Annotated in this window: 45 protein-coding genes and 1 pseudogene; 16 read left to right on the forward strand and 30 right to left on the reverse strand. The window is 66.2% G+C overall.

Features of this window, described 5'->3' with window-relative positions:
• The 9 genes from BLIN9172_RS10425 to glyA form a co-directional block, all read right to left on the reverse strand.
• Window positions 1-254: transposase (locus tag BLIN9172_RS10425; protein ID WP_145997952.1), on the reverse strand; the 254-nt coding region annotated here is incomplete at its 3' end.
• Between the two features lie 46 nt (window positions 255-300).
• Entirely contained in the window at window positions 301-981 is a 681-nt protein-coding gene (locus BLIN9172_RS10430; RefSeq protein WP_101555027.1) for a GntR family transcriptional regulator, read from the reverse strand.
• A gap of 158 nt (window positions 982-1,139) precedes the next feature.
• Entirely contained in the window at window positions 1,140-1,994 is an 855-nt protein-coding gene (gene purU / locus BLIN9172_RS10435; protein WP_101555028.1) for a formyltetrahydrofolate deformylase, read from the reverse strand.
• Window positions 1,995-2,076: 82 nt separating this feature from the next.
• Window positions 2,077-3,537: an L-serine ammonia-lyase gene (locus tag BLIN9172_RS10440; RefSeq protein ID WP_101555029.1), complete on the reverse strand. Its 1,461-nt coding sequence runs from the start codon at window positions 3,535-3,537 to the stop codon at window positions 2,077-2,079.
• Complete coding sequence (locus BLIN9172_RS10445) at window positions 3,537-4,235, reverse strand: sarcosine oxidase subunit gamma (protein WP_101555030.1); 699 nt, start codon at window positions 4,233-4,235, stop codon at window positions 3,537-3,539. Before BLIN9172_RS10445 ends, BLIN9172_RS10440 begins: the two co-directional genes overlap by 1 nt.
• Complete coding sequence (locus BLIN9172_RS10450; protein WP_101555031.1) at window positions 4,228-7,152, reverse strand: 2Fe-2S iron-sulfur cluster-binding protein; 2,925 nt, start codon at window positions 7,150-7,152, stop codon at window positions 4,228-4,230. Before BLIN9172_RS10450 ends, BLIN9172_RS10445 begins: the two co-directional genes overlap by 8 nt.
• Window positions 7,149-7,439: a sarcosine oxidase subunit delta gene (locus BLIN9172_RS10455; RefSeq protein WP_101555032.1), complete on the reverse strand. Its 291-nt coding sequence runs from the start codon at window positions 7,437-7,439 to the stop codon at window positions 7,149-7,151. Before BLIN9172_RS10455 ends, BLIN9172_RS10450 begins: the two co-directional genes overlap by 4 nt.
• Window positions 7,440-7,461: 22 nt before the next feature.
• Window positions 7,462-8,679, reverse strand: a complete 1,218-nt coding sequence (locus BLIN9172_RS10460; protein ID WP_101555033.1) for a sarcosine oxidase subunit beta family protein — start codon at window positions 8,677-8,679, stop codon at window positions 7,462-7,464.
• Window positions 8,679-10,073 carry a serine hydroxymethyltransferase gene (gene glyA / locus BLIN9172_RS10465; RefSeq protein WP_101555034.1) on the reverse strand — a complete coding sequence of 465 codons (1,395 nt, stop codon included), beginning with the start codon at window positions 10,071-10,073 and terminating at the stop codon, window positions 8,679-8,681. The genes BLIN9172_RS10460 and glyA overlap by 1 nt, the downstream gene beginning before the upstream one ends.
• A 136-nt stretch (window positions 10,074-10,209) precedes the next feature.
• Here glyA and BLIN9172_RS10470 point away from each other — a divergent pair, with 136 nt between their 5' ends.
• Window positions 10,210-10,872: a GntR family transcriptional regulator gene (locus BLIN9172_RS10470; RefSeq protein ID WP_101555035.1), complete on the forward strand. Its 663-nt coding sequence runs from the start codon at window positions 10,210-10,212 to the stop codon at window positions 10,870-10,872.
• A 17-nt stretch (window positions 10,873-10,889) separates the two neighbouring features.
• Here the strand turns inward: BLIN9172_RS10470 and BLIN9172_RS10475 are convergent, their stop codons facing one another.
• From BLIN9172_RS10475 to BLIN9172_RS10500, 6 genes are all read right to left on the reverse strand, one after another.
• The gene (locus BLIN9172_RS10475; protein WP_025777255.1) at window positions 10,890-11,582 is read right to left on the reverse strand and encodes an IclR family transcriptional regulator; all 693 of its coding nucleotides are present in this window, start codon (window positions 11,580-11,582) and stop codon (window positions 10,890-10,892) included.
• Window positions 11,583-11,690: 108 nt separating this feature from the next.
• Window positions 11,691-12,944 carry an aminopeptidase P family protein gene (locus tag BLIN9172_RS10480; protein WP_101555036.1) on the reverse strand — a complete coding sequence of 418 codons (1,254 nt, stop codon included), beginning with the start codon at window positions 12,942-12,944 and terminating at the stop codon, window positions 11,691-11,693.
• Window positions 12,945-13,044: 100 nt separating this feature from the next.
• Window positions 13,045-14,394, reverse strand: a complete 1,350-nt coding sequence (locus BLIN9172_RS10485) for an MFS transporter (RefSeq protein WP_101555037.1) — start codon at window positions 14,392-14,394, stop codon at window positions 13,045-13,047.
• Window positions 14,395-14,606: 212 nt separating this feature from the next.
• A complete protein-coding gene (locus tag BLIN9172_RS10490) occupies window positions 14,607-17,039 on the reverse strand; it encodes a cytochrome b/b6 domain-containing protein (protein WP_101555038.1) in 2,433 nt (810 codons plus the stop codon).
• 1 nt (window position 17,040) lies between these two features.
• On the reverse strand, window positions 17,041-18,018 hold the full coding sequence (locus tag BLIN9172_RS10495; protein WP_101555039.1) for an electron transfer flavoprotein subunit alpha/FixB family protein: 978 nt from the start codon (window positions 18,016-18,018) through the stop codon (window positions 17,041-17,043).
• 11 nt (window positions 18,019-18,029) lie between these two features.
• The gene (locus tag BLIN9172_RS10500; protein ID WP_025777250.1) at window positions 18,030-18,806 is read right to left on the reverse strand and encodes an electron transfer flavoprotein subunit beta/FixA family protein; all 777 of its coding nucleotides are present in this window, start codon (window positions 18,804-18,806) and stop codon (window positions 18,030-18,032) included.
• Between the two features lie 418 nt (window positions 18,807-19,224).
• Here BLIN9172_RS10500 and BLIN9172_RS10505 point away from each other — a divergent pair, with 418 nt between their 5' ends.
• Complete coding sequence (locus BLIN9172_RS10505; RefSeq protein ID WP_101555040.1) at window positions 19,225-19,680, forward strand: Lrp/AsnC family transcriptional regulator; 456 nt, start codon at window positions 19,225-19,227, stop codon at window positions 19,678-19,680.
• Between the two features lie 292 nt (window positions 19,681-19,972).
• Here BLIN9172_RS10505 and BLIN9172_RS10510 read toward each other — a convergent pair whose 3' ends face one another.
• Window positions 19,973-21,922: a hypothetical protein gene (locus tag BLIN9172_RS10510; RefSeq protein ID WP_101555041.1), complete on the reverse strand. Its 1,950-nt coding sequence runs from the start codon at window positions 21,920-21,922 to the stop codon at window positions 19,973-19,975.
• A gap of 261 nt (window positions 21,923-22,183) precedes the next feature.
• On the opposite strand from BLIN9172_RS10510, the gene pdhA reads away from it, so the two are divergent.
• The 3 genes from pdhA to BLIN9172_RS10525 are packed head-to-tail and all read left to right on the forward strand — an operon-like array spanning window position 22,184 to window position 25,751.
• The gene (gene pdhA / locus BLIN9172_RS10515) at window positions 22,184-23,290 is read left to right on the forward strand and encodes a pyruvate dehydrogenase (acetyl-transferring) E1 component subunit alpha (protein WP_101555042.1); all 1,107 of its coding nucleotides are present in this window, start codon (window positions 22,184-22,186) and stop codon (window positions 23,288-23,290) included.
• Window positions 23,287-24,342 (forward strand): alpha-ketoacid dehydrogenase subunit beta, encoded by a 1,056-nt coding sequence (locus tag BLIN9172_RS10520; RefSeq protein WP_101555043.1) that lies wholly within the window; start codon window positions 23,287-23,289, stop codon window positions 24,340-24,342. The genes pdhA and BLIN9172_RS10520 overlap by 4 nt, the downstream gene beginning before the upstream one ends.
• On the forward strand, window positions 24,342-25,751 hold the full coding sequence (locus tag BLIN9172_RS10525; RefSeq protein WP_101555044.1) for a dihydrolipoamide acetyltransferase family protein: 1,410 nt from the start codon (window positions 24,342-24,344) through the stop codon (window positions 25,749-25,751). The genes BLIN9172_RS10520 and BLIN9172_RS10525 overlap by 1 nt, the downstream gene beginning before the upstream one ends.
• Window positions 25,752-25,861: 110 nt before the next feature.
• Here the strand turns inward: BLIN9172_RS10525 and BLIN9172_RS10530 are convergent, their stop codons facing one another.
• From BLIN9172_RS10530 to BLIN9172_RS10540, 3 genes are read right to left on the reverse strand one after another with little or no spacing between them, the layout of a single operon-like run.
• Window positions 25,862-27,067, reverse strand: a complete 1,206-nt coding sequence (locus BLIN9172_RS10530) for an acyl-CoA dehydrogenase family protein (protein ID WP_101555045.1) — start codon at window positions 27,065-27,067, stop codon at window positions 25,862-25,864.
• 46 nt (window positions 27,068-27,113) lie between these two features.
• Window positions 27,114-28,433, reverse strand: a complete 1,320-nt coding sequence (locus tag BLIN9172_RS10535) for a beta-ketoacyl-[acyl-carrier-protein] synthase family protein (RefSeq protein ID WP_101555046.1) — start codon at window positions 28,431-28,433, stop codon at window positions 27,114-27,116.
• Window positions 28,430-29,971, reverse strand: a complete 1,542-nt coding sequence (locus BLIN9172_RS10540; protein WP_101555047.1) for a class I adenylate-forming enzyme family protein — start codon at window positions 29,969-29,971, stop codon at window positions 28,430-28,432. The genes BLIN9172_RS10535 and BLIN9172_RS10540 overlap by 4 nt, the downstream gene beginning before the upstream one ends.
• Window positions 29,972-30,195: 224 nt before the next feature.
• On the opposite strand from BLIN9172_RS10540, the gene BLIN9172_RS10545 reads away from it, so the two are divergent.
• A complete protein-coding gene (locus BLIN9172_RS10545; RefSeq protein WP_101555048.1) occupies window positions 30,196-31,815 on the forward strand; it encodes an inorganic phosphate transporter in 1,620 nt (539 codons plus the stop codon).
• Window positions 31,816-31,919: 104 nt separating this feature from the next.
• Here BLIN9172_RS10545 and BLIN9172_RS10550 read toward each other — a convergent pair whose 3' ends face one another.
• The 3 genes and pseudogenes from BLIN9172_RS10550 to BLIN9172_RS10560 all read right to left on the reverse strand — a co-directional run bounded on the left by BLIN9172_RS10550 (window position 31,920) and on the right by BLIN9172_RS10560 (window position 37,183).
• Entirely contained in the window at window positions 31,920-33,314 is a 1,395-nt protein-coding gene (locus BLIN9172_RS10550) for an NAD-dependent succinate-semialdehyde dehydrogenase (RefSeq protein WP_101555049.1), read from the reverse strand.
• Between the two features lie 353 nt (window positions 33,315-33,667).
• A pseudogene (locus BLIN9172_RS10555) lies at window positions 33,668-36,111 on the reverse strand (thiamine pyrophosphate-binding protein).
• 55 nt (window positions 36,112-36,166) lie between these two features.
• On the reverse strand, window positions 36,167-37,183 hold the full coding sequence (locus BLIN9172_RS10560; RefSeq protein ID WP_101555106.1) for a 1-aminocyclopropane-1-carboxylate deaminase: 1,017 nt from the start codon (window positions 37,181-37,183) through the stop codon (window positions 36,167-36,169).
• Between the two features lie 328 nt (window positions 37,184-37,511).
• Here BLIN9172_RS10560 and BLIN9172_RS10565 point away from each other — a divergent pair, with 328 nt between their 5' ends.
• The 8 genes from BLIN9172_RS10565 (at window position 37,512) to BLIN9172_RS10600 (ending at window position 44,873) form a co-directional block, all read left to right on the forward strand.
• A complete protein-coding gene (locus BLIN9172_RS10565; RefSeq protein ID WP_101555050.1) occupies window positions 37,512-38,171 on the forward strand; it encodes a GntR family transcriptional regulator in 660 nt (219 codons plus the stop codon).
• Between the two features lie 91 nt (window positions 38,172-38,262).
• On the forward strand, window positions 38,263-39,135 hold the full coding sequence (locus BLIN9172_RS10570) for a CE1 family esterase (RefSeq protein WP_101555051.1): 873 nt from the start codon (window positions 38,263-38,265) through the stop codon (window positions 39,133-39,135).
• 84 nt (window positions 39,136-39,219) lie between these two features.
• On the forward strand, window positions 39,220-39,933 hold the full coding sequence (locus BLIN9172_RS10575; protein ID WP_101555052.1) for a FadR/GntR family transcriptional regulator: 714 nt from the start codon (window positions 39,220-39,222) through the stop codon (window positions 39,931-39,933).
• Complete coding sequence (locus tag BLIN9172_RS10580; protein ID WP_101555053.1) at window positions 39,930-40,751, forward strand: creatininase family protein; 822 nt, start codon at window positions 39,930-39,932, stop codon at window positions 40,749-40,751. The genes BLIN9172_RS10575 and BLIN9172_RS10580 overlap by 4 nt, the downstream gene beginning before the upstream one ends.
• Window positions 40,752-40,878: 127 nt before the next feature.
• Window positions 40,879-42,423 (forward strand): AbgT family transporter, encoded by a 1,545-nt coding sequence (locus tag BLIN9172_RS10585; RefSeq protein WP_101555054.1) that lies wholly within the window; start codon window positions 40,879-40,881, stop codon window positions 42,421-42,423.
• Between the two features lie 363 nt (window positions 42,424-42,786).
• A complete protein-coding gene (locus BLIN9172_RS10590) occupies window positions 42,787-43,401 on the forward strand; it encodes a DUF6230 family protein (protein WP_101555055.1) in 615 nt (204 codons plus the stop codon).
• Entirely contained in the window at window positions 43,401-44,009 is a 609-nt protein-coding gene (locus BLIN9172_RS18125; RefSeq protein ID WP_180956966.1) for a DUF6114 domain-containing protein, read from the forward strand. The genes BLIN9172_RS10590 and BLIN9172_RS18125 overlap by 1 nt, the downstream gene beginning before the upstream one ends.
• 12 nt (window positions 44,010-44,021) lie before the next feature.
• Window positions 44,022-44,873, forward strand: a complete 852-nt coding sequence (locus BLIN9172_RS10600; RefSeq protein ID WP_101555056.1) for a hypothetical protein — start codon at window positions 44,022-44,024, stop codon at window positions 44,871-44,873.
• Between the two features lie 95 nt (window positions 44,874-44,968).
• Here the strand turns inward: BLIN9172_RS10600 and BLIN9172_RS10605 are convergent, their stop codons facing one another.
• The 3 genes from BLIN9172_RS10605 to BLIN9172_RS10615 form a co-directional block, all read right to left on the reverse strand.
• On the reverse strand, window positions 44,969-46,621 hold the full coding sequence (locus BLIN9172_RS10605) for an alanine/glycine:cation symporter family protein (RefSeq protein ID WP_101555057.1): 1,653 nt from the start codon (window positions 46,619-46,621) through the stop codon (window positions 44,969-44,971).
• Window positions 46,622-46,747: 126 nt separating this feature from the next.
• Complete coding sequence (locus BLIN9172_RS10610) at window positions 46,748-47,548, reverse strand: type 1 glutamine amidotransferase (protein ID WP_101555058.1); 801 nt, start codon at window positions 47,546-47,548, stop codon at window positions 46,748-46,750.
• 22 nt (window positions 47,549-47,570) lie between these two features.
• Window positions 47,571-47,981, reverse strand: coding sequence for a DUF2871 domain-containing protein (locus tag BLIN9172_RS10615; protein ID WP_101555059.1), 411 nt, complete (start codon window positions 47,979-47,981; stop codon window positions 47,571-47,573).
• 145 nt (window positions 47,982-48,126) lie between these two features.
• Between BLIN9172_RS10615 and BLIN9172_RS10620 the strand changes: the two genes are divergently transcribed.
• A complete protein-coding gene (locus BLIN9172_RS10620) occupies window positions 48,127-48,612 on the forward strand; it encodes a hypothetical protein (protein WP_101555060.1) in 486 nt (161 codons plus the stop codon).
• Between the two features lie 61 nt (window positions 48,613-48,673).
• Here the strand turns inward: BLIN9172_RS10620 and BLIN9172_RS10625 are convergent, their stop codons facing one another.
• Complete coding sequence (locus tag BLIN9172_RS10625) at window positions 48,674-50,149, reverse strand: 8-oxoguanine deaminase (protein ID WP_101555061.1); 1,476 nt, start codon at window positions 50,147-50,149, stop codon at window positions 48,674-48,676.
• A 451-nt stretch (window positions 50,150-50,600) separates the two neighbouring features.
• Between BLIN9172_RS10625 and BLIN9172_RS10630 the strand changes: the two genes are divergently transcribed.
• Window positions 50,601-52,211 (forward strand): nucleobase:cation symporter-2 family protein, encoded by a 1,611-nt coding sequence (locus BLIN9172_RS10630; RefSeq protein WP_101555062.1) that lies wholly within the window; start codon window positions 50,601-50,603, stop codon window positions 52,209-52,211.
• Window positions 52,212-52,330: 119 nt separating this feature from the next.
• Here BLIN9172_RS10630 and BLIN9172_RS10635 read toward each other — a convergent pair whose 3' ends face one another.
• The 4 genes from BLIN9172_RS10635 to BLIN9172_RS10650 form a co-directional block, all read right to left on the reverse strand.
• Window positions 52,331-54,637 carry an HNH endonuclease signature motif containing protein gene (locus tag BLIN9172_RS10635; protein ID WP_101555063.1) on the reverse strand — a complete coding sequence of 769 codons (2,307 nt, stop codon included), beginning with the start codon at window positions 54,635-54,637 and terminating at the stop codon, window positions 52,331-52,333.
• 207 nt (window positions 54,638-54,844) lie between these two features.
• Complete coding sequence (locus tag BLIN9172_RS10640; RefSeq protein WP_101555064.1) at window positions 54,845-55,522, reverse strand: HAD family hydrolase; 678 nt, start codon at window positions 55,520-55,522, stop codon at window positions 54,845-54,847.
• A gap of 33 nt (window positions 55,523-55,555) precedes the next feature.
• The gene (locus BLIN9172_RS10645; protein WP_101555065.1) at window positions 55,556-56,305 is read right to left on the reverse strand and encodes a M50 family metallopeptidase; all 750 of its coding nucleotides are present in this window, start codon (window positions 56,303-56,305) and stop codon (window positions 55,556-55,558) included.
• Between the two features lie 133 nt (window positions 56,306-56,438).
• Entirely contained in the window at window positions 56,439-57,533 is a 1,095-nt protein-coding gene (locus BLIN9172_RS10650) for a Gfo/Idh/MocA family protein (RefSeq protein ID WP_240812058.1), read from the reverse strand.
• Window positions 57,534-57,671: the final 138 nt, after the last annotated feature.

Consider the following 57,671-nt stretch of genomic DNA (forward strand, 5'->3'; position numbering starts at 1 on the left):
GCTAAGACTCGGTCCCAGGTGCCGTCGGCGGCGTAGCGGCGGTGACGTTTCCATACTGTCTGCCACGGCCCGAAATGCTCGCGCGGCAGGTCACGCCAGGCGATGCCAGCGCGGTAGCGGTAGACGATTCCTTCGACGATTCGCCGGTTGTTCTCAAACGGTCGGGCTCTTTTGCCGACGTTTGAGGGCAGAAGTGGTTCGATCTTCTCCCACTGCTCATCAGTGAAGACTCGGTGTCGTTGCTGTGTAGTCACGTCTCCACCGTGCCAGTCCTGGAATGGTCAATAAAGGAGACACGCCCTAGACGCCAGCCTGCTCTCCGAGCCCGGCACGGATGCGGCGGACGGCGTCGTCGAAGGATTCGTCGGTCACCTCGGCGGCGACTGCGGGGTCTCCGGCATCGACGGCGTCCATGAGTCGGCGCTGGTGCTTGAGCAGCGGCGCCTTGGCATCGGCCGCGATCTCCCGCCTCGCGCCGACGAGTTTGTACGCCCGGCAGCGCAGCCACAGGGTCCGGATCGCCTCGACGAGGACGGGGTTGCCCGAGGCGGAGTAGATCGTCGCGAGCAGCTCCTCGTCGTGGTCGAGGTACTCCGAGGCATCGCCGGAGTCGAGCGCCGACTCCATCGCCGCGAACTCCTCGTCCAGGCGCGCCCGGCCCGCCTCATCGAGCTTCTGCGCGCCCCGGACCGTCGCTTCGACTTCGAGGATGCGGCGCACGGAATAGATCTGAAGCAGCTCCTCGGCGGTGAATTGCTTGACCACAGCCCCACGATGCGGACTGGTCTCGACGAGCCCGACCTCCTCGAGCCTGGCCAGTGACTCCCGTACGGGCATGACGCTCGTTCCGAGCGACGCCGCCAGCTGACGGATCCGCAATCGGTCTCCACTGCGATACTCGCCGGAGAGGATGCTCGCCTGCAGCGCCTCGAACACCCGGTCCCCGATGCGCGGTCCGATCTCGGTCTGGGTCTCGCTCATAGTCGACAGTCTATCCACGCCGAGGCGGCATGCAGTGAGCCTGTGGACTCCGTCCCCCGGCGCGGTGAATATACCCCGACCGCTCAGGTTGCCGTCGACCGCTCACCGCATAACGCGGTACAGCGACGGCAACCTGAGCGGTCGGTGAGGAAGAAGGCTCAGCGCAGGACGATGGTCCTCTTGCCCGAGAGGAACACGCGGCCGTCGCAGTGCCACTTCACGGCGTTGGACAGCGCCTTGCACTCGGCATCGCGGCCGGCCGCGACGAGGTCCTCGGGAGTGAAGGCATGGTCGACCTCGACGAGCTGCTGGGCGATGATCGGACCCTCGTCGAGTTCGGAGTTGACGAAGTGCGCGGTCGCCCCGACGGTCTTGACCCCGCGCTCCCACGCCTGGTGGTAGGGCTTCGCCCCCTTGAACGACGGCAGGAACGAGTGGTGGATGTTGATGGCCCGTCCGGTGAGTTCGCGGGCGAGGTCGTCGGAGAGGATCTGCATATAGCGGGCGAGCACCACGAGGTCGACCTCGAAACGGTCGACGAGTTCGAGCAGCTTCGCTTCGGCCTCGGGCTTCGACTCCTTCGTCACGGGGATCCGGAAGAAGGGGATGTGGTGCCATTCGACGAGCTCCCGATGGTCGGGGTGGTTCGACACGACCGCGGCGATCTCGATCGGCAGCTCGCCGACCCGGGCCCGGAAGAGCAGGTCGTTGAGGCAGTGCTCGAACTTCGAGACCATGATGAACACCCGTCGCTTCTGACCCTGCGGCCACAGCTGCCAGGTCGCACCGAACTCCTCGCCGAGGGCCTCGAAGTCGCTGCGCAGCGCTTCGATCCCGTTGCCGGGCTCGTCGGAGACGCTGAAGTCGATGCGCAGGAACAGCTGCTGGGTCGACTGGTCATCGAACTGTTTGAGTTCCTTGATATCGCCGCCGTGGGTGAGCAGAGCGCCGGTCACCGAGTGGAGGATGCCGGGGCGCTCAGCGCATTCGAGGGTGAAGATGTAGTCCTGCATGTCTGAATCTTCCTGTTCAGTAGTGCCGAGTCCGGGGTGGTGCAATATCTGCAGGCGGCGCGAAAACTGGGAATCGTGCCGATCAGCATTCGATGACATTGACGGCGAGTCCGCCGCGCGATGTCTCCTTGTACTTCGATTTCATATCGGCTCCAGTCTGCCGCATGGTCTCGATCGCCTGGTCGAGACTCACCCGATGGGAGCCGTCACCGTGCATGGCCAGCCGAGCCGCATTGATCGCCTTCACCGAGGCGATGGCGTTGCGTTCGATGCACGGCACCTGCACAAGGCCGCCGACCGGATCGCAGGTCAGCCCGAGGTTGTGCTCGAGTCCGATCTCGGCGGCGTTCTCCACCTGCTCCGGTGTTCCGCCGAGCACGGCGCACAGTCCTGCGGCAGCCATCGCGCAGGCCGATCCGACCTCCCCCTGGCAGCCCACCTCGGCGCCGGAGATCGAAGCATTGCGCTTGAACAGGATTCCGATGGCCCCGGCAGTGAGCAGGAATCGCACGACGGCATCGTCCGACACGCTCGCATCGCCCACGCCGTCGCTCCCGCCGATGACGAACCGGTCCATATAGTGCAGCACCGCGGGAATGATGCCCGCGGCCCCGTTCGTCGGTGCGGTGACGATGCGTCCGCCCGAGGCGTTCTCCTCGTTGACGGCCAGCGCGTAGAGGTTGACCCATTCGAGGGCGTCGAGGGAGCCCGATGCCCGATAGTCCGCGGCTTCGAGCTTTGCCTTCAGTTCCGGGGCGCGGCGGCTCACCTTGAGTCCGCCGGGCAGCGTCGTCTCGGCGCGGGTGCAGCCGTTGTGCACGCATTCGCGCATCACCGCCCAGATCTCGAGCAGTCGGGCCCGCAGGGTCTCATCAGTCTGGCGGGCTCGTTCGTTGACCGCCATGAGATCGGCGATGGACAGTCCGTGCGCCCGGCACTGTGCAAGCAGCTCATCGGCGGTGGAGAATTCGATGACGTCACCGTCCCGCGCTGATCCCCGCGCACTGTCCTCGCCGGATCCGGGACCGCTCGCGGCCGCGTCGATCGCCTCGGCGGCGTCCTTCTCCGCGGCGAGCTCCTCGGCGGTGACGACGAAGCCCCCGCCCACCGAGTAGTACTCGCGCTCGATGAGCTCACCGGCCGCCTCGGCGCTGATGCGCATCCCATTGGGATGGCCGGGCAGGGATTCACGCAGGTGCAGCGTGAGGTCCGATCGAACATCGAAGGGCACATCCCTTCGCCCGCCGAGGTTGAGCGTCCCTTCCTCGCGGACCCTGGCGACCAGCGGGCCCACGGAATCCGGGTCGAGCGTCTCCGGTTCCTTCCCGCTCAGTCCGGCCAGCACGGCGGAGTCCGAGCCGTGCCCGATTCCCGTCGCCCCCAGCGACCCGAAGAGACCGACCCGGATCGCGTCGACGCGATCGAGCAGACCCTCTGCGGCGAGTTCGTCGACGAAGCGCACCGCCGCACGCATCGGTCCCACCGTGTGCGAGGAGGAGGGCCCGATGCCGATCGAGAACAGATCGAGGACCCCGAGTGCCATCAGCCGGCGCCCCCTTCAGAACCCGCCGACGAGCCGTCCGCACCGGCCGCCGCCGCATCCTCATCGAGGAATTCGGCCATTCCGTCGAGCAGCCAGCGGACCGTGAAGTCTGCGAAGCTCGCTCGCGGGTAGACACGGTATTCGAGCACCGAGGAGTGATGGAGGATGACCGGCACCGGGCCGAGCGAGGTCACGATCGCCGTGCCGACGCCGAAGGCCCGCGGGTGGAGGTCGGCGCGGCAGCTCTTCTCGAGCACCTCGCGAGCCTTGGACCCGCTCAGCTGCAGGATGGTGCGGTTGGCCGAGAGGTCGAGGGCCTGCCCGGGCAGTCCTGCGAGTCCCGCCTCGGCGACGAGGGTCTCTCCCGGCTGCTGCTGGCGGGAGACGTCGACGGCGAGGAACTCGTCGGGGCTCAGCCACAGGACGTGCAGACCTGCCTGGTCCCCGGTGACCTCGCCGACGCGGCGCGGCAGGGGCAGACCGAAGGTGTCCTCGAGGGACTTCCACGATGCGGAGTCCGGTTCGGCGCGCAGCCCGAGCTGCACGGAGAACGGCAGTTCGCGCAGGGCCACTGCCTTGCCGCCGGCCTGGCTGGCCGCGGCCATCTCACGGCTGAGGTGGGCGGCCGGGGAGACACGCAGATCGTCGAGGCCCGCGGTCGACTTCGCAGGTGAAGTGGTGTAGGTGGTGTCAGCCATCGCGGCGGTTTCCTTCCGGATCGTAGAAGACGGGCGAGGTGATCTCGACATCGATCAAGGTGTCTCCCAGCGGGGACTGAACGATCTCACCTTCACGGTTGCGGCCGTTCTCGACGAGCGCGAGACCGAACGGACGGTCGAGGCTCGGCGAGATATAGGACGAGGTGACGTGGCCGATCATCGGCACCGGTCCGTTCTCCGGTGTGACGGGAGTGCCCGCAGCGATGAGCTGGGCGCCCTCGGCCAGGCGGGTCGTGCCGTCGACGGGCAGCACTCCGACGAGGTGCTTGCGGTCCTCACGGGCCGTGTCGACCCGGGAGTAGGAGCGTTTGCCGATGAAGTCCTTGACCTTCGACACGATCCACTCCATGCCCGCGTCGGCAGGCGTCACGGTGCCGTCGGTGTCCTGACCGACGATGATGAAGCCCTTCTCGGCACGCAGCACGTGCATGACCTCGGTGCCGTACGGGGTGATGTCGAACTCGGCCCCCGCCTCGGCGACGGCCTCCCAGACGGTCAGCCCGTAGAACGTGTCGACGTTGATCTCGAAGGCGAGCTCACCGGAGAACGAGATCCGGCAGATACGGGCGGGAATGCCGCTCGCCAGCGTCGTCTCACGGAAGCCCATGAACTCGAAGGCGTCGTTGGAGACGTCGAGGTTCGGGGCGACCTTCGCGATGACGTCGCGCGACCGGGGGCCGGCCACGGCGACGGTCGACCACTGTTCGGTCACCGAGGTGAAGACGACGTCGAGGTCCGGCCATTCGGTCTGATGCCATTCCTCGAGCCATTCGAGGACGGTCGCCGCTCCGCCGGTGGTCGTCGTCATGTAGTAGCGGTCCTCGGCCACGCGCAGGGTCACCCCGTCGTCGAAGATCATGCCGTCGGGCTTGCACATCAGCCCGTAGCGACCCTTGCCGACCTTGAGCTTCTTGAAGCCATTCGTGTAGATCTGGCCGAGGAACTCTCCGGCGTCGGCCCCGCGGATCTCGATCTTGCCGAGCGTCGAGGCGTCCTGGAAGCCGACGGATTCGCGCACGGCCTTGCCCTCGCGCAGCACCGCCGCCTCCATGTCCTCACCCGGCTTCGGGTAGTACCAGGGCCGCTTCCACTGACCGACGTCTTCGAACTCGGCGCCGTGGGCGACGTGCCAAGGGTGGATCGAGGTGACGCGGGCGGGATCGAAGAGTTCGCCCTTACGCCGTCCGGCCAGTGCCGCGAAGGGCACCGGGGCGAAGGGGGCGCGGAAGGTCGTGTGCCCGACCTGACCGAGGTCGTCGGCCTCCCCCAGCACCGAGGCGATCGCGCCGATCGCGTTGACCGCGGAGGTCTTGCCCTGATCGTTCGCCGTCGAGATCGAGGTGTAGCGCTTGATGTGTTCGACCGAACGCATGCCTGCGCCCATCGCCCGCTGCACATCGGCGACGGTCTGGTCACGCTGGAAGTCGATGAAATGCGTGGTCAGGTTCGGATCGTCCTGCGCGGAGGTGACCAGCCACAGCGGACGGGCCGGAGCATACGCCGTCGGCGAGGCGGCGGGGACGGCGAGGGCGGCCGGGAAACCGGTGCGGTTCGCCGCCTGGCTGCCTGCCTCGGCGCCCTGCCGCAGAGCCGCCTCGAGGGAATAGTCCCCGGTCACTGCTCCGACCGTGAACTGGTCACGCACGGGCGTCGTCGGCACGAAGGCCGCGATGTCGACATTCCAGTGGATTGCGCCCTTGCGCTGACCGTGCAGGTGGATGACCGGTGAATGCCCGCCGGATACGGCGAGCAGGTCGACGGCGATGCTCTCACCGTTCTCGGCTGCGACGGCGTCGGCGTCGAGCTCGGCGACGGTGAGGGAGCTGATGCGTCCGGAGGGCCCATCACCGGCGGTGCCGGTGACGGCGGAACCGAGGATGAGCCGGGTGCCCGTGGCTGCGGTGACGGATTCTGCGATCGCCGAGGCGGTCGGACGGGAATCGATGACCGCGGGGACGGTGATGCCTGCCGCGTGGAGGTCGGTGACGAGGTCATAGGCGGAGTCGTTCGTCGTCGCCACGGCCACGTTCTGCCCTGCGGCGACCCCGTAGCGGCCAAGGTAGGTGCGCACGGCCGAGGCCAGCATGATGCCGGGGCGGTCGTTGTCGGCGAAGACGATCGGACGGTCGTGAGAGCCGGTGGCGAGCACGACCTGACCGGCGCGAATGTGCCAGACCTTCTGCCGCACTCCGTGGCCGCCGGCGGCGGCAACCGCGTCGGTGCGGTCTTCGAGGGCGACGAAGTAGTTCGAGTCGTAGCTGCCGAAGACCGTGGTGTTCGGGACATAGGTGAGTTCTTCGTGCTCGGCGAATCCGGCGACGGTGGACTCGACCCACTCCAGGGCGTCGACGTCGTCGATGGTCTCGGCCGTGGCCGGTCCCGCCGCCAGCAGCGAGCCGCCGGGCAGCGACTGGTCGTCGAGGAGCAGGGTACGGGCACCGGACTTGCCGGCCTCACGTGCGGCGGCGAGTCCGGCGGGGCCAGCGCCGACGATGAGGACGTCGGTGTGCACATGCTTGTGCTCGTAGGTCAGTTCGTCCTGGCCGGGGTCGAGGATGCCGAGTCCGGCGAGGTAGTCGGCCTCGAGCCCTTCGGCGATGGCGACGCGGGTGGCGGGCAGCATCGACTCGGAGACGTCTCCGGAGAACCGGGAGTGCACGCGCACGAGCGCATTGGACTCCTCGACGCCGGCGCCGAGGATGCCGCGGGCGCGTCCGAGGTAGGTCGAATTGCCGCAGTCGATGCGGCCGGAGGCGATCAGCGCGCTGGCGATCGTGTCACCGGCGAAGCCCGAGTAGGCCTGTCCGTCGACGGTGAAGTCGATCGGGCGGGTGGTGTCGATGCCGGTGGCAGAGGGCAGACGAGACGCGGAGTGCAGACGGGTGGTGTTCGTCATCGAACCTCTCCTTGTGTGTCGGGACGGGGCGAGCCGATCGGGTAGATCGCGGTGAAGTCGTAGGTGGCCGTGTCGCGGACGGCATTGAACCACTTCCGGCAGCCGGCGCTGTGGCTCCACATCTCGGCGAAGGCACCGCGGCTGTTCTCACGGTAGAAGAGGTACTCGGCCCATTCCCTGTCGGTCAGGGCGTACGGGTCGTCGGGGTAGGCAACGTGGGCCTGTCCGCCGTAGTGGAATTCGGTTTCGTCGCGTGGCCCGCAGTTCGGGCAGTGGATGAGCAGCATGTCGGTGTCTCTTTCCTTCCGCTCAGTGGGCCACGGCTGCGGCGCCGTGTTCGTCGATGAGGTGACCGGTTTCGAAGCGGTCGAGGGCGAATGGGGCGTTGAGCGGGTGGGGTTCGTCGTTCGCGATGGTGTGGGCGTAGGTGAAGCCCGCCGCCGGTGTTCCCTTGAAGCCGCCGGTGCCCCAGCCGCAGTTGGCGTAGAGTCCGTCGACCTCGGTCTTCGACACGATCGGTGAGGCGTCGAGGGTGACGTCGACGTTGCCGCCCCAGGTGCGCAGCACATGGGCGCGGGCGAAGATCGGGAAGAGCTCGACCGCGGCGGCCAGCTGTTCCTCGATGACGTGGAAGCCGCCTCGTTGGCCGTATCCGTTGTAGGAGTCGACGCCGGCGCCCATGACGAGTTCGCCCTTGTGCGCCTGGGAGACGTAGACGTGGACGTGGTTGGACATGACCACGGTCGGGTGCACGGGTTCGAAGAGTTCGGAGACCAGCGCCTGCAGCGGGTGGGTCTGGATCGGCAGGCGGATCCCGGCCATGTCGGCGAGCACCGAGGAGTCCCCGGCCACGGCCAACGCGACCTTCTCGGTGGCGATCGGTCCGCGGTTCGTCTGCACGCCGACGACCTGATCGCCGATGCGTTCGATGCCGGTGACTTCGCAGTTCTGGATGATGTCGACACCCATTTCGTCGGCCTTGCGGGCGAAGGCCCAGGCGACGTGATCGTGCTTGGCGATGCCGGCACGCGGCTGATAGGTGCCGCCCATCACGGGGTAGCGGAGGTCGTCGCCGATGTTGATGATCGGGCAGACTTCCTTGACTTGGCTTGCATCGAGCCATTCGGCGTCGACGCCGTTGAGCGTGTTCGCATTCACCCGTCGCTGGGATTCGCGGACATCCTGGAGGGTGTGGGCGAGGTTGAGCACACCGCGCTGGGAGAAGAGGAAGTCGTAGTCGAGCTCTTCGGGCAGCTGCTCCCAGAGCTTGAGGGACTTCTCGTAGATCGCGGCGGATTCGTCCCATAGGTAGTTCGAGCGGATGATCGTCGTGTTGCGGGCCATGTTGCCCCCGGCGAGCCAGCCGCGTTCGAGAATGGCGATGTTCGTCATTCCGTGGTTCTTCGCCAGGTAGTAGGCGGTGGCCAGGCCGTGTCCGCCGCCGCCGACGATGACGGCTTCATAGGACTTCTTCGGCTCCGGGTTGCGCCACAGGAAGTCGGGGTGTTCGGGAAGCTGGTCAGCCATCAGCGTGCTCCGATCTCGGTGAGGGTGGGGTACAGGGGGTGGTCGTTCGCCAGTCGGGTGACGCTTGCGCTCAGTTCGGCGATGATCTCCGGGCTTGCGCCGTTGTCGTCGGTGCCGGCCTTGAGCGCTTGCGCGATGATGTCGGCGACCTCGACGAAGGCTGCGGAACCGAAGCCGCGGCTGGCCAGTGCCGGGGTGCCGATCCGCAGTCCGGAGGTGACCATCGGCGGTCGGGGGTCATCGGGGACGGCGTTGCGGTTGACGGTGATGCCGATCTGGGCGAGCAGATCTTCGGCCTGGGCTCCGTCGAGGGTCGAGTTGCGCAGATCGACGAGGACGAGGTGGACGTCGGTGCCGCCGGTGAGGACGGAGATCCCGCGCTCGGCGACATCGCTTTCGGTCAGGCGGCGGGCGAGTTCAGAAGCCCCGGCCAGGGTCCGCTTCTGCTTGTCGACGAACGTGTCGGTGGCGGCCAGGCCGAAGGCCACGGCCTTGCCGGCGATCACGTGTTCGAGGGGTCCGCCCTGCTGACCGGGGAAGACGGCGGAGTTGATCTTCTTTGCGATGTCCGCGTCATTGGTGAGGATGATGCCGCCTCGGGGGCCGCCGAGGGTCTTGTGCGTCGTCGAGGACACGACGTGGGCGTGCGGGACCGGTGAGGGGTGGAGTCCGGCGGCGACGAGTCCGGCGAAGTGGGCCATGTCGACCATGAGGTAGGCACCGACGGAGTCGGCGATGCGGCGGAACTCGGCGAAGTCGAGCTGCCGGGTGTAGGCCGACCAGCCGGCGACGATGAGCTTCGGCTGGTGTTCCTGAGCGAGGCGTTCGACTTCGGCCATGTCGACGCGTCCGGTGTCGTCGAGACCGTAGGGGACGATCGAGTAGAGGCGGCCGGAGAAGTTGATCTTCATTCCGTGGGTGAGGTGGCCGCCGTGAGCGAGGTTGAGTCCGAGGACGGTGTCGCCGGGACGGATGAGGGCGTGCATGACCGAGGCGTTGGCCTGAGCACCGGAGTGCGGCTGGACGTTGGCGTATGCGGCGCCGAAGAGGGCCTTGACGCGGTCGATGGCGATGCGTTCGATCTCATCGACGTGTTCGCAGCCACCGTAGTAGCGGCGGCCCGGGTAGCCCTCGGCGTACTTGTTCGTGAGCACCGATCCTTGAGCCTCCATGACTGCCGCGGCGGTGTGGTTCTCCGAGGCGATCATCTCCAGGCCCTCGCGCTGCCGGGCCAGTTCGGCGTCGATGAAGCCGGCGATGGAGGGATCGAGTTCGGCGATCGGAGTGCTCAGTTCGACGGGTTCACGGCTGGGGAACGTCTCGGCGGAAGCGCCCGCCGAGGCATCGGGCGTGGCGGTGTCATCGACGGCGGGAGCCGCGAGCTGCTCTGTCATGGATCTCCTTCGATCGGTGCCGATCAGCCGACCTCGTCTGATCAGCAACTAATATATCAGATGCGTTCCTGTAGTGTAGGCAGAGAGATCCAGCCGACGCAATACGTTGTCCGCAAAGAGTTCGAGGAGTCTTCTCATGAGCACATCCGCCGATGCGACGTCACCGACGACGTCCTTGGCGAATCACGCCTATGAGATCCTGCGGCACCGGCTCATCATGCTCGACATCGCTCCCGGCGATCCGATCAACGAGGCGGCCCTGAGCTCCGAGCTCGACGTCGGGCGAACCCCCATCCGAGAGGCCCTCAAACGCCTCGAGCGCGATCACCTCGTCGTGTCGTATCCGCGGCGCGGGACCTTCGCCACGAATGTCGACCTCACCGATCTGTCGACGATCTCGGAGATGCGCGAGGCTCTCGAACCGATCGCCGCCAGGCGCGCGGCGCGCAACCTCACCCCGGAGCGGCGCATGGACTTCACGGCCGCCATCGCCGACCTCAGGGCGCTCGAGGCGACCGACGAGCAGCGCACTCTCATGGAGCGCGACCTCGACGTCCATCGCCTCATCTACAGCTCTGTGGACAACCCGCACCTGTCGGAGACCCTCATCCGCCTCGACGATCTGGCCACCCGCATCTGGTGTCTGGTCATCCCGGGGATCCCGGATCTCGTCACCCACATCCGCGAGCACATCGATCTGCTCGAGGCGATCCTCGACGGCGATGAGGAGGCCGTCGCCGCCCGCGCCGCCGAGCACGTCCGCGAGTTCGACAAGACCGTCCGCTCCACCTTGCGCTGAGCGCCGGCAGTCACATCTCAGTGACCGCCGAGCCGCTGCGACACCCGTTTGGCAGCTTGGACGCAATGTTCGCCGAGTTCGGCGACTCGGTCGGCATCGGTGCGGAATTTCGGTGCGGCGATGAGGATCGCTGCGGTGACCTCTCCGCGATGATCGCGCACCGGCGCGGCGATGCCGACCTCGTGCGGTGAGGTCTCTGCATCGTTGAGGGCATAGGCGAAACCGTCGGCGTGTCCTGTTCCGGCCGCGGCGTTGAGGAACACCTTCACCGAGGCGCTGCCCTCCGTTCGGTACCTCGACCCCAGACTGGAGGTGTGCTTGACCGGCTGGGGACTCGGTATCTGCTCGACCGTGATCGCCTCCGCCCCGTCCCAGACCATCAGCGCACTCGTCTCCGTGGTCGTGCGCGTGAGCGTCTGCAGGATCGGGTAGGCGGCACGTCGGACGTCGAGGTCGGCCAGCAGCGGCCCGGCGATCGCAATGATCCCGAGGCCGAGGCGATACCGTTTGGACGGCACCTGCTCGACGATACCCTCCTGCTCGAGTGAGGCGAGGATGCGTGACACCGAACTCTTGTGCAACCCCACACGCGGTGCGATTTCAGTGACTCCGAGTTCCTGTCGATCGGGTGAGAAGCATCGGAGGATGGCCACGGTGTTCTCGATGACCGAGGCGCCGCGTCGTGACTGGTCGGAAGAGTGTGGGGACATGTGGTGATTATATTCGCAGGCGATCGCGCCGGCCGGTGCTACGAGACGATGTGCGCTCGCAGAACCGGCCGACGCCCAGGTTCTCGGTCGATTCGAACGGACTGCCGATCAGGCCGGAATGATGTTGTGTTCGGGGCCGAAGGGGAACTTCGTGATGTCCTCGGATTCGTCCTCCCCGACGACGACGATGTCGTGTTCGCGGTATCCGCCGGCGCCCGGCTGCCCCTCGGGAATGGTGATCATCGGTTCCATGGAGATGACCATGCCCGGCTCGATGACGGTGTCGATGTCCTCGCGCAGTTCGAGCCCGGCCTCGCGCCCGTAGTAGTGGCTGAGCACGCCGAAGGAATGCCCGTAGCCGAAAGTGCGGTTGGCGAAGAGCCCGTTCTCGAGATAGATCTCGTTGAGCTCGGCCGCGATGTCCTGGCACACGGCGCCCGGCTTGATGAGTTCGATGCCGCGCTTATGCACCTCGACGTTGACATTCCACAGCTCGAGCGAATGCTCATCGGGCTGACCGTAGAAGAGTGTGCGCTCCAGTGCCGTGTAGTAGCCGGTCGGCATCGGGAAGCAGTTGAGGCTGAGGATGTCACCCTTGCGGACCTTGCGCGTGGTCGCCCAGTTGTGGGCGCCGTCGGTGTTGATCCCCGACTGGAACCACACCCACGTGTCTCGAACCTCCTGGTCGGGGAAGGTCTTCGCGATCTCGTGAACCATCGCCTCGGTGCCGATGAGAGCGACCTCGTACTCGCTGATCCCTTCGGTGATCGCCTCTCTGATCGCCTCGCCGCCGAGGTCGCCGATCCTAGCGCTGTGCTTGATCACCTCGATCTCCTCGGCCGACTTGATCATCCGCTGGCGCATGGCCTCGTGGGAGACGTCGACGAGCGTTGCGTCCGGGAATGCACCCTGGATCCGATTGCGGTTCTCCAGCGGCAGATTGTCGTCCTCGACGCCGAGGCGGCGGGGATTGCCGATCCCACGTTGACGCAATCCCTCTTGGATCGCGAAGTAGTAGTTGTCCCGACGCCAATCGGTGTAGACGATGTTTTCGCCGTAGCTGGTCCGCCAGGGCATGCCGGCGTCGATGTTCGCGGTGATGGTGACCGTGTCGTCGGGCGTGACGACCATGGCATAGGACCTGCCGAAGTAGGTGAAGAGGAAGTCAGAGTAGTACTTGATGTTGTGGTACGAGGTGAGGATCACGGCGTCGAGCTCCTTCTCGGCCATGATCGAACGCAGTCCGGTCAGCCTGCGCTCCATCTCCGCGTCGGAGAACGTCAGTGGTGTCTTCGACCCGTTGTGCAGGACCTTGATTCGCTCCAGGTCGGCGACGGATGCGTTGTCGGCGAAGGTGGTCATCGTTTTCTCCTATTCGTTCGGCACGGCTGCGCGTCGGGCACAGCCGCGTGTGATTGACAGCTGCGCGTCCGGCGAGCTGCGAGAGTGGCGGCTGCGCTCGTCAGACTTCGCGCAGGGGTTTGTGGAAGGTCTCCTTGGCGCAGATGACAGCGCCCAAGCAGACGGCCGCGGCGGCCATGAGGTACCAGCCGGGAGCCAGGTTCGAGTTGGTCACCCCGATGAGCAGAGTGGCCATGAACGGCGCCGTACCGCCGAACAGCGCGTTGGAGACGTTGAAGCTCACGGCAAATCCGGTGTAGCGGATCCGGGTCGGGAACATCTCTGCAAGGAAGCTCGGCAGGGTGCCGTCGTTGAGCGTGAGCATGGCCCCGAGGGCGATCTCAATGAGGACGACGACAGCGAAGCTTCCGGTATCGAGGAGCATGAAGGCAGGCACCGTGAGGACGATGAAGCAGATGGAGGCGATGGTGAGCATCCGTTTGCGCCCGAACCGGTCGGAGGCCAGACCGGTGAGCAGGATGAAGCCGATGTAGGTCGCAAGAGCAATGGTCGTGGCGATGAATGATTCCGTCGCCCCGTAGCCGAGTTCCGTGGTGAGATACGTGGGCATGTAGGTGAGGACGACGTAGAAGCCGACAGCATTGAGCAGGACCGCGCACATCGCGATGAGCAGCGGACGCCAGTGATCACGGAACATCGCGAACACCGGGGCCTTGATGACCTCGTCCTGCTGCGCGAGCTCACGGAAGGCCGGGGTGTCCTCGAGCCGGGTGCGGATGTAACGGCCGATGAGTCCCATGGGCGCGGCGAGGAAGAACGGGAGCCTCCAACCCCAGGTCTCCAGCTGAACGTCGGTGAGGGCAGCGGACAGCACTGCGGCCAGCACGGAGCCCAGCAGCAGGCCGGTCGCCGTGCTGGCGGGAACCACTGCCGCGTACAGTCCGCGTCGCCGCGGTGGTGCGTATTCGACGAGGAACGCCGAGGCGCCCGCATATTCGCCTGCCGCGGAGAATCCTTGGACGAGGCGGACGACGAGCAGCAGCACCGGTGCGAGGAAGCCGGCGACGGCGAAGCTCGGCAGCAGACCGATCGCAAAGGTCGAGACCGACATGATGAGGATCGACACGGACAGTGCTGAGCGGCGTCCGATCTTGTCCCCGATATGTCCCCAGATGAAGCCGCCGATGGGACGGACGACGAAGGACACGGCAAAGACCGCGAAGGTCGACAGGAGAGCGAGATTGCCTTCGGACCTGGGAAAGAAGACGAGCGAGATCGTGGTGGCGAAATAGCCGTATACCCCGTAGTCGAACCATTCGACGAAGTTGCCGACGAAGCTGGCCGAGACGACACGTCGCAGCGTCCGCTTATGTTCGAGTGTGGGGTGCTCGGACGATGACGGCCTCGTCTTCGCTGCGTCATTGTCCTCTGGAGCCAGGTCCGACTTCATTGTCTTCTCCGATGTGGTGGGCGGCTGAGATTCCCAAAGTTGCATTTATTGCAACTAGGTTGCATTCAACACTAAGATCATCGCATTCCCCGGTCAAGAGATTTCTGTCGGGAATGCGAAAGGACGGCGATCAGGCCCTGCCGGATTCAATATCCGACAGGGCCTGATCGCCGTCCATCTCGGCCTGACCGGCCGAGTGATGAGTGTCTGTCCTACCTGCTCGAAACGCGTCCGAAGAGATTCGCGATCGGAGCCAGCAGCAACGGCCTGGCCGCGAACCACCCGGCCACGACCACGACCATCGCGACGAGGAACCAGATGAGCCCGGCCCAACCGAGCACATTCGTACCCGCGAACATGTACCCGAGATTCTGCCGCAGTCCGGTCGTGAACACGAGGAACACGTGGACGAGGATGAAGAACACGAAGAACAGCATCGTCGGGAAATGGATCGCACGAGCCAACGGCGCCGGGTAGAACTTGTTCAGCCTCGCAGCATCCTTCGGCCACCACTCGCTCATCCGCACACCCGTGATCGCCGCCAACGGAGCCGCGATGAACACGACGATGAAGTACATCAGCTGCTGGAGAGCGTTGTAGTTGACCCACGCCTCTTCCATCGGCCATTCCATCGTCGCGTACTGCAGCATCGCCGAGACCGCGTTCGGGAACACTTCCCAACTGGTCGGCACGATCCGCGCCCAATGCCCGGACACGAACAGCAGCACGACGAAGACCACACCATTGGCCAGCCACAGCAGATCGAGGCTCGTGTGCAGCCAGAGGTTGATGCTGACCTTCTTCCCACCCTTCTTCGGGGTGTAGAACGCCGGCGGCTTCTGCTGGTGACGCACCTGCAGACCCGACCGGATGATGAGCACCATGAAGAAGAGGTTGAGGAAGTGCGTCCACCGCACCCAGCCCGGGAACCCGGGATCGACGAATTCCGGGATGTGATACTCGCCCGGGTAGCGCTCGAGGAACTCCGGCACACCCGGCAGGGTCGTGACACCGCGGGCGGCGAGGATGAGGATCCCGGCCGCGACGATGAGTCCGCCGAGTCCCAGTCCGACGAGCTTCGACCACTGTCCCAGCGACTTCGAACCGATCATGACCGGTTCCTTCGTCGCTGCAGGCTTCGCCGAGGCAGTACTGCCCGAACCCGACGATGTGGCCTTCGCAGCCGGTGCCGTCTTCGCGGCCGGCTTGTCCGCGGTGCGTGCCGCAGCCTTGTCGTCGGCCTTCGCGGCGGGCTTGGCCATCGGCTTTCGCTGGGCAGGCTTGTCCGTGGTCTTCGCCGCGGGCTTGCCCATCGGCTTGCGCTGAGCGGGCTTCTTCTCGGCTCCGTCGGAGGACTTGTCCGACGCCGAGGCGGCTCCCGCTGCCACAGCACCTGCACCGGCAGCGGCTCCCGCACCTGCGGCTGCCGCACCGGCACCGACACCACCGATTCCGGTGCGTCGACCCTGGGGCTTCTTCTCACCGGATCCGTCGGCTGCCGCCGGCGTCGCATCCTGCTTCGCCTCGGCCGTCGACTGTGCATCATCGGCAGGCTTACCGGCCTCGGCAGATGCGGCATCGGTCGACGTGGTCTCAGCGGCCTTCTCCTCGGTCGGAGCCGAAGCGGCAGCCGAGCCTGCGGCAGGTTTGGCAGCGTGTGCGGGGGCGAACCCTTCCGGTGGCCAGGGGTCTCCCCCGGCGGTGCGGGGAAGTCCACGGCGCAGCGGAACATCGGAGAGTTCGCCGGCACCCGAGCCGCCAGCAGCAGCTGCGGCCACACCGGCACCGGCAGCACCGGCGCCAGCTGCGGCGGCAGCGGGAGCAGCGGACGACGATTCAGACGTGGAATCGACTGACGTATCAGCCAAGGCGGTTTCGGCAGAGTCGGCCTGAGCAGCGGATTCCTGCGCGGTGCTCTCGGCGGGCGCGGATACAGCCGCTGCCGGAGCAGCGTCGGCAGCCGAACCCCCAGCAGCCTTGACTCCGGCGGGCGCGAAGCCTTCCGGCGGCCAGGGGTCTCCGCCGGCGACGCGCGGCAGACCACGGCGCAACGGAACCTCGGCGGCGGGAGCAGATTCAGAGGCGGCAACGGCAGCGCCAGCCGCAGCTCCGGCACCGGCCGTTGCAGCGGCGGCAGCCGGGGCAGCCGACGACTGTTCGTCCGACTCGACGGACGCCGCGTCCTCGGTCGAATCCTCGACAGCGACATCCTCTTCGACTGCAGGCTCCTCGGAAGCAGGCACTTCGGCCGACGCAGCGGGAGCGGCCGAAGCACCGGTGGCCTTCACCCCGGCAGGAGCGAGACCTTCCGGCGGCCACGGCTCTCCACCTTCAACGCGCGGCAGACCGCGGCGCAGCGGAACCTCGGCCGCAGTAACTGCCTCAACGGGCTCCTCGACCAATTCCTCAACGGGCTCTTCGGCTTCGGCGGAAGCCACGGTCCCCGTCGAATCCTCGGTCTCGGTCACATCGGACTCGGCCGCCTCGGCGGGGGAACCTTCATCCAGTTCCTCCGTCTCGGCAGTCTCCGGCAGCCACGACGCGCCCTCTTCCAAGGGTTCGCCGATGGTGCCGTCCGGGGGCCAGGGGTCTCCGCCTTCGACCCGGGGCAGACCCGAGCGCAGCGAACTGGAATAGGTGGCCATATCAGGACTTGTTCTCGCTCAGTGATTCGATGGCCTGGGGAACGACCTTGAACAGGTCGCCGACAACACCGAAATCGGCGATGTCGAAGATCGGAGCTTCGGCGTCCTTGTTGACCGCGACGATGGTCTTCGAGGTCTGCATACCCGCCTTGTGCTGAATCGCACCGGAGATGCCGAGAGCCACATAGAGCTGCGGGGACACCGACACACCGGTCTGGCCGACCTGGTGCGACTGGGCGATGTAACCGGCATCGACGGCCGCACGGGAGGCACCGACGGCAGCACCGAGGGTATCGGCGAACTCGCCGACGAGCTCGAAGGACTCCTCCGAACCGACGCCGCGACCACCCGAGACGACCTTCTGCGCACCGCGCAGCTCGGGACGCGAGGAGGTTTCGACAACAGCTTCGAACGAATCGATCGCAGCCGAGCGCTTACCGGAATCGGCAACCTCGAGGGCCTGCGTGTTCGCGGACTGTGCCTCGGCGCGGGCTTCGATCGAACCCAGACGCACGGTGACGATGGGCGCACCGAAGGTCGGGGCCGAGGAGGCGGTGTAGCCGCCGCCGTACACGGAGTGGTTGGCCACGATGCCCTCGGAGTCGCGTTCGAGTCCGATGGCGTCGACGGACACGGCTGACCCGCTGCGCACGGCGTAGCGACCGGCGATGTCACGACCATCGAGGGTATTGGGCACAAGCACGGCGTCGGGCGCGGTGAGCTCCGCAGCTGCGGCCACGGCGTCGACGGCCGCGGTGCCGAGGTTGCCCTCGGCGGCTGCGGCGGTCAGGGTCGACACGGCACCGAGTTCGGCGGCCTTCTCGGCAGCGGCGTCGGCGCTGCCGGCGGCGAGCACGAGGGCGACGGGCGAGCCGATCTCAGCGGCACCGCCGAGCAGTTCGGCGGCCGGCTTCTCCAGCTGGCCTTCGGCATCGGCGGTGAGGACGACGAGAACGGAATCCTGCGGGAATTCTGACATGACGATTCTCCTTAGGCCAGACGGTTCTTGGTGAGGTATTCGGCGAGTTCGACTCCGCCATTGCCTTCGTCGACGACCTTCTCGCCGGCTTCGCGCGGCGGCTTCTCGGCGACGGTGACCATGATCGAACGCGCGGTCGACTGATCTTCGGCGTCGATGTCGAGATCGGCCAGGCTGATGACCTCGAAGGGCTTCTTCTTCGCTGCCATGATGCCCTTGAAGTTCGGGAATCGGGCCTCGGGAAGCGCCTCGGTGATGGAGATGACGGCGGGCAGTTCGGCCGAGACCTGCTGCTTGCCGCCTTCGATGGCGCGGCTGCCGGAGACCTTGCCGCCTTCCAGTTCGACAGTCGTCAGGCCGGTCACGTGCGGGTAGTCGAGATGCTCGGCGAGCATCGCCGGCATCATGCCGCCGTTGCCGTCGGTGGAGACGTTGCCGGTGACGACGAGGTCGTACTCACCGCGGCGCAGAGCAGCGGCGAGCACCTCGGCGGTCAGCCCGAGATCGGCACCGCCCAGCGACTCGTCGGCCACGTGCACGGCATTGTCGGCGCCCATGGCCAGACCCTTGCGGATCGTGGCGGTCGCGGTATCGGGCGCCATCGAGATGACGGTCACCTCGGTGTCGCCGTCGGAGTCCTTCTGCGTCAGCGCGACCTCGAGGGCACGCTCACCGATCTCGTCGAGGACGGCTTCCGAGGCGCCGCGATCGGCAAGCCCGGTTTCCAAGTTCAACTTGCGGTCGCCGTAGGTATCCGGGACCTCTTTGACCAACACCGCGATCTTCAAGGATGACTCCTTAGGTTCGTGAAGCAGTTCCAGCTGCGTGAGACTTTCGTCTCATAATCTACAGGTGGCTGATTTCCGTCCGTTGACCGGGTCCAGGTAAGAACCGGCCATGTCCATCACCCATGGTACGTGGTAGGCACCACAGATATCTCCGTTACTGTACGAACGATCGACAGAATTTGTCCAGCGCGTCGGACTCCGCAACCATGCGGACTTTCCTCGCCGAGGCGGGGCCCCTGTCGTCGACGACGGGACCTCGACGCAGGGTCATCCCCTCGCCGAGGCGGGGCCCTAGAATGGGAAGGAGACCGACCAGTCCTCCCGGTGCCCACCGCCGCCTCTCCGCGCGAGTGCATCAGGGCAGGTTGAACGCAGAGGTCGCAGGCAAGACGCAGACATCAACGGTGAAGGAGCGCCCGTGGCATTCGACCTCGACGACATCGACCGCAGCATCATCGCCGCCCTCGTCGAGGACTCGCGCCTGAGCGTGCGCCAGCTGGCCGAACGCGTCCACATCTCCCGCTCTGCCGCGCACAAGCGCTTCACCACCCTCATCGAATCGGGGGCGATCAGGAGATTCACCGCCGAGGTGGACCGCGAGGCCCTCGGCATGACAGTCACCGCAGTTGTCGTCGTCAAGATCGGCGACCGCCCCTGGCCGCAGGTCCGCGAGGACTTGGCCGCTCTGCCCTTCGTCGAGAAGGTCCAAGCCGTCAGCGGTGACATCGACGCCCTGGTCACCGTGAACGCCCCGGACAACACGGCCCTGTCACAGGTGATCCTGCGCCGGATCCACGAAGTCCCGGGCGTCGCATCCTCCCGCTCACTCCTCATCCTCGACGAGGCGGAGGGACATCGCCCCGGCGCGGGGTGAGGGCCGCGATTTTCCCGCCCGACAGGGCACCTACTTCTGACAGCGCGAAGCCCCCGGCGCCGGAATTTGCGCCGAGGGCTTGATGACGTGAAACAGAGAGAATCGCGCACGCCGCATCCACCACTTCAAGCCAGCGTGTCAACCGCCTTAGGAAAGACCAGCGTTGCGTAATTCTCATAGGCTAGCCTAACCCGGGGATCGGGTGTGCACAACAGTCTGGTGCCGATTTCTCCGCCGTTGCACGGAATCGGCGCAGGCGCCGTCACAGTGGAATCGGGGCGCCTGCCTCGTTCTAATCCCTCGGCCCCGCGAGCAGCATGAGCGCGGCACTGGCGACGATGCGTCGGTACACCGGCTCCACGGAGATCGCGCCATCGGTCTTCGTGAGGAGCCCGAGTTCGATGAGTTCCTGCAGCTCGTCAGCCAGCAATGCGGAGAGCCGCTCCGCACGCTCCTCGTCGATGTCGAGTTCGGGGCGTTCGGGCGCGGCGTCGGGAGTGATGATCTCGATGAGACGCTGGGCGATCGTGATCGCCGGGGCTGCGAAGTCTTCTCCGGGGACGAGGTTGACCACATCGAGGAGCCGTTCGTAGATGAACGCACCGATGACCGGCAGCGCTGTATCCGCGCTGACCTCGCCTGAGCGCCACTGGTCGGCAGCGCCGGCGGGGCGGACCTTCGTCCCGGTGATTTCGATGATCTCCGCACTCTGCATAACGGCCCACATCGCTTCGAGGACGGGCACCTCATCGGCGCTGCGCGCATAGTTCACGCCGTCTTCGTACCGGGCGTTCGAGGCCACACCGACGGCGTCGATGCCGAACTTTCCGGCCGCCTCGGCGATATCTGCGCGCTTCACCCGCCCTGTTCCGGTCACCTGTCGGAAGTCGCCGATCCATTCGAGCATGCTGGCCACACCTGTGACGAGGTTGTTGTTCGGCAAGGGCTGCGCGAGCTGCTCCTCGTTCAGGGCATTGGCTTCGACGGCGGCCATCAGAGCCGAGGGCAGCGGGTCTGTGCGCATGCTCGCGGCCTCGGCGCGGGCACGGGCGGAGTTCCAGCGTTCGGGGGATTCGTCGGTGTCCATGCGGAAGCGGAGATAGTTGTCGAGAGCTTCGAGGCTGTCGAGGAAGATCACTGTCGAAGGCGATTCGCCATCGGTCTTCTCGGCTTCCTCCTGTCCGTCGACGGCGAAGCTTTCGAGGACGTCGAGGAGGTCGTCGATTCCCTCCGGCTCATCGATATCTGCGCGGGAGGACACGGCGATGCAGAACAGGAGGTGGGCGATGTCGAAGACCTCTGAGTCCTCGTCGACATCATCGTAGGTCTCGGCCAGCCAGTCGCGGAAGCGCTGGTAGAGCGGCATCTCGTAAACGGTCTTCTCGACCTCGTCCATTCGTTCATCGGCGCCCCGCCGGTCACCGTTGGGATTCGCCTGCGCAGTCGCCTCGGCACTCGATCCGCCGAGCCACTCCGGCAGCTCCTGTGCTGCGGCAGGGCCGTCCTGGGCTTCCTGGACATCGTGGTTCACGTGGCCGGTGGAGCCGTAGGTGCCGGCAACCGGTTCCGGATAGCCGTCGAGCGGCATGAGCTCGTCGACGACCTGTTCGGCTGAGACCTTGTCCCGCTTGGTCAGTCGTACGACCGCAGCGGCCACGGCGAGCATGGACCCTTCGAGGACCGGACGTCCGCTGTTGCTGGTGATGAGGCGGTCGAGACTGTCGACGACGCGTCCCTTATGCGCCAGGGCCAGGATGTCGCGGGCTGCGTTTCGGGACTTCTTCACCGGCCACTTCGGCGCCATCACTCCGCCGAGCTTCGGTCCGTGGGCATCATCGGTGAACCATTCGTCGACCAGACCCATCGCCGCCCCGGTCACCTGTGCGACGCTCGGCTTGAAATCCTCGGGGTCGGAGGGCAGGGAGGCCACAACAGCCTCGGCGCGCATGATATCGCCGTCGGCGAAGGCAAGGGAGAAGGACCGCAGCGCCCCCAGAGCCAGTCCGCGGTGAGCACCGACCGGGTTGAACAGACGGCGGTTGTACTCCCCCTGCGCCTTCTCCATAGCTGCGTGGAATTCGGCTTCGGTGAAGTCCGCATTCGGATCGTCGATGTCGACGCCTTCGGCCTTGAGGAACGGCGCCAGTTCCCGCATCATCCGATCGCCCATGCCGGGGTCGTGGCTGATTTTGCCGCCCGCTGCCATACCGTGGAATTCGGGACCGTCGAAGAAAGTAGACACGCATTGCTCCTGCCGAGGATGAACTGAAGCAATAACGGTAACAAGTCAGACCTCGTCCGCCCCAGAACCGACCCGGCATGGCTCCGCGGCTTTATCGAGATCACACTCCGGGCCCAACCGACCCGGGATCCACTCAGCCAAACGTCCACTCGGCCGGCCGGAACCGGCCCCTTCGTCCCGAGTTCGCGACACGTTTGGCCGCCCGTCCTCACCTGCACGTTGGCCATGGAATCGTGACTCGGCTCACGCCACCATGGGGCCATGACCATTGACGTTCCCACCACAGGCCGCTCACTGCCCCAGCTGCAGCCGATCAGCTTCATCGGCGCAGATGGCCGGCTCACCAACACTCCGACCGAAGGGCTGCGGATCCCCAGCGATGCCACCCTCACCGGTCTCTACCGGCAGATGGTCCTCGTCCGCCGGTTCGAAGCACAGGTCACGCACCTGACCCGGCAGGGTCGGCTCGCGACCTATCCCTCCGCGGCAGGTCAGGAAGCCGCCGAGGTGGGGGCCACCACCGCACTGGCGCCGAACGACTGGCTCTTCCCCACCTACCGTGACTCGGCAGCGCTGCTGACCCGCGGGGTGCCCGTCGCCGAGATCCTCGCCGCCTTCCGTGGGGACTGGCACTGCGGTTTCGATCCGCACGAATATCACACCTCACCTGCGGCGACACCGCTGGCGACGCAGACCCTGCATGCCACGGGCTTCGCGATGGCCGCGAAGCTCAAAGGCGAGGATGCCGCGACTCTGACCTTCCTCGGCGATGGCGCCAGTAGCGAAGGCGATACCCACGAGGCGTTCAACTTCGCCTCCGTATGGCAGACCCCGACGGTCTTCGTCCTGCAGAACAACCAGTACGCGATCTCCACTCCCCTGCGGGAGCAGACGAATGCGACGATGCTCGCCGACCGGGCCGCCGGCTACGGAATGCCGGGCCTGCGCGTCGACGGCAATGACGTCGCCGCCGTATTCGCCGCCGTCTCCGCGGCGCTGGCGCGCGGTCGCAACGGAGATGGTCCGACCCTCATCGAGTGCCTCACCTACCGGATGGAGTCGCACACGAACTCCGACGATCCGACGAAGTACCGTGACACCGAGGAGGTCGAGCACTGGAAGCAGTTCGATCCCATCGACCGTCTCGAGAAGTACCTGCGACAGACCGGTGCCCTCGACGATGCCACGATCGAACAGATCGCCGAGGAGGCAGAGACCCTGGCTGCGTCCGTCCGCGATGCCATGAACCAAGAGGCCGAGATCGACCCGCGCGAGCTCTTCGCGCACGTCTACGCGACCCCGCGCACTGCCCTGGCCGAGCAGCAGCAGGTCCTCGAAGCCGAACTCGCAGCGGCGGGTCACGCATGAGCGTCGAAACGGGCACCGATCCGACCGTGGTGAACGGCGAAACGACCACAGCCGCCTCGGCGACAGCACCCACCCCGTCGTCGGTGACGATGACGAAGGCACTCAATCAGGCGCTGCGCGATTCTCTGGCCGACGACGACACAGTGCTCGTCTTCGGCGAGGATGTCGGTCGCCTCGGCGGGGTCTTCCGGGTCACCGAAGGTCTGCGAGCCGAATTCGGGTCGAACCGCGTCTGGGATTCTCCGCTTGCGGAGTCGGGCATCATCGGCACGGCGATCGGCATGGCGATGAACGGCATGCGGCCCGTTGTCGAGATGCAGTTCGACGCCTACGCCTACCCTGCTTTCGAGCAGATCGTCTCGCACGTGGCGAAGATGCGGAACCGGACGAAGGGCCGGGTCAGCCTGCCGATCACGATCCGGATTCCCTATGCCGGCGACATCGGCGGAGTCGAGCATCACTCCGATTCCTCGGAAGTCTATTGGACGTCGACGCCGGGGCTGACCGTCGTCACGCCGTCGAATCCGGCCGATGCGTACTCCCTGCTGCGCGAATCGATCGCCTCCGACGACCCGGTCGTGTTCATGGAGCCGAAGTCGCGGTACTGGATGAAGGAGACGCTGTCCCTGCCCGTGACGACGGCACCGATGAATCGGGCGCAGGTCATCCGCGAGGGCACCGACGCCACCCTACTCGCCTACGGCCCGACCGTGCGCACGGCACTCGATTCTGCCGAGACCGGAGCCGAACACGGATTGTCCATCGAGGTCATCGACCTGCGTACACTCTCGCCGTTCGACGATGAGACTGTGTCCGCATCGGTGCGCAAGACCTCGCGTGCGGCGATCATCCACGAGGCCGCGCAGTTCGGCGGCTACGGCGCCGAGGTGGCCGCTCGCCTCACCGAACGCAACTTCACTCATCTGTCGGCCCCGATCCTGCGGGTCGCCGGGTTCGATGTGCCCTATCCGTCGCCGAAGCTCGAGGAGTTCTACTTGCCGACCGTCGAACGCGTACTCGATGCGCTCGAGTCCTGGGATTGGGAGCTGTGATGAGTGCTGACGTGAATACGGGTACGCGCGAGTTCATCCTTCCCGACCTCGGCGAAGGCCTCACCGAGGCGGAGCTGATCTCGTGGAAGGTCGAGATCGGAGACGAGGTCCACGTCGATCAGATGGTCGTCGAGGTCGAGTCCGCGAAGTCCGTCGTCGAGCTCCCCTGCCCGTACGCCGGGCAGGTCGTCAGCCTTCACGCGAACGCAGGGGACACCGTCAGCGCAGGCCAGGCCCTGCTCACCGTCGCCGAGGCGGGGGTCGAGGCAGGCGCGGGTCCTGGGGCAGGCACGGGTGCTGAGTCGGCGGACAGCGAATCGGGCGGCGCGAACCTCATCGGCTACGGCACTTCGGAACCGAAGACCCGTTCGGCGAAGAAGCGCTCGTTCGGCGGCAAGAACGCGGCGGCGCCCGCTGTTCCGACCGTCATCCCGGATGCCCCGTCGCAGCCCCCGGCCGAAACCCCGGCTTCCCCCAGCAACTCATCGACGACTGCGAACGACCGTGTCTCCCCCGTGTCCTCGCCACTGGTGCGCAAGCTCGCAAAGGATCACGGCATCAGTGCCAAGAGCCTGCCCGGCACGGGCCCCGGCGGGGTCGTGACCAGGGCTGATGTCATGGCCGCGATCGAGTCCGGGGCAGGTGCCGCTGCCCACGTCCCCGCGGGGACGTCACCGGCGAAGGCATCTTCGCCTGCTGCGAGCTCCGACCAGAGCGACCGCGATACCCGCACCCCGATCACGGGACTGCGCAAGGTCGTGTCCGAACGCCTGACGAAGTCGCGGCAGGAGATCCCCGAGGCCACAATCTGGCTCGACGTCGACGCCACCGAGCTGCTGGCGACGAAGAAGGCGCTCGAGGCCCGCACGGGTGAGAAGTATTCGCTGCTCTCGCTCGTCGCCCGCTTCGTCGTGGCCGGTCTGAAGAAGTACCCGATCATCAACTCGTCAATCGATACGGCCGCCGGTGAGATCGTCACCCACGGCGAAATCAACCTCGGCCTGGCCGCGCAGACCCCGCGCGGGCTCATGGTCCCCGTCGTCCACGGGGCCGGCGAGATGAGCCTGCGGCAGCTGCGCGACTCCGTGTCCGGAACCGTCGGGAAGGCCGCCTCGGGGAAGTTCGATCCGTCCGAACTGACCGGCGGCACGTTCACCCTGAACAACTACGGGGTGTTCGGCGTCGACGGTTCGGCCCCGATCATCAACCTCCCCGAGGTGGCGATGCTCGGCCTCGGCCGGATCAAGGACCGCCCGTGGGTCGTTGACGGCGAGTTGACCGTGCGCAAGGTGATGTACCTGTCGTTCGTCTTCGACCACCGGGCGTGCGATGGTCAGGAGCCGAGTGAGTTCCTCACCTTCGTCGCCGACTGCATCGAGAATCCGATCTCGCTGCTGCCCGAGCTCTGAGGCCATCCGGCGAGGGTCGCCTCGGTGTCGTTCAAGCGTCAGCGCACTTTTCGTGGGGTACACCTTTCGACAAGTGCGCTTCGCCTTGAACGAGCGGCGGACCGAACTCCCTACCCGTCGAGCAGCGCAGCCGCGTACATCGGACGGGCCGCATCCGCGCTCGGCGGGTGGAAGAGCCCGGCCGTGGCATCGCGGAAGAGGCGGGAGAGTTCGTGCTTGTTGCCGAACCCGCTGCCGCTCGTGCACATCAGGGCCGTCTCCGCACAGTTTCGGGCCGCCTCGGCGGACTTGATCCTCGCCCCCACCAGACGCAGCGGCCAGCCGGCACCGTGGTCGATGAGGTCATCGAAGTCCCGGGCGTAGGCGTCGATCATCGCCGTCACGGGCATGAAGTCGAGGTGCGCATCGGCCAGGCGCGTCCGGGCCTCGGGCACCTCGGCGAAGGTGGTCCCGGCCTTCGCGGACTTCCGCTTGTGCAGTCCGGCGGCGCCCAGCTCGAGCGCCCGCGCCGCGACTCCGGCGTAGACGGCGGCGATGAGCAGCTGGAAGTTGCTCGTGATCGCAAAGGTGAGCAGGTCGGGGTGCTTGCCGGCGGGGATGACGCGTGAGACCCGTTCGGGCTTCATCGGCACGTGGTCGAGGATCGTCGCCCGCGACTGCGAGGCTCGCATTCCCAGCACATCCCAGTCATCGGAGACCGTGATCCCGGGCGCATTCCGTTCGATGAAGCCGTAGACGAGCCGCCCCTCGGCGGGCTCCTCGGCATCGGGACCGGCGATCCCGTCGTCGTCGGCCGCCACGGCACCGTGGACGATGAGCCTCGTCCACACGGGCGAGAGCGAGGTGAAGATCTTCACCCCGGTCAGCTCAAATCCGCCGTCGGTCGTCGGCACCGCCTCGGTGGTCGAACCCTGCAGGACCCAATCGTTCGACGGCTCGGAGATGCCGAAGGCGAAGATCTCACCGGCCATGGCCTCGTCGAACACCCAGTTCAGCGAGTCGTCGCCGCGGTCGGCCAGTGCCTTGACCACTCCGGTGGTCATGAGGTGCATATTGATCGCCAGGGCCGTTCCGGGCGCCGCCGCTGCCAGCCGCTGCTGCAGTCGGCTGACCTCGAACAGGCTCAAGCCGGGCCCGCCATGGGACTCGGGCACGAAGAGGGTGAGGTAGCCGAGATCCCTCAGTTCGGCGAGATCCTCGTCGAAGAATCGGTTCTCCCGGTCATAGACGTCGGCTCGTGCGCGGAAACGATCACACACATCATCGGGCAGGTACCGCGCGGCGAGTTCGCTCACGCGTGTCTCACGGTCGGTCATCGTCTCTCCTCTGTTCCGGTGTCGTCAGGACGTCGGTTCGCCTGTTCTACAGGGCGTCAGCCCGACGCAGAATGATCGCCCCGTTGTGCCCGCCGAATCCGAACGACGTTGACAGCACGGTGTCGACGACCACCTCGGCGAGATCCTGCCCACCGCTCATGTCACGGGCGTGACCTGCGACGATATCCCATGCGGGGAATTCATTGTCAACGAGGTTGAGCGTCGGGGGCAGCGTCTGATCCCGCAGCGTCAGAGTCGCGATGATCGCCTCGACGACCCCCGATGCGCCGAGGAGGTGCCCCGTCGTCGACTTCGTGGCCGAGATCGGGATCGTCCGTCCGACCTCCCCCAGGGCTGCGTCGAAGGCGGCGAGTTCGGCTCGGTCGCCGGCCGGTGTGCCCGTCGCGTGGGCGTTGATGTGGTCGATATCGCCGGGTTCCAGCCCTGCGTCGCTCACAGCCTGGACCACCGCCGAGGCGGCTCCCCGTCCGCCCGGATGCGGGTTCGTCGGGTGGTGGGCATCGCTGGCGGCGCCGAATCCGGCAAGCTCGGCCAGCGGCGTCGCCCCACGTGAGGCCGCCGAGTCGGCGGGTTCGAGGAGGATCGCGGCCGCACCCTGGCTCATGACGAAGCCGTTGCGGCCCCGGTCGAAGGGACGGCTGGCGGCGGTCGGATCGTCTTCGTATCCGGCGGCGAGCGCGCGCATGTTCGCATTCGAGGCGAGATTGACCGGACCGAGGCAGTCCTCCATGCCGACGGCGAGCACGGCGTCGGCGTAGCCGTGGCGGATGCGACGCATCGCCTCGCCGAGGCCGATCGCCCCTGAAGCACAGGTCGCCGAGACTCCCTGACCGGGTCCGCGCAGGTCGAAGCGCTGGCTGATGAGCGCTGCCGCGGAGTCCGGTGCTCCGTGGAGGGCGAGCGTCAGCGGCACGGATCTGGGACCGTCCGCGTCGAGGCTGCGCGTGGCCTCCTGCATGGCGTCGACGGGCCCGGAACCGGTGGCGGCGATGACGGCCACGCGGTCGCGGTCCCAGGGCAGGTCCTCGGCCGCCGACTCGATGCCGCCTGAGCGCAGCGCCTGGTCGGCCGCGGCGATCGCCCAGTGCTGGACGGGGCTGAGTCGGCGGGCGAGCGCCCGGGGCAGAACCGCCTCGGCGTCGAAGTCCGTGATCTGCCCGCCGATCCGCACCGCCAGGTCGTCGAACCGTTCACCTGCGAGGACGTCGATGGCACTGGTCCCGGTGCGCACGGAGTCCCAGAGGGTCTCTGGGTCCTGACCGCTCGGCGTGATGGCGCCGAGTCCGGTGATGACGACGTCGCGCGCGCCGTCCGTCCGGTACCGATTGTTCCGGGAGGCGTTCACAGCCGCTGTGCCTTTCCGCTCATGACCAGGTCAACGGTTTCGTGGCGTCGAATCTTCCCGCCGACGGTCCGCGGCAGCCGGTCGAGTACGTAGAACCGCCTAGGCACGAACTGCGGGGCCAGCTTCGCCCGGGCATGGTCGAGCAGTGCTGCTTTGTCGGGCGTGCCCGAAGTGCCGACTCCACCTCCGGAGTCGGAGTCCGGTTCGATGACGAGGGCGACGATGCTGCCGAGACCGTCGTCGGGCAACGCGACCGCGCAGACCTCGCCGTCGAATCCTTCGAAGGCCCGCTCCACCTCGGGCAGGGACACCTTGTGCCCTCCGGTGATCGCGATGTCACCTGCTCGCCCGGCGAGCTGGAGGAGTCCGTTCTCGATCCGTCCCTGGTCACCGACCGTGGCCCAGCCGTCGGGGAAGCGCAGCTGAGCGTCGGTGGTGCCGGTGACATAGCCATCCGAGCAGGCGGCGGCACTGATCCAGACCGTGCCGATCTCTCCGTCCGGCAGCCGGGCACCGGATCCGTCACGGACCTCGACGCCGATGGTGTCGTAGATCGAGATCCAGGTGCCGTCACCGTCACGACTGTCGCCGATGAACCCGATCTCGGCGGCACCGTAGTAGCTGATCAGACGGGTGTCGGGGAGGACCTCGGCGAGTGCCGAACGGATGGATGCCGGCAGATTCGCTCCCCCGGTGACGACGAGGTCGAGACCGTGGAAGCGGGCCGGCGTTCGGCGGGCCGCCTCGGCGATGGCACGCACCACGGCGGGCACGGCGACGATTCGGGTGATGGCTTCGCCGGTGATGCGCGACCCCATGGTGAAGGGGTCGAAGTCGTCGGCGACGTGGACGCTGCCGCCGGTGGCGAGGCTTTCGACGACGGCGTAGAGGGTAAGGCTGTAGGACACGGGGCCAGGCGCCAGGGTGGCCACTCCGGCGAAGGGTTCGAGGTGGGCCGAGGACACAGCCACGTTGTCGCGGTACTGCTGGCGGGTCTTGATGAAGGCCTTCGGATTGCTCGTCGTGCCCGACGAGAAGAGCATGAGGAACGGCTCGGACGCTTCGCGGACGGTCGGCGGGGTCGTGTCGGCGGGATCGACGGCGGCCTCGCGGGCCTGGAAGTCGGCGGCGGTGATGACGGTTCCGGTCCAGCCGGCGGCGGCGAGCGCCTCGGCGAGGTGGGTCGAGTCGCTGATGACAAGCCCGATGCCGGTGGTCGTGATGACTCCGACCTGGTGGCTCAGCGGCCAGCGGGGATCGATCGTGGCCGAGAGCGCGCGGAAGCCGGCGAGGCCGGCGATGATGCGGGAAGTCTCGAACGCCGAGGTGAGACTCACCGCCGTGATCGGGATGCCGTGGGTTTCGGGAGCAGGATTCGGCGGGTCGGTCTGGGCTCCGTGGAGGGCGTCGACGGCGGCGAACATCGTCCGCGAGCCTTCGGCGAGCTGCGAGTAGGTCAGCTGTCCGTCACCACCGACGATGGCAAGCCGATCGGGGTCGACGACGGCGACCTCGAGGATCCTCGCAGTGATCGGCATGCTTCCCTCCGCAGTCTCGCTCCACGGCCGTCCGTCCGAGCCGCCTGGCACCAGTATAGGAGTCGGTCGACTCCGCCAATTGAGCGACTGTACGCGTCCGCGTCGATCGTGCTTCATCACCCGGTCATCTGCAGCGCCGAGGATGACTGCTGGCGGACGCCGTCCGACTTCTCCTGGGACGGACCCGCGCATACCCCTCCCGCACCCGCACACAGGAACACACGATGACGAACGACACCCTCGCAGATTCCTCCCCGCGATTGACGCCCCGACCGCGCTTCCTCGGCCCCGACCGCTGGTGGCACATCTGCTTCGGCCTCATGCTGGCGGCGACCCTGGTCTCGTTCACGCTGTGGTCGTTCGACTTCGTCGGAGCCGGGTCCAACCGGCTCGTCCTCATCACGACGATCGTCTTCGGCACGTTCATGGCCTTCAACATCGGCGGCAACGACGTGGCGAACTCCTTCGGCACCTCGGTGGGCGCCGGAACGCTGAGCATGAAGCAGGCGCTCATGGTCGCCGCGGTCTTCGAGGTCAGCGGAGCCGTCCTCGCCGGCGGCGAGGTCACCGACACCGTCCGCAGCGGCATCGTCGATCTCGGCGCGATCGACGTCGATCCCCTCGATTTCGTCTTCATCATGACGTCCGCCCTCCTCGGCGCCGCGATCTGGCTGCTCATCGCCACGAAGATGGGGTGGCCGGTCTCGACCACCCATTCGATCATCGGAGGCATCGTCGGTGCCGCCCTCACCTTGGGATTCGTCACCGGCACAGGTGGGTTCGGGATGGTCCAGTGGGGCGGGATCGGCACGATCGCGATCTCCTGGGTGCTCTCCCCGGCGTTGGGCGGCGCAGTCGCCTTCGTGCTCTTCGGCGCGATCAGACGACACATCCTCGTCTACAACGATGAAGCCGATGCGAAGCTGCGCGAGATCAAGACCGCGAAGGCGGAGCTGCGACAGGAACACAAGAAGGCCTTCGAACGCCTCGACGAGATCCAGCAGATCTCCTACACCAATGCGATGACCAGGGACGCCGTCCTCATCAACGAACCCGACTATGACCCCGACGAACTCGAATCGGACTACTTCCGCCGCATGGCGGCCATCGAGACCGAGCGCTCGGGGTTGAACTCCCACCGCGCGCTCGAGACCTGGGTGCCGCTGCTGGCGGCGTTCGGCTCGATCGTCATCTCATCGATGCTGCTGTTCAAGGGACTGAAGAACCTCGAACTCGGCATCAGCTCCGTCGGCAACTTCCTCATCATGGCGATGATCGGCGCGGGCGTGTGGATGGCGGTCTTCATCTTCACGAAGACGCTGAAGAAGCAGACCCCGTCACGATCGACCTTCCTCCTCTTCTCATGGATGCAGGTCTTCACGGCATCGGCGTTCGCATTCAGCCATGGCAGCAATGACATCGCCAATGCGATCGGCCCGTTCGCGGCGATCCTCGACGTGCTGCGGACGAACGAGATCAACGCCGAGGCGGGGGTGCCCGCCGCCGCCATGATCACCTGCGGCATCGCCCTCGTCGCGGGCCTGTGGTTCATCGGCCGCAATGTCATCAAGACGGTCGGCACGGGGCTGACGAAGATCCATCCTGCCTCGGGCTTCGCCGCCGAACTCTCCGCCGCGGGCGTCGTCATGGCCGCCTCGGTGCTCGGACTTCCGGTGTCGAGCACCCACATCCTCATCGGCGCCATCCTCGGTGTCGGGCTCGTCAACCGCGCCGCGAACTGGAATCTCATGAAGCCGATCGCCCTCGCCTGGGTGATCACGCTGCCCGCCGCCGCAGCCATCGGGGCGATCGGACTCGTGTCCCTGCGCGCGATCTTCGGCTGAGCCGCCCCCGCACCATTGCGCGAGAAACGGGCTGAGTGTCGAAAAACGCATGCGCACACACGTTTCTCGACACCCAGCCCGTTTCTCGACGACCGCTGAGGGCGTCAGTCAGCCACGTAGTACATGCGCTTGTTGACGAATTCGTCCATGCCGTAGGGGCCGAGCTCGCGGCCGAAGCCCGAGCGCTTGGTGCCGCCGAACGGGATCTCCGCGCCTTCACCGGCAGGGGTGTTGACATTCGACATGCCGACGTCGAGGCGCTGAGCGAGCTTCGCGGCACGCTCGGAATCCTTGGCGAACACGGCGCCGCCGAGGCCGAAGCGCGAGTCATTGGCCAGGGCCAGTGCCTCGTCATCGCTGGTGACCTTGTAGACGGTGGCCACAGGTCCGAAGAGCTCCTCGCGGTAGGCGTCCATCTCCGAGGTGACTCCGGTGAGCACGGCCGGCGAGACATAGGCCGAACCGTCGCTGGCGAGCTCGCCGCCGACGAGGGTCGCACCCTGCTCGACGGCGCGGTCGAGCTGCTTGCGCAGGTTCTCGGCGGCCGAACGCGAGGACAGGGGCGAGTATTTGCCGTCGCCCGCCTCGGCGGGGGTGCCCTTCTCCCAGGACTGGGCACGCTCGGTCAGACCGGACACGAAGTCGTCGTAGATGTCGTCCATGACGATCATCCGCTTGTTCGCGTTGCAGACCTGGCCGGTGTTGTACAGGCGGGTGCCCCACGCGGTATCGACGGCCTCGTTCATGTCATCGGTGTCGAGGACGATGTAGGGGTCGGATCCGCCGAGCTCGAGCACGGCCTTCTTCAGGTACTTGCCCGCGGTCGCGGCCACGGCGGACCCGGCGCGCTCGGAACCGGTCAGGGACACACCTTCGACGCGGTCGTCGGCGATGATCGTCTCGATCTGCTCATGGGTGGCGTAGATGTTGGAGTACACGCCTTCGGGGATGCCGGCTTCCTTCATGATCTCGGCGATCTTCGCCGAGGAGCGGGGGCAGATCTCCGCGTGCTTGAGGATGATCGTGTTGCCGAGCACGAGGTTCGGTGCGGCGAAGCGGGCGACCTGGTAGTAGGGGAAGTTCCAGGGCATGATACCCAGCAGCGGGCCGACGGGGCGACGCTGGATGAAGGCCTTTCCGCCCGACATCGATTCGATCGGCTCATCGGCGGCGAACTTCGGTCCGTTGTTCGCATAGTAGTTGAAGATCTCTTCGCAGAACTCGGCCTCTTCCTCACCTTCGGCGGTGGGCTTGCCCATCTCCTCGGCGATGATCTCCGCGAGCTCGGCCTTGCGCTCTCCGAAGAGAGCGGCAACCTTGTTGACGATCGCGGCACGTTCTTCGATCGTCTTCTCGCGCCAGCTCAGGTAGCCCGTGTGTGCGGATTCGAGGACCTGTTGGACCTCTTCGTCGGTGGCATTGTCGAACTTCTCGACGACCTCGCCCGTGGCCGGGTTCTCGACACGGTAACCGCCTGCAGCACTGCCTACGTTGCTCATTCCAGACTCCTTCGACTTCGGGCACCTGTTGGCGCCGTTTAAGCAATCGCATACCTGTTCGCCGTCGGAATCGACGGATTGCGTATGCCTGTCTCACACGCTATCAACACGTGACCCGCGCAACAAGTGCCGGAACCTGGGGGAATCCTCAGTCCCGTATCGCCCCCGACCTCCACGCCGAGGCGATGCGGATTCCGAATCAACCACGACGAAATCCGAACCGTCCTCGGCTTGGATCGAACAGTCGCCTCGGCACGCTCACGGATCAGCCGCCTCGGTGTGGGGATCGGCTCCGGTACGAGGCGCCGGACCCGGTCGCCCACCCGCAGCAGACCTCACCGCCGCAGCAGACCTCACCGCCCCACGAGGTCGAGCGCCGCAGAGACGATCGAGTCCGTGTCGATTCCGTGGAGCGCATGTGCCTGACTCACCGAGGAGGCCTGACCGAATTCCGTGACGCCGAGGTTGCGGGTGCGATCCCCGCGCACTCCGGCGAGGAAGGCCAGCGTGTGCGGGTGTCCGTCGAGGACGGTCACCAGGGGCGCGGGATGCGCGGCCGGGAACAGTTCGTCGGCGATGGCCGATCGGCGGCTCTGCCCCACCCGTCCGCGCTCCTGCACGGAGCGGAAGACCTTCGACGCCGAGCTGAGGCAGACGATTCCGGCCCGCACGCCCAGGGATTCCAGTCGGGCCGCAGCCGTGATGACCTCGGTCATGATCGCGCCGGCGCCGACGAGCGTGACCTCGTCCTCGGCAGCGGGACGGGCCGAGAGCCGGTAGCCTCCGGCGATGACCTGTTCGCGGCGGCGTTCGCGCAGCAGCGGATCCTCGGGCACTGCGGCGAGCTCCTGGGCCACGGGCCTGGTGGTCAGGCGGAAGTACGCCGAATCCCCGTGCGGGTCGGCGAGTTCGCGCAGCGCCTCGAGCAGGGTCCACTCGAGGTCCTGGGCGAAGGCCGGCTCCCAGCTCGTCAAGCCCGGGATCTCCAGAGTAACCGAGGGCGTGTTGAACGACTGGTGCGCCCCGCCCCGCCCTCGGGCGCGAGCGTGACTCCCGACGGCGTGCCGACCATGATCGAGCGCCCACCGGCGTAGAGGCTGAACGTCCACGGTTCGAGGGCGCGGTTGATGAACGGATCGTAGATCGTCGCGATCGGCAGCAGCGGCTGTCCCCACCGGCTCCCGGTCGTCCCGAGCTCACCGGCCAGGGAGACGAGGTTGACCTCGGCGATGCCCATCTCGATGTGCTGACCGCGCGAGCCCTCCTGCCATTTGAGGACTCGTTCCCGGTCATCGGAGAACCAGTCCTCCCGCCCGGCCGGGGACCAGATCCCGGTCTTGTTGATCCACCCGCCGAGGTTGGTCGACGTGGCCACGTCCGGTGAGACGGTGACGACGCGGCGGGCCACCTCGGGGGCGACGTGCTTGAGGTCGGAGAGGAACCGACCCAGCGTGGCCTGGGTGGAGATCGTCGGCCGCGGGGAGAAACCCAGCTCAGCGGGCACCTCGGCGACGGTGTGGGTCTCATGGCCCTCGCGGCGCAGGCGCTCGGCGGTCTGGGCGCAGAGCCTCCCGGCCGGGGTGTCGGGGTCGAAGCGGACCCACGGATCGTCGAGGTCCACCCCCGAGGCGGCCGCGAGGTCGCGCATCTGCGCCTCGGTGAGCTGGGCGGCGTGGTTGCCCGGGTGGCCCTCGGTGGCGAGCCCCTTGCCCTTGATCGTGTACGCGAAGACGACGGTGGGTCGGTCGTCGTCGATGGCCTCGAAGGCCTCGACGAGCTGCCCGAGGTCGTGTCCGCCGAGGTCGCGGATGAGGGAGGCGATCTCATCGGGTGAGAACGGGTCGATGACCGCGCGCAGCGCCGTGGCCGCGGACTCGTCGAGGCCGGCGAGCAGACGGTCGTGGACCTCGGTGGGGTGAGCGCGCAGGAGCCGCTGGTATTCGGGGTTGGGCATCGACACGAGCCGGTCTTTGAGCGCCTGCCCGCCCGGGGCGGCGAAGACGGCCTCGAGGCGGCGCCCCCACGGGCAGGTGAGGACCTGCCAGCCGGCGGCGGCGAACATGCCCTGGAGGCGCTTGATCTGCACGTCGGGGATGACCCGGTCGAGGGACTGCCGGTTGAGGTCGACGATCCACACGATCTCGCCGAGGGTGCGCACCTCGGGGTCGATGATGGCCTCCCATACCGCGCCTTCGTCCATCTCGGCATCCCCGAGCAGCGAATAGAAGCGCCCGGCCCGTGGGGTGTCGGGGAACCGGTCGGAGACGTAGCGGTGGGACAGTGCGGCCCAGATCGGGGCGGTCGCGCCGATGCCCACCGACCCCGTGGAGAAGTCGACGGTGTCGGGGTCCTTCGTCCGGGAGGGGTAGGGCTGGAGTCCTCCGCGGCTGCGCAGCGTGTCCAGATGGTGTTCGGCGAGATCGCCGAGGAGGTAGTTGATCGCGTGGAGGACCGGTGAGGCGTGGGGCTTGACCGAGACCCTGTCGATCGAGCGCAGGCGGGCGAACCACAGGGCGGTCATGATGCCCGCCATCGAGGCCGAGGACGACTGGTGGCCGCCGACCTTGACCCCATCGGGGTTCTCCCGTCCCCGATTGGCCCGGTCGATGATCGACGTGGCCAGCCAGAGCACGCGCTGGGCGATCTCGTCGAGGACCCGGTCCTCCCCCGAGGCCGAGGCCCGCAGCGGTCTGTCGTTCGTGCCGGGCGGGCTGACCTGGATCGAGGTCTCGAACTGGTGGCGATCCTGCTCGTGGTCGCCGTCGTGCGGGGGCTGAGATCCGTGTGCGGCCGTCATCTCATCGATCCTTCCTCAAGGGGGTGGCTGTGTCGTGGGATGGGCGTCGTCCCGATCAGAAGATCGAGGAGTAGGCGTTGAGGGCCAGCTGCCCGCCGAGGTGGGCGTAGAGGACGGTCGAATCCGATCCGATCGTGCCTTCAGCAACGAGGTCGAGGAGCCCGGCCATCGACTTGCCTTCGTAGACGGGGTCGAGGATGACGCCTTCGAGCTGGGCGGTGGTGCGGATCGCCTCGACGGTCGAATCGTCGGGGATGCCGTAGGCGGGTCCTTCCCAACCCGAGCGGATGTCGACCTCGTCGGCGGTGATCTCACGCCCGAGGCCGATGAGTTCGGCAGTGGTGTTCGCGATCCTCTTCACCTGATCGCGGGTCTTGACGATCGTGGCCGATGCGTCGATGCCGATGACCTTGCGCTTGGGTCCTCCGGCGGCTTCGAGAGCGGCGAATCCGGCGATCATTCCGGCATGCGTCGACCCGGTCACGGTGCACACGACGATGGTGTCGAAGAAGACGCCGAGCTCCTTTTCCTGTGCGGCGACCTCATACGCCCAGTTCGCGAAGCCCAGCCCGCCGAACCTGTGCTCCGAGGCTCCGGCCGGGATCGGGTAGGGCCTGCCGCCGGACTCTTCGACCTCGTGCAGGGCGTTCTCCCAGCTCGAGCGGATGCCGATGTCGAATCCGGCGGAGTCGAGGCGGACGTCGGCGCCCATGATGCGGGAGAGCTCGATGTTGCCGACCTTGTCGTTGACCGGGTCCTCCCAGTCGACCCAGCGCTCCTGCACGAGGCGCGCCTTCAGTCCCAGGTGGGCAGCGACCGCGGCGACCTGGCGGGTGTGGTTGGACTGGTAGCCGCCGATGGACACGAGCGTGTCCGCACCCGAGGCGAGGATGTCGGGGACGATGTACTCGAGTTTGCGGGTCTTGTTGCCGCCGAAGGCGAGTCCCGAATTGACGTCCTCGCGTTTGGCCCAGACCCTGGCCCCGCCGAGGTGGTCGCTCAGTCTCGGGAGTTCGTGCACGGGGCTGGGGCCGAAGGTCAGTGGGTAGCGTTCGAAATCGGTGATGGCCATGGTGTCCTCTGTTCTCTGGGCGGTGGGGGATCTCCGGGCGACGGTGCTCGACGGCTCCCCGACGGCGCCGGTGCGAACCGCGGCCGCGGTGGCGGCCGCCCGACTCCGGGCGGACGGGGTGTGTCCGGTGACGAGGCGTGCCGGATGAGGCATGCCCTGCGTCGGTGTGTCCTGGATCGCAACGTGCAATATGCAATATATTGCATTCTGGACGTGCATACAATGAGCACAGACCATTCGCGTCGCCCAGCTCGGCCGATGGCACCGATCAGAGGCCTCCACCGACGAGCTGCGACGAGAGCGAACTCCGAGAACGAAAGGGCCGAGCGTGCCGATCCCCACGGACTCACCGGTGGCGCACCGCACTCTGCTGCGCGATGACGTCTACCGTTCGATCCGCGATGCCATCGTCCGCGGTCAGCTCGCCCCGGACGAGCAGCTGCGCGACCAGGAGCTCGGCGCCTGGCTGCAGGTCTCCCGGACGCCCGTGCGGGAGGCGCTGCAGCGCCTGGCCCAGGCCGGGCTCGTCGTGGCAGAGCCGGGCCGGATGACGCGCGTGGCCCCTGAGGATCCGGAGCGCATCCTCGCGGCCCGGCAGATCGCCGCTGAACTCCACGGTCTGGCGATCGACCTCGCCTTCCCAACTCTCGACGAGGCAGCTCTGAATGAGATGGGGCAGGCGAACGATCGTTTGAGTGCGGCCCTCGCAGCCGGCGAGGCCGAGGCGGCGATCGCCGCCGATGATGACTTCCACGAAGTGGCCCTCACCCGATCCTCCAACCCCCTCATTCCCGATCACCTCGAGGTCGTCACCGCCACTCTGCGCCGAGCGGAGTTCCTGCACTTCGAATCGGTGAAGGGATCGGCCTCACCGGAGCAGCACACCGAGATCATCGCCGCCGTCCGTGCCGGTGAACATGCGCATGCCGTCGCACTGACGAAGGCGAACTGGTCAACCATCGAAGGGGATTCGCCGCAGACGGCCTGAGTCGAACACCTTCCGACTGCGGATCCCGAATCGGCAACACCACTGCCTCCTCGACGACGCCACCGTCATAGCCAATTCATTTAGTCATCTGATGACTTGTGCTAGAGTCCTCACCACGATCACCGACGATCAAAGGACTGACGATGTCATCGACGAGAGGACCATCTCTACACCAGGCGGGGAGCGCAGCTACCGGATCAACATTCCCCGCGACTACGAGATCGCGACTCCCCTGCCGCTCGTCCTCGGGTTCCACGGCAACGGTTCCGACGGTGCCGAATTCCAGAACCACACGGGGCTGCCGACCCTGCCCGCGATCACCGTGTTCCCCGACGGTGACCTCAGCGACGGCAAACGCTCCTGGCAGGGAGCCCCGTACGCCAGCGGTGCCGATGACGTCGCGTTCGTCGCCGATCTGCTCGATTCGATCGAATCCGAGCACTGCATCGACCTCAATCGGGTCTATGCCACCGGCAAGTCGAACGGCGGCGGATTCGTCTCCGTCCTCGCTTGTCACCTGCGCGATCGCTTCTCCGCATTCGCTCCCGTCGCCGGTGCCTACTATCCGCAGTCGACACAGGGCTGCGATTATTCGACGCCGACGCCGATGCTCGCGATCCACGGCACGGGGGACGCGACGATGCACTACGAGGGCGGTCACCGCCAAGGCGAGGACTACCCCGGTGTGCGCGAATGGATCCAGCCCTGGGCGGGGGCCTCCGGCTGCACGAAGTCCGCTGACCGCCAGGTCGGCCGCAAGGGCGAAGATGTCGTGCGCACCCAATGGACGCAATGCGATGCCCAAGTCGAGCTCTACTCCGTCGCCGACGGCGGCCACGTCTGGCCGGGTGAGGTCGTCTACAGCGGCGGCGGATACGTCACGAAGGACTTCTCGGCCACCGACACCGTCTGGGAGTTCTTCCGCAGCCATCCGGGCGCAACGCATGGGCCCACCCAGAACTGACCGACCAGGGCCACCTCAAAAGTGACCGTTGACACACTCTGACCCAAAGTGATTAGATGACTTAAACACTTGAAGGAGAGCACCATGACGTCCACCGTCGGACTCGTCGAACGCCTCACTCGCGACATCGTCGACACCATCCGCACCGAACACCTCCAACCCGGGCAGACCCTGCCCTCGGCCAAGGTCCTCGCCGCACGCTTCGAGGTCACCGTGCCCACCGTCCGAGAGGCCCTGCGCCGACTCGAAGCCACGGGCTCGGTCGAACTCAAGCACGGCTCGGGCACCTACGTCCGCGAAGCGATCAACCGCCGCATCCTCGACAACCCGCACTATGTGCCCGTCGACCTCGCAGCGGCCATCGAACTCCTCGATGCCCGCATCGCCATCGAACCCGGCATCGCCGAGCTCGCAGCGACGGTCCAGGCGGCGGATGCCGTGGCTTCCATGGAGTCCGCGCTCGACAATGCCCTCCAGGTCGAGACCGCGGTCCCGGCCGGTCACTTCCACGTCGAACTCGCTCGCGCTTCGGGCAACCGCGCTCTGCACGAGATGCTGGTGTCCCTGCTGGCCATCCATTCGCGGACCCAGCAGGCGGCACGCACGAGCTACGACCGCCTGCGCGACCACGACGAACACGCGGACATCCTCGATGCGATCCGTCGCGGCGACGGCTTCGAAGCCTCCCACCGCACCCGCAAGCACCTCGAGGCGATCAAGACCGCCGTCCTCGCCGACTGGACCGACGACACCATCAAGGACGGCAGTGCCGACACCATCGCAGGACCCCAGCGATGAGCCGCCCGGTGATCTCCGAGATCCGCCCGCATATCCGCGACTACGCCGAACTGACCTCGCTGGAGGTCGAACTCGCGAAGGACCGAAACAGCTTGCTCGTCCTTCCCGTCGGCGCCTGCGAACAGCACGGGGACGGACTTCCCCTGGGCACCGACACCATCCGCGCCGCTCACGTCGCCCGCGCCGTCGTCGACCGGCTCCGCGACAGCGCCGACGGCGGTCGGGTTCGGGCGGGCAGCGCCTTCGTCCTGCCGAGCATCGACTACGGCGTCTCCCCGCATCACCGGTTCCTGCCCGGCACGATCAACATCGGCCCGCAGCTGTTCGTCGACCTCGTCACCTCGATCGTGGGCCAGCTCGCCGATGCCGGATTCGACCGGCTCCTCGTCATCACCGGACACGGCGGCAACCTCTCAGCCCTCGGCGTGGTCCAGCAGGACCTGCTCGCCACCCACCCCGACTTCGTCTTCGCCTACGCCCCGGTCTCCGGCTTGGCCACCGAGGCGACTGCCGCCCTTCCCCGTACCGAGGTCAGCGGCCACTGCGGAGAGTCCGAGACCTCGCAGATGCTCGCCATAGACGAATCCCTCGTCGATTCTGGCCATCTCAACCCCGGCGCCACCCGGCTCGACGATCTCGACCCGCGCGCCCGACTCTCGCGAACGAAGTCACCGTCAACAGCGGTGACGTTCGATCGCTATGCCGACAACGGCGTCCTCGGCGATCCACGCACCGCCACGGCCGCGGCCGGGGAGGACATCCTCGGCGAGGTCATCGACCGACTCGTCGCCTACTGTCAGGAGCTGCAGAAACTGTGACACCTGCTTCTCACTGACCGGCCGACCGGCCGACACCCCACCACAGATCACCCGATTCCAGCGCCGGAATCACCGTGCCCTGGTGGACCCTGCCCGAAAATCCCGCCTGAACTCTCAGGAGCTCACGATGAAACCGACCCAGACCACCGATACCGTGCAGACCGACGAGCAGGAGAAGCTGCCGCTGGTCATCCGCGCCCTCAACGTCATCGAAGTCGTCGGCAACAAGCTGCCGAACCCCTTCTGGCTGTTCTGGATCCTCGCGGCGATCCTCGCCGTACTCAGCCTCGTCCTCTCCCTCGCCGGCGCGGGAGTCGAGGATCCCGGCACCGGGGAATGGACCCCGGTGAAGAATCTGCTCAGCGGCAGCGGCATCGCCATGGCCGTGAGCACCGCACTCGACGCCTATCGGACCTTCCCACCGCTGATCACGATCATGGTCGTCATCATGGGTGTGGCCCTGGCCGAGCGCACCGGCCTGCTCTCGACGGCGATGAAGGTCTCGATCGCCCGTGTCCCGGCCGGACTCATCGTCTTCACGGTCGCGTTCATGGGCACGATCTCCCACGTCGCCTCGGCGGCGGCCTACGTCATCCTCGTGCCGCTCGGCGGGATGGTGTTCAAGGCCGTGGGCCGCTCCCCAGTCCTCGGCGTCATCGTCGCCTACACCTCGATCGCCTCCGGTTATGATGCCAGCCCGATCCCGACTCCCAACGACGCGATCTTCGCGGACATCACGACCGCCGCGGCGAACATCATCGACCCCGACTACATCGTCGCCCCGATCGGCAACTGGTACTTCAACATCGCCAGCTCCTTCCTCCTGGCCATCGTCATCACGATCGTCACCGAGCTCGTGCTCATGAAGCGCGACAACCTCGAAGCCGACGAGGATGCCGAGCACGAAGACCTCGTCATCACCGACACGGAGCGGAAGGCTCTGCGCTGGTCGATGTTCGCCGTCATCGCCGCGATCATCGCCATCGTCGTGCTCGTCGTCCCCAAGGGAGCGCCTCTGCGCGGCGACGGACCCTTCGGCGAGTCCCCGTTCCTCACCGGAATCGCGTTCCTCATCGCTCTGCTCTTCGGCATCGGCGGCATCGTCTACGGCTTCCGCGAGGGCACGATCGAGACCTGGTCCGACGTGCCGAAGCTCATGGGGCAGGGCCTCGCATCGATCGCCGGGGTCCTCGTCCTCTTCTTCGCCATCGCCCAGTTCCTCGAGTACTTCGAGTGGACGAACATCGGCATGCTCGTCTCGGTGTCCGTGTCCGAACTGTTCACCGGCCTCGGCCTGCCGACCTGGGTGGTGTTCATCCTCGTCCTGCTCGTGCTCTCCGTCGTCAACGTGCTCATCACCTCCGGCTCGGCGATGTGGGCAATCATGGCTCCGGTCATCGTGCCGCTGCTCATGCTGCTCGAGGTGCCGCCGGAGACCTCCCAGGCGATCTTCCGCATCGCCGACTCGGGGTCGACGGCGATCACCCCGATGAGCCCGTACTTCATTCTCGCGCTCGGCTTCATGCAGAAGTATCAGAAGAGTGCCGGCATCGGCACGCTCGCGTCGCACACCCTGCCCTTGGCCGTGTGCATGACGATCAGCTGGAGCCTGCTGTTCTTCCTGTGGTGGGGTCTGGGCATTCCGCTCGGCCCCGACGCCCCGGTGCGCTGAGAGCGTCGACTCCGGTATCCGCCGCCGAGGTGTGAAAGCTGAGTTTTGAAAGTTTTGTTCACGCCCCGACCCGGGCCGGTTCCCATCATCCGGGCGCGTGTTTCAGTGCCATCGAGTGCGGGCTCGACCATCACCTCGGAAATCCCAAGCACATCGCCTGATCTGGGAACATACCATGTCATTCGATCTGACAGGTCGGCTTTGCCCAGCGGTGTGCGGCCACCCGAACTCTGCCCCGCGAGGATGCCGTCGGCAAAAGCCGTTGACGCTCAAACTTCACCCGCGATACTGTCGGGTAACACCCCGTAGTAACTTACATCACACGCTGATGCCGACCGTGCTGTCGGTGGTCAAGGAGGATCAATGAAGTTCCGCAATCCCAGCCTCATCCGCAGGCTCGTCTCATCTCACGCCGGTCGCATCGCCATGGTCGCGATTCCCACAGGCGTCGTCTCAGCGATGCTCATGGGCGGGGTGGCCCAGGGTGCAGTCCCGGTCTCATTCGCCGTCTCGGGTACACAGTTCAAGATCTCGTCGTCGCAGCTCGAGGGCACCGGCTTCTCCCAGTACAGCGGAGTCGCCAAGGACGCCGAGGGCGGCAAGCACGCCGTCGTCACCGCGAACATCAAGGATGCGACCCTGGAGAACCTCTGCCAGTCGGCCGTCCAGGAGACTCCTCTGGGCAAGGTCGGCGTCCTCATCAAGGCGGGCGGAAAGGGCACCCCCGCCTCGGCGAAGGATCTGCAGATCGGCATGACCGGCCTCAAGGGAGACGCGGAGTTCGAGAACATCCGCATCGGCGTCGATGCCTCCGACGTCAACACGAAGGCCAAGGGAAGCAAGGGCGACTTCGCCCAGGACTCCGACACCATCTCCATCAAGGACCTCAAGCAGGACTCCTGGTCGACCACGGCCTCGGTCTTCACGCTCAAGGACATGTCGCTGAAGCTCACCGACGGATCTGAGCAGTGCGACTGATGAGGAACTCAGCAGCCAACGGGCAGCCGACCGATGAACGGGAGGCCGCCGAACAGGAGGCAACCGTGCAGAAGACGAGCCTGCTTGCGCTGTCCCGTCGGAGCCGACGCGCCGAAGAGCACAGCGGCTCCTCCGATTCCGGCGTCGAGACGGCAGAATTCGCCGTCCCGACGCCGGAGGCGGGGGAGGCCGACCGAAGCGAGGAAGTGCAGATGACCGACGATGCCGCGAAGCGTCAGGGATTCAAGCACTGGCGTCGGCAGCGCCCCTTCATCGGAGGTGTGATGGCCGTCCTCGGCGGAATCGAACTGTTCTTCTCCGGCCAGCTGGACCTCGGCAACATGCAGATCCAATTCGGCATCGAGGGACTGCAGGCGACCGTCGTTCCGATCACCATCGTCGTGCTCGCTCTGCTATCGATCTTCCGACCCGCGCACCATGTGTTCTACGGGATCATCGCCCTCGTCCTCGCAGTCTATTCACTCATCGGAGTGAACCTCGGCGGGTTCATCATCGGCATGCTGCTGTCCACCATCGGGGCGATTCTCGTGGTCGCATGGATGGGACCGCGCGGGCCGAAGGAGTCCGAAGGAGTCCGAAGCCGCTGAGGGGGAGACTGCATGAGGGTATCCAGCCGCCGCACGGCCTCACTCCTGGCGGCAGCTGTCCTGATCCTCCCGACGACGCTCGGGGCGGGATCGGTTGCAGCCGCCCACTCGTCGCCGCTGTGCTCGCTCGTGGGCACCTGTGATGACGATGATTCCGCCAAGTCAGAGGACCAGGACCCCGCACCTGCGGGAAGCCTGTCGCCCGGAATGCCGGTGAAACCGAGCGATCCACCGACGGCGGACCCGTCGCTGCCCGCGCCGGGCCCCACGGATGAGCCGAGCGATGAACCGAGCGAGGAGCCGACGGAGGAACCCTCCGACGATCCCACGGACCCTGGTGGTCTGGGACTCGATGAGCCCAGCGACGACCCGACCGAGGATGAAGACTCGGAAGAGGGCAACGGCGAGTTCCCGTCCGATGCACAGATGGACACGAAGGCGCCGATCTTCACGAAGACTCCGGCTGCCATGGGCTCCGAGGGCCTGTCGTTCAAGGGGCTCAAGGGAATCTCGTTCGTCTCGGTGCCCACCGCTGACGGTGGGTCCATCGTCGTGCTGAAGATCCAAGCCGATGAGATCAAGATCACCGGCTTCTCACTCACGGTGAGGCCTCCCAAGGAGCACGAAGGGCTGGTGACGAAGGCCGACACGATGACGCTCAGTGGCGATGTCACTGTCTACATCGGGTCGATCACCGCCACGACGAAGGACGGAAAGTCGCTGACCATCGGGCCGGAGACCCCTCCGCCCATGGACGACGTCGAACCCGGACTGCTGCGCGTGACGATGGGGCTCGTCGGATCCACCGCCGATTCGATCGCCTACACGAACACCGATCAGAAGCTCAAGAAGGCCGAAGACTGACCTGCCCTCACCGAGGCGGTGCTCCTTCACCGTGGAGAGGGACCACCCGATGGGGTCGGGCTCAGCCCAGACGGAAAGGCCCGAAGGCCGCGGACTCAGTCCGCGGCCTTCTTGCGTTCCTGCTTCTTCCGACGCAGGGTGTCACGGACGTCGCGCAGCTTGTCGCGTTTGCGCCTGCGTCCCGCCTCGGCGGCCCTGATCTGCTCCGGTGTGGGTTCGTGATCGCCCATTCCGACTTGGAGTTCGACAGGGGTGATCTCCTTCATCACACCGGCGTCGATCTTCTTACGCAGCCGCAGGATCTCGAGGCGGAGGATGCGGGCAAGGAAGTAGATGCCGAGCAGGTTCGGGAAGGCCATGAGGAAGAAGATCGCGTCGGAGAAGGCGATGACCGAGTCCAGCGACATCGAGGCGCCGACGATGACGGCGAGGATCCAGAAGATCTGGTAGGCCTTGTCAGCGGCCTTCGAGTTCTTCGTCAGGTAACCCAGCGCCTGCTGCCCGTAGTAGCCGTAGGCGAGGATCGTCGAGAACGCGAAGAACACGACGGCGATCGTGAGCAGATAGGGGAACCAGCTCGACACCTCACCGAAGGCCTGCGCGGTCAAGCCGATTCCGTCCTCGGTGCTTTCGGTGTAGAGACCGGTGGTGATGATGGCCAGCGAGGTCAGGGTGCAGATGATGACGGAGTCGATGAGCGGCTCCCACATCGCCACGAATCCTTCGGTGGCCGGCTTTGTCGTCTTCGAGGCGGCGTGGGCCATGCCTGCCGAGCCGATTCCGGCGGCGTTGGAGAACAGCGCACGCTGGATACCGACGATCGCCACACCCACGGCGCCACCGGCGACTCCGCTGGAGCTGAAGGCCCCGGTGAACATGAGTGCGAAGGCGTGTGGGATCTGCCCGGCGTTGAGGATGAGGATGACGATGATCGAGACGAAATAGAGGATCGCCATGAGCGGAGTCAGCCTCGACGTCCACTGTCCGATCTTCTTGATCCCGCCGAGGATGACCAGGGCGGTGAGCGCAGCGATGATCGCACCGATGAGCCAGAGTTTGTCAGCGAAGAAGCTGTCGTCGCTGCCGGTGGCCTGAACGATGATCGCGGCCGCCTGGTTCGCCTGGAACAGGTTGCCGGCGCCGATGACGCCGAGCACGGCAGTGAGAGCATAGAACCCGGCGAGGAACTTCCCGAGCTTGGGCCGACCGACCTCGGCCAGCCCGGCCCGCAGGTAGTACATGGGACCGCCGGAGACGGTGCCGTCCTCGTTGATCTGCCGGTATTTCACGCCGAGGGTCGCCTCGGCCATCTTCACGGTCATGGCGAAGAAGCCGAAGATGATGATCCACAGGGCGGCACCGGGGCCGCCGATGGTGATCGCCACGGCCACGCCTGCGATATTGCCCAACCCGACGGTGCCCGAGAGCTCGGTGGCGAGCGCTTGGAAGCTCGAGACCTGGCCCGGGTCGGTCTTGCGCGTGAAGCGACCGCGGATGATGCCGACGGAGTAGCGGAGTCCGGTGATCGGTTGGAAGCGGAGGTAGACGGTGAGGAAGACGGCCGCGGCCATGAGCCAGACGACGATGAGCGGGATGCCGATCGAGCCGATCTGGAGCTCGAAGAAGACGATGCTGCTGAAGGCCTGTGCCGCGGGACCGAGGAAGGATTCGATGGCCTCGTCGACGCCGGCGGCGGCAATGTCGACCCCGGTGGCGGCCTGGGCGAGATGTTCGGTTAGTGAAGTCATATCTGCGGGCGCGAAGTTGCGTTTCGTCCGGAGGATTGGTCCGGGACCGGCACCCGTGATCAACGTAACAATCGCCGGACTGATTTTCAGCTTTCGCTCAGATAAAACCTCTTGTTCACATGCTTCTCACATGCTGAAGGGCGCATCTGGCCTGGACGTCTCGGCCGCACGTCGGCCTTCGAGAAATGCGAGGAACGACCGAGCCAGCCGCTTCCCGTTGTCGACGAGAGCGGAATCGTGAGCCTCGACCTCGGCGATGATCGAGTCGTCGGTCTTGCCGGCCGGCAGGGCCAGGTCGTTGCCGTTCAGCCACCGGGAGATCTGCGTGGCATCGGTTTCCGGATGGAACTGGGTGCCCCACGCGAATTCGCCGAGACGGAAGGCCTGGACCGGGGCGTCGGAGCCGGTGATGAGGAGTTCGGCTCCGGTCGGCAGCGCCATCTCCTCCTGGTGGAAGAGCACGGACGGCAGCGACTCCCTTTCGGTCGACGCGGCACCCGCCGATCCGACACCGGCCAGTGCGCCGAAGACAGGGTCGGTCTCCCCCGCCGAGGTGGCACCCAGTTCGTAGAACCCGATCTGCGGGTGCGCCCGCCGGGTGATCGGAGCATCGCCTGCCACGGCAAGCATCTCCCCGCCGAGGCAGATGTTGAGGCTCGGGAACTCCCCGCCGATCGAGCGGCGAAGCAGGTCCCTGACCTGCGGGAACCAGGGGTTCTCGGCGTCCTCGGTGGGTCCCGCGGACCCGCCGAGGACGATGAGGGCGTCGAAAGCACCGAGCGCCGGGATCACCTCGCCGAGGTAGGGCCGGGTCACCACCACCTCGGCGCCGGCTTCTTCCAGCCACTGCCCGAACCGCTCGGGCCCGGTGCCGCGTTCGTGCTCGATGGCGAGGATGCGCACCCGGCGCTGGGACTCACTGCTCATGGCACCATTGTCACCCGGCGGATCAGTCGGCCACGCCCCTCTTCCGCAGGGCGAGGAAGAACAGGACGAGGCTGACGGACAGGGCGATGTGGCCGAGGCCGGCGATTCCGGCGATCATGGCATTCGAGTCTTCACCGAGGACGGTGAGCGAGCCGTGCCAGACCATCATTCCGGCCGTGAGGATCACGCCGACGTTGTAGAGCCAGAAGAACCACGAGAACAGCTTCGTGCCGGAGAGTCCGAACACCTTGTCGAGGGCGAGGATGATGAGGAGGACGATGAAGCCGAGTGTCAGCAGGTGCGTGTGGACGAGGCCGAGCTGCGTGAACTCACCGGAGGGGAAGTCGTTGGCCTTGGTGAACTCGCGGTAGAACAGCCCCGAGAGGACGCCGATGATCATGTACGTGAACGCTGCGTTGAATATCTTCTTCATGCTTCCACTTCATCAGCGCGCGGGCGCGGTTTCCTGACCCACAGGATTGAACTGGACCCCCAACTTTCGATTGATGTTCCATCGCACAGGACCCTGAGGCCCCGAAAATCGGCTCCGGAGCCGACAATCCCGCTAGCCTGGTGGCATGGCCCTGGAGAACCTGCTTGCGAAGATCGACCGCCTCGCCGGCGGCAGGAAGGCCGGCATCATCGTGCCCGCGGACGGTCTCGAGCAACCGAAGACGAAACGCGCCTTCGCGTGGATCACACGGCTGCTCGTGTTCGAACTCGTGCTCGGCTTCGGTGCCGTGGTCTACGCAGTGCTCATCGCCAGGGCCGGCGAACCGGTGCCGTTCGGCGTGTGGATGCGCACCCTCGTCGTCCTCGGCATGACCGTGACACTCTTCTACTTCTTCTGGCGCGCAACGAAGGGCTTCTACTGGGGGTACCAGCGCCTGCGCCTGTTCACCCAGATCTTCCCCGTCATCACCCTCGTCATGGCCGCGATCCCGGGCCTCTATCCGGTCTGGATGATCACCGAGCAGATCGTGTTCAGCCTGGTCATGATCGGCGTCGGCGACTTCCTCACCGGCGACCACCTGCGCGAGGTGTTCCGCAGACCTCAGGACTGAGGGACCGCCGAGGAGGCCGCCTCCTCCCGCTCAGCCGCCGCCCACTCAGCCGCCGCGGACCTCACCCCGCGACGAGGCGGCGCGCCTCCTCCTGATGCGCGGCGATGAGGGCCTCCTTGTCGAGCGCGTGCCCGTCCGCGCCGATCGCGTGGCCGTCGACGACCCGCCACTGACCGCCGACCATCACACGGTCCGCCTTCTCCGCACCGCAGAGGACGAGCGCGGGGATCGGGTCGTGCGAACCGGAGAATGCGAGGCCGTCGAGGCGGAACATCGCGAGGTCGGCCCGCTTGCCGACGGCGATGGTGCCGAGGTCGTCGCGGCCGAGTGCCGCCGCCGATCCCTTCGTCGCCCAGTCGAGGACGCGATCGCAGGTGACCGCCTCGGCGCCGTAGCGCAGGCGTTGGATGTAGAGGGCCTGCCGGACCTCACGGATGAGGTTCGAGGCGTCGTTCGACGCGGATCCGTCGACGCCGAGTCCGACGTTGACCCCGGCATCTTCGAGTTCGACGGCGCGAGCGATGCCCGAGGCCAGCCGCATGTTCGAGGTCGGACAGTGAGCAACGGAGACCCCGGCCGCGCCGAGGCGGCCGATCTCCGAATCGTCGAAGTGCACACCGTGCGCCAACCAGGTCCGCTCCCCCAGCCAGCCGACGGATTCGAGGTAGTCGACGGTGCGCAGGCCGAATGTCTCGCGGCAGAAGTCCTCTTCGTCGATGGTCTCGGCCAGGTGGGTGTGAAGGCGGACATCGAGTTCGGCAGCGAGTGCGGCGGACTCGCGCATGAGCTCGGTGGTCACGGAGAACGGCGAGCAGGGAGCGAAGCTGATCTGGATCTGTGCGCCGGGCCCTCGCTGATGGTAGGTCTCGACGAGTCGGCGGGAATCGTCGAGGATGACTTCCGAATCCTGGACGGTCTGCTGCGGGGGCAGTCCGCCGTCCTCCTCGCCCAGGGACATCGATCCGCGAGTGAGCATGGCACGCATGCCGAGTCTCCGGACGACGTCGACCTGGATGTCGATGGCCTCGTCCATGCCGGTCGGGAACAGGTAGTGGTGGTCGGCCGCGGTCGTGCAGCCGGATTCGAGGAGTTCGGCCATCGCCACGGTCGTGGCGAGTTCGAGCGCACGCGGGGTCAGCCTGGCCCACACCGGGTAGAGGTTCTGCAGCCACCCGAACAGCGGCAGGTCGGCGACGGGCGCCCACGCACGGGTCAGCGTCTGATAGAAGTGGTGATGCGTATTGATCAGTCCGGGAGTGATGACGTGCGCGGAGGCGTCGATGATGTCGAGGTCGGTCGCATCACCAGCGGTCCCGCCGGCACTGGGGGTCCCTTCGGCGCCGCATGTCGTGGGTTCGCCCCCAGCGGGGACGAGTTCGATGATGGTCCCGGTGGCCCGATCGACGACGATTCCCCGCGCGGCCCGGTTCGGATCGACACCGGCGCCGAGGTGGACGGCCAGCGGATCGCGCAGCCACAGTCCGTCTGCCGGAGGGTTCTCGCCAGAAGGTGTGCCGGTTCCATTGCTGTCGATCATCGCGTCGCCTTTCACTCTTGAACCGTGCGCGTCGAGCGCGCACCATTGGTCAGTGGCGACAGAACTGGGGCCGACGCCACCAGCTCAGGTTTTCCGGCGTCTGCTGCTCCGCCGGTCGGTATCCCATCGGGGGTCCCCAACTGTACCCACTGGTCGGTGAAGCGGTACGATGGCTCAAGACCATCGAACTGAGCGAACGATCAGTAGATTGTCGAGGGATGAGTACACGACTGCCGTGAACTCTAGCATGTGCCACGGGTCACTAAAATGGCTTGCGGGCCAAATGGTATTCCTTTAGAGTTTTACGATAAGGAAGTTTCCTTTCGCATAACGGAATTATGCAACCGATCCCTCGGTCGAATCGATGCCTGCTCGCACGCCAAACCGGCCACTGAGGTCGGTCAGTCACAGAGAGGTCTTCGCCCCGAGGACGTACTCAATGGAGAGATAAATGTCGGTATCCCATCAATCACCCAGCGGCGACCGCAAGACCGCGGTCAAAGGCAAGCAGGCCCGCCCGGAGGACGAACGGCTCTCCGTCGGCAGCTCCTTCGCCTACGGGTTGCAGCACGTGCTCACCATGTACGGCGGAATCATCGCGGTCCCCCTCATCATCGGCAATGCGGCCGGCCTCGACGGCAACGGCATCAGCCTCCTCATAGCCTCCTGTCTGTTCATGGGCGGTCTGGCGACGATCCTGCAGTCGGTCGGAGTGCCGTTCTTCGGCTCGCAGCTGCCGCTGGTTCAGGGTGTCTCGTTCGCCGGCGTCGCGACGATGACGTCCATTCTGGCCGGCGGCGGAGGCCTGCCCGCGGTGTTCGGGTCAGTCCTGGTCGCCTCGGTGATCGGACTGATCGTGGCCCCGGCATTTGCGCTCATCGTGAAGTTCTTCCCGCCGGTCGTCACCGGCACCGTCATCACCACGATCGGTCTGTCACTCATGCCGGTCGCCGCGGGCTGGGCCATGGGCGGGGACGCGGAGGCCGCTGACTACGGCAGCATGCGCAATATCCTCATCGCCGTGGCCACCCTGACCATCGTTCTCATCCTCAGCCGGATTCCCGTGGCCGCGATCTCGCAGCTGTCGATTCTGCTGGCCATCGTGCTCGGCACCATCGGATGCCTGATCTTCGGGTGGGCGGACTTCTCCCATGTGCTCGATCGAGGCGTCTTCGCGTTCCCTGAGCCGTTCGCCTTCGGTATGCCGACTTTCTCTGCCGCAGCGATCATTTCGATGTTCATCGTCATCATCGTCACGTTCGCCGAGACGACTGCGGACATCATCGCCGTCGGAGAGATCGTCGACACTAAGGTCGATTCCAAGCGCATCGCTTCGGGTCTGCGTGCTGACATGCTGTCATCGGCAGTGTCGCCGGTCTTCAACTCCTTCACTCAGTCGGCATTCGCACAGAACGTCGGACTGGTCGCCATCACGGGCGTGAAGTCACGCTTCGTCGTCACAGCCGGTGGTGCGATCCTCGTGGTCCTCGGTCTGCTGCCCGTGATGGGCGGAGTCGTTGCCGCCGTTCCGACTCCGGTACTCGGCGGAGCGGGAATCGTCCTGTTCGGCACGGTCGCCGCGTCGGGCATTCGCACGCTGTCAAAGGTCGAGTACGAGGGCAACCTCAATATGATCATCGTGGCGGTCTCGCTGGCCTTCGGCATCATCCCGGTCGTCGAGCCCGATTTCTACAACGCCTTCCCGAATTGGGTCGGCATCATCCTCCACTCGGGAATCTCGTCGGCCACCCTCATGGCAGTGCTGCTCAATCTCGTCTTCAACCACATCGGCGTGAAGACGAAAGATCGTTCGGACCGGTCGGTCTTCGTGGCCGGCACCGGGCGCGTCATCCGCAAGGAAGAGCTGCAGCGACTCCTCGACAACGAACCCGTTCTCGCTGAGGGCGACACCGTCAAGGACGGCAAGATCATCGACTGCAACGGAGAAGAGGTTCCCGTCGTCACCGAACAGCAGCACAAGAAGGTCATCGACGCCGCACAGAAAGGTAAGGTCCGCAGCCAGGACGACGTACGCCGCCTCATCGCCGAGGACGGCAACTGAGGTCGGACACGAGGACGAGAGCTGGAACCGCAAAGACCGTTCGGACCCCGGTCGCCGTCTGCGAAGGCGCGCGGCCGGGGCCTCTTGCGTAACTGGCTGCCGTCATAGCCCGGCTGCCGTCAGAACGGTGGCGGATCCTTGGAGTCCCAGTAGTTGTTCCACTCCACTCCTCGGCCGGGCTTCGATTTCTGCGACCGGCGAGGCGCTTCGTCGGTTTCGGTACTCGAGACTCCCCCTGCTCCAGGCGTCGGGACACACCCGTCCCCTGGTCCGGAGTCCCCTGGCTCGGAGTGGCGGGATGGCCCCGAGTCCTCGACCCGTGCCGCCGGACTCGGATGGCCGTTGTCACGAAGCTGTTCCGTGGTGCCGGGGTTCCGGTCGTCAAGCCGATTCGGCAGGTGGTCATAGTTCTCCACCTGACGGGCATGCTCGGCGTTGATCGGGTTGTCCGGCGGATACATTCGTCCGACGACACCACGAGTGAAGGAATACTCCACCGCCCCGTCCTCGGTCATTCGGACCGAGAACCGGCGGTCGGTCTTCGCCTGGTGGTCGGGTTTGCACAGCGGGTGGAGGTTCTCGAACGTCGTCTGACCGCCCCGGGCCGGATCGGCATGGTCGAAGGGGATGATGTGGTCGACTTCCGACGTCTCTGCCCTGCGAGTGCAGCCCGGAGCAGAACAGGACTGCCATTTGCCGACCAAGGGCGCGCGCACGTCCGCAGGGATGTGGTAGCTGCGTGAGCGAGCATCGATCGGCGTCCCGGTAGCGGGATCGGTGAGGATCCGGTGCCAAGTGGGGCTCTCACCTGCGAGTGCCCGTGCCGCGTCGGGCGGCACCGGTGTGCCGTCCGAGAATGTTCCGGGCAGCTCCGACTTTCCCACCGCGGTGAGATACGGAACCGTCACCATCATCTTGGCCTGCTCTCGGACCCACTGTCCGTGGGTGGGCATGACGAGTTTGATGGTGGTCTTCACGTCGGCGCCGGTGCCCGCCGCCTCTTCGGCTTCTCGCTGCGCTGCCTGCGCGGTGCGGTCGACCGCGGCTGCAGTGATCGGAGCTGCGGGGTCCGCGTCGTCGGCGGTCTCGAGCGCGACTTCCTTGGTGGTGGTCTCACCGGTTGTGGTGTCGTGGGCCGTCACGGCGATGGTCATCTGCGGGGTTGCCCGAGTGGCGATATCGAACATGAGGGCGGCAATGCTGTCCTGATCGGCGACTTCGAGGCCGGCGATGTTCTCATCGGTGAGTGCCGAGATGTTGCCGTTGCGGATCGCTCGGGCGAAAGCTTCGATGCGCAGGTAGAAGGCATTGAGTTCCACGGCAGGTCCGGACAGAGTCACCGAGGCGGTGCCGTCGGGGTAGGTCATGATGTCGACTCGGCGGCGCTTCTCGGCCAGTTCGGTCCTGTCGTCGACCGGCACGATCGCCGCGATCTTGAGATTGAGCGACTTCCTGAAGGTCTCCAGGGTGATATCGGCACGGCGGTCACCCAGGTAGGCATCAAGGCGCGGCAGATACTCGAAGGCAACGTCCTTGATGGCACGGGTCGCTGCAAGCACGTGCTCGATCGTGAACTCACCGGCCAGGCAGCGCTGCAGGAACTTCGGCAGTCCGAATGCCAGTGTGACGGCGTTCGTGATCTCGTTGTAGGCACCGTCGCTCGACGAGCCGAGGACCGTGGTCAGCTCGGCGATCTCCTCGCGCGTGGCGAGGTCGTGGACCCAACTGTTGAAAGATTTGTGCAACCCGAACTTGGGGAAGTTCGGAAGCGAACTCGCCGACGGAGGCTGCGACTGCTCTCCGGTGCTCGCCTCGGTTGTGGAAGCATCATCGGTGCTTCCATCGGTGCTTCCATCGACGCCCAGTTCAGCGGCTCCGTCCGATTCATCGGCCGCGGCGGCAGCGGCCGCGTCGGCAGCGACGTCGGCACCACCGTCGGAAGCATCGTCCGCTTCGGCGCCATCGTCGGCGGCAGCACCTGCGGAGGCGGCGGCGTCATCAGACTCGTCGAGAGGGCGGCCCTCGAGGACGAAACCGGTGGACGTCCAGGGGTCCACGAAGTCATCCCTTTCGGGCAGCAGCCCATCACGTGCCGTGATGAAGCGGCCGACTGTCTCGGTGAATGTCGCGTGGTAGTAGATCTCGTCGCCGAAGGCATAGCGGAGCTTCTCGAGTGCATCGGACAGGAACAGCCCGGCAACGGCTTGGAGCTCAGCGAGACGAACGCCCGTACTCAAGTGAGTCAGGCTGACGACCACAGCCATCGGCGAATCAGGGTCGACGTCGAGACGACGGGGTGAGTCGGGGCCGACCAGAGGCACCTGAGGCGACGAAGCAGGGTCCGCCGAAGTCGCGGGCGAACCGGAGACTGATTCATTCGAGGCATGCTCGAGGCCGCTGTTGCCCGGATCCTGAGGATCCTTCATCGGTCTCGCCGCCTTTCACGTCGACGTGAATGCCTTGCAACAATTCTACCTCCAACGAGAAGAAATGAATGTTACAGTTCGATTACAAAAGGATTCTTTCTAATCTTGAATGATATTTGTTGTTCTTTGATGAGGCACTCGACGCCCTGAACGGCATTGGTCGGGTCGGGCGAATACCGGCCCCACCCCAATCGGCGGGCCGGATACCTATTCAGCCAGCAGACCGGGCAGCTGCTCCATCTCGCTGAAGGTCTCGGCAGCACCCGCAGCCAACAGCGTGTCCGCACTCTGATGCACCGAAGAATCCGGGCAGAACCCGAGCACATGGGATCCGGCCGCAGCGCCGGCGATCACCCCGGTGGGGGAATCTTCGATCACGGCCGCCTCGGCGGGGTCGATGCCCCGGGAAGCAGCCGCCGCGAGATAGACGTCGGGGGCGGGCTTCGACTTCGGCTGCTCCATGCCGGAGAAGATCCGACCCTCGAAGGCATCGAAGAGGCCGATCTTGCGCAGCTGCAGCTCGATCTTCGGACGATCCGCTCCCGACGCGCAGGCGATCCGGCCCGGGTAGATCTCGGCAACGCGCTCAACGGCATCAACGACTCCCGGAATCGCCTGGAGAGAGGCCTCGAGCTGGGCATTGCGCCGCCGCCGGAACTCGGTCATCCACTCCTCGTCGATGCGGAATCCGGTGTGCTCTTCGATGACGTCAGCCTCGTCGCGGAGCATCTTGCCGACGAAGCGCGCAATGCATTCGTCGGCGCTCAGCTGCCAGCCGAGCTCCTGCAGCATCTGATGGAGGACACCGTTCGTGATGCTTTCGGAGTCGACGAGGACTCCATCACAGTCGAACAGGATCGCAGAGTATTTCGGAAGTGGGGCCATACTCCGATTCTGCCAGCCGGCACTGACGCACAATCACACCGCGCCGACCGACACCGCTGTATACAGCACCCGCGCGTTGGCGAGCGCGCAGACGATGATGACCAGCGCAAACAGCGTCAGCCAGGCACCGGAGGGCAGAGCCGAGCCCTGCGCGAGGATATAGGCATCGGACTGCTGCACATGGCGCCGGCGCGTGTGGACGCGGATGACCTTGACGAGGTCCTTGAGCGAACCAATCGTCAGCGCCGTGCCGAGTGCGGCGACGAAGACCGAGATCCATTCCAGAGGCAGGAACACGACGACGAGCTGCGCCGCGATCGCCGTGATCACGGCGATGACCGCGCCCGCGAAGTTCCGGATGAAGATGAGCGCGACCAACAGGATCAGCGCGCCCACCGACAGGGCCAAGGGGGCCCAACCGAAGACCGCCGAGGTGGCCAGGACGAGTCCGAGCACGCCCGGTGCCGGATATCCCCAGAACCCCGCCCATGTGGCGGAGAAGCCGACTCGGCCGAAGGAGTTCATCTGTCCCGAATGGTCGAAGTTCAGCGAGATCCCCTTGACCACGCGTCCCGTCATGAGGGCGGCGAAAGCATGACCGAGCTCGTGGACGAAGGTCACGAACAGTCCGAAGAACCTCCAGATCCCTGGAGTCAGCGTCACGACCAGCGGGATCCCGATGACGAACACGAGTCCGAGGACGTCGAGTTCGAGTCCATCCTGCCGCCCGAAGCCCGAGGTGATGGCGTCCCACCACGTCGCCGTTGCCTGCTTGAAGTCCATAGCGGCCCAGTGTACGAATCGCTCCTGAGCGGGACCCTCAGGACCTCCTCAGCGATTCGGGAGGTCACGATGCCCATGGTTCGGAAAGTCGGTGCGCCCATGGTTCGGGAGGTCGGTGCGCCCAGACTGACAGTTACTCGACGTCGACCCAGGAGCGTTGCCGCACCGACCGGAGCACGGCCTCCGTCACAAGCACGGCTCGCACCCCGTCTCGCAGCGTCGGCAGCCCCTCCGGTCGCTCGCCGGCGAAGTAGGCATAGGAATCGGCGACGAATGCGTTGAACGCATCCTGGTAGCCCTGCGGGTGCCCGGCCGGAACCATGCACAGTCGCGCGGCATCGGCAGACAGGGAGTCGGGATCGCGGACGAGGAGGCGGCTGTCGGCTCGCCGACCGAACCACAGCTGTTCGGGCCGCTCCTGCTCGAAGCGCATGCTCGCCTCGGTGCCGGCGATCTCCACGGTCAGTCCGTTCTTGCGTCCGGGAGCCAGCTGGGACACCAACAGGGAACCGATGGCACCGCCGGAGAACTCGATCGTCACGGCCACGGTGTCCTCCGTGGTCACCGCGGTGCCGCCTCGGCGGGGGTGAACGGTTCTCGTCGTCGCCACCAGGGACGATATCCGGTCGTCGACGATGAACTCGATGAGGTCGACGAGGTGGGAGCCGATATCGGCGAATGCCCGCGAGGGGCCGCCGCGCCCTGATTCGACGCGCCAGTTCTCGTCGCCGGCTCCGAGCAGCCAGTCCTGGAGGTATCCGGCGTCGACGGTCAGCAGCGTTCCGGCCTGGCCCTCGCGGAACCGGGCGCGGGCTTCCCGCACCATCGGGTGGTAGCGGTAGACGAACGGAACGGTCCCCAGCAGACCAGCTTCCTCGGCGCGGGCCAGTACGGCACGCGCAGCAACCGAATCAGTGGCCAAGGGCTTCTCGCAGATGATGTTCGATCCCGCGTCCAGCGCCTGCAGGGACTGCGCGGCGTGGGCGTCGTTGGGGGTGCAGATGTGGACCGCATCGAAGGTGCGACCGAGAAGTTCGTCGGCCGTCGCCGAGGTCTCGAATCCCAGTTCGGCCGCCGCTTGTGCCGATCTGTCCGGCCGTGACGATGCGACCGAGTCGAGCACGGCTCCGGTCGAGCGTGCGGCACGACTGTGGACGCGGCCTATGAACCCGCCGCCGAGCATTGCGATGCGCAGATCCCGTCCCCGCGCTGAGTCACCTGAGAGCATGCCTCATTATGCAATCACCCTGACCGCCGAGTCGACCGAACTGCAGCCCTCCGCAGCTGACACCCCCGCGCCGCCGGGAGTCAATCCACGAACGCTCCGGCCTGGGCCTTTACACTGTGAGAAGCGCCCGCGCAATCC

The organism is Brevibacterium linens ATCC 9172, from assembly GCF_900169165.1.
Lineage (GTDB): Bacteria > Actinomycetota > Actinomycetes > Actinomycetales > Brevibacteriaceae > Brevibacterium > Brevibacterium linens.

Excerpts from the sequence above, each read along its gene's own strand:
- BLIN9172_RS10455 (WP_101555032.1), bottom strand. The coding sequence starts at position 7,439 with ATGCTGCTCATCCACTGCCCGAACTGCGGGCCACGCGACGAAACCGAA.
- BLIN9172_RS10640 (WP_101555064.1), bottom strand. The coding sequence starts at position 55,522 with ATGGCCCCACTTCCGAAATACTCTGCGATCCTGTTCGACTGTGATGGA.
- BLIN9172_RS10635 (WP_101555063.1), bottom strand. The coding sequence starts at position 54,637 with ATGAAGGATCCTCAGGATCCGGGCAACAGCGGCCTCGAGCATGCCTCG.
- BLIN9172_RS10540 (WP_101555047.1), bottom strand. The coding sequence starts at position 29,971 with ATGCCGATCACTGCGAGGATCCTCGAGGTCGCCGTCGTCGACCCCGAT.
- BLIN9172_RS10625 (WP_101555061.1), bottom strand. The coding sequence starts at position 50,149 with ATGATCGACAGCAATGGAACCGGCACACCTTCTGGCGAGAACCCTCCG.
- BLIN9172_RS10495 (WP_101555039.1), bottom strand. The coding sequence starts at position 18,018 with ATGTCAGAATTCCCGCAGGATTCCGTTCTCGTCGTCCTCACCGCCGAT.
- BLIN9172_RS10440 (WP_101555029.1), bottom strand. The coding sequence starts at position 3,537 with ATGGCACTCGGGGTCCTCGATCTGTTCTCGATCGGCATCGGGCCCTCC.
- BLIN9172_RS10630 (WP_101555062.1), top strand. The coding sequence starts at position 50,601 with ATGTCGGTATCCCATCAATCACCCAGCGGCGACCGCAAGACCGCGGTC.
- BLIN9172_RS18125 (WP_180956966.1), top strand. The coding sequence starts at position 43,401 with ATGAGGAACTCAGCAGCCAACGGGCAGCCGACCGATGAACGGGAGGCC.
- pdhA (WP_101555042.1), top strand. The coding sequence starts at position 22,184 with ATGACCATTGACGTTCCCACCACAGGCCGCTCACTGCCCCAGCTGCAG.
- glyA (WP_101555034.1), bottom strand. The coding sequence starts at position 10,073 with ATGACAGAGCAGCTCGCGGCTCCCGCCGTCGATGACACCGCCACGCCC.
- BLIN9172_RS10605 (WP_101555057.1), bottom strand. The coding sequence starts at position 46,621 with ATGACTTCACTAACCGAACATCTCGCCCAGGCCGCCACCGGGGTCGAC.
- BLIN9172_RS10580 (WP_101555053.1), top strand. The coding sequence starts at position 39,930 with ATGAGCCGCCCGGTGATCTCCGAGATCCGCCCGCATATCCGCGACTAC.
- BLIN9172_RS10470 (WP_101555035.1), top strand. The coding sequence starts at position 10,210 with ATGAGCACATCCGCCGATGCGACGTCACCGACGACGTCCTTGGCGAAT.
- BLIN9172_RS10560 (WP_101555106.1), bottom strand. The coding sequence starts at position 37,183 with ATGGCCATCACCGATTTCGAACGCTACCCACTGACCTTCGGCCCCAGC.
- BLIN9172_RS10600 (WP_101555056.1), top strand. The coding sequence starts at position 44,022 with ATGAGGGTATCCAGCCGCCGCACGGCCTCACTCCTGGCGGCAGCTGTC.
- BLIN9172_RS10430 (WP_101555027.1), bottom strand. The coding sequence starts at position 981 with ATGAGCGAGACCCAGACCGAGATCGGACCGCGCATCGGGGACCGGGTG.
- BLIN9172_RS10650 (WP_240812058.1), bottom strand. The coding sequence starts at position 57,533 with ATGCTCTCAGGTGACTCAGCGCGGGGACGGGATCTGCGCATCGCAATG.
- BLIN9172_RS10620 (WP_101555060.1), top strand. The coding sequence starts at position 48,127 with ATGGCCCTGGAGAACCTGCTTGCGAAGATCGACCGCCTCGCCGGCGGC.
- BLIN9172_RS10615 (WP_101555059.1), bottom strand. The coding sequence starts at position 47,981 with ATGAAGAAGATATTCAACGCAGCGTTCACGTACATGATCATCGGCGTC.
- BLIN9172_RS10575 (WP_101555052.1), top strand. The coding sequence starts at position 39,220 with ATGACGTCCACCGTCGGACTCGTCGAACGCCTCACTCGCGACATCGTC.
- BLIN9172_RS10530 (WP_101555045.1), bottom strand. The coding sequence starts at position 27,067 with ATGACCGACCGTGAGACACGCGTGAGCGAACTCGCCGCGCGGTACCTG.
- BLIN9172_RS10490 (WP_101555038.1), bottom strand. The coding sequence starts at position 17,039 with ATGGCCACCTATTCCAGTTCGCTGCGCTCGGGTCTGCCCCGGGTCGAA.
- BLIN9172_RS10520 (WP_101555043.1), top strand. The coding sequence starts at position 23,287 with ATGAGCGTCGAAACGGGCACCGATCCGACCGTGGTGAACGGCGAAACG.
- BLIN9172_RS10485 (WP_101555037.1), bottom strand. The coding sequence starts at position 14,394 with ATGAAGTCGGACCTGGCTCCAGAGGACAATGACGCAGCGAAGACGAGG.
- BLIN9172_RS10545 (WP_101555048.1), top strand. The coding sequence starts at position 30,196 with ATGACGAACGACACCCTCGCAGATTCCTCCCCGCGATTGACGCCCCGA.
- purU (WP_101555028.1), bottom strand. The coding sequence starts at position 1,994 with ATGCAGGACTACATCTTCACCCTCGAATGCGCTGAGCGCCCCGGCATC.
- BLIN9172_RS10480 (WP_101555036.1), bottom strand. The coding sequence starts at position 12,944 with ATGACCACCTTCGCCGACAACGCATCCGTCGCCGACCTGGAGCGAATC.
- BLIN9172_RS10460 (WP_101555033.1), bottom strand. The coding sequence starts at position 8,679 with ATGGCTGACCAGCTTCCCGAACACCCCGACTTCCTGTGGCGCAACCCG.
- BLIN9172_RS10610 (WP_101555058.1), bottom strand. The coding sequence starts at position 47,548 with ATGAGCAGTGAGTCCCAGCGCCGGGTGCGCATCCTCGCCATCGAGCAC.
- BLIN9172_RS10570 (WP_101555051.1), top strand. The coding sequence starts at position 38,263 with ATGACTTGTGCTAGAGTCCTCACCACGATCACCGACGATCAAAGGACT.
- BLIN9172_RS10645 (WP_101555065.1), bottom strand. The coding sequence starts at position 56,305 with ATGGACTTCAAGCAGGCAACGGCGACGTGGTGGGACGCCATCACCTCG.
- BLIN9172_RS10525 (WP_101555044.1), top strand. The coding sequence starts at position 24,342 with ATGAGTGCTGACGTGAATACGGGTACGCGCGAGTTCATCCTTCCCGAC.
- BLIN9172_RS10585 (WP_101555054.1), top strand. The coding sequence starts at position 40,879 with ATGAAACCGACCCAGACCACCGATACCGTGCAGACCGACGAGCAGGAG.
- BLIN9172_RS10475 (WP_025777255.1), bottom strand. The coding sequence starts at position 11,582 with ATGTCCCCACACTCTTCCGACCAGTCACGACGCGGCGCCTCGGTCATC.
- BLIN9172_RS10445 (WP_101555030.1), bottom strand. The coding sequence starts at position 4,235 with ATGGCTGACACCACCTACACCACTTCACCTGCGAAGTCGACCGCGGGC.
- BLIN9172_RS10450 (WP_101555031.1), bottom strand. The coding sequence starts at position 7,152 with ATGACGAACACCACCCGTCTGCACTCCGCGTCTCGTCTGCCCTCTGCC.
- BLIN9172_RS10590 (WP_101555055.1), top strand. The coding sequence starts at position 42,787 with ATGAAGTTCCGCAATCCCAGCCTCATCCGCAGGCTCGTCTCATCTCAC.
- BLIN9172_RS10550 (WP_101555049.1), bottom strand. The coding sequence starts at position 33,314 with ATGAGCAACGTAGGCAGTGCTGCAGGCGGTTACCGTGTCGAGAACCCG.